Annotated in this window: 42 protein-coding genes and 2 pseudogenes (1 of these 44 running past the window's edge); 37 read left to right on the top strand and 7 right to left on the bottom strand. The window is 72.0% G+C overall.

Translation table 11 applies throughout. The features are described 5' to 3' along the window. The 21 genes from ACWDR3_RS16310 to ACWDR3_RS16210 form a co-directional block, all read left to right on the top strand. Positions 1–4,569, top strand: partial view of an SDR family NAD(P)-dependent oxidoreductase gene (locus ACWDR3_RS16310; protein WP_450353139.1) — the 3' portion only. The gene continues 2,052 nt to the left of window position 1, outside the view; 4,569 of the gene's 6,621 nt are visible here — the last part of the coding sequence; its start codon lies off the left edge, out of view; its stop codon occupies positions 4,567–4,569. A gap of 23 nt (positions 4,570–4,592) precedes the next feature. After that, positions 4,593–12,221, top strand: coding sequence for a beta-ketoacyl synthase N-terminal-like domain-containing protein (locus tag ACWDR3_RS16305; RefSeq protein WP_450353138.1), 7,629 nt, complete (start codon positions 4,593–4,595; stop codon positions 12,219–12,221). 23 nt (positions 12,222–12,244) lie between these two features. Then, positions 12,245–13,855 carry a PfaD family polyunsaturated fatty acid/polyketide biosynthesis protein gene (locus tag ACWDR3_RS16300; protein WP_450353137.1) on the top strand — a complete coding sequence of 537 codons (1,611 nt, stop codon included), beginning with the start codon at positions 12,245–12,247 and terminating at the stop codon, positions 13,853–13,855. Continuing rightward, positions 13,852–15,639 (top strand): acyl-CoA dehydrogenase family protein, encoded by a 1,788-nt coding sequence (locus tag ACWDR3_RS16295; protein ID WP_450353136.1) that lies wholly within the window; start codon positions 13,852–13,854, stop codon positions 15,637–15,639. The genes ACWDR3_RS16300 and ACWDR3_RS16295 overlap by 4 nt, the downstream gene beginning before the upstream one ends. Continuing rightward, complete coding sequence (locus ACWDR3_RS16290; RefSeq protein WP_450353135.1) at positions 15,636–17,393, top strand: acyl-CoA dehydrogenase; 1,758 nt, start codon at positions 15,636–15,638, stop codon at positions 17,391–17,393. The genes ACWDR3_RS16295 and ACWDR3_RS16290 overlap by 4 nt, the downstream gene beginning before the upstream one ends. Positions 17,394–17,400: 7 nt before the next feature. Beyond that, the gene (locus ACWDR3_RS16285; RefSeq protein WP_450353134.1) at positions 17,401–18,204 is read left to right on the top strand and encodes a 4'-phosphopantetheinyl transferase family protein; all 804 of its coding nucleotides are present in this window, start codon (positions 17,401–17,403) and stop codon (positions 18,202–18,204) included. 131 nt (positions 18,205–18,335) lie between these two features. Then, positions 18,336–19,052 (top strand): RNA polymerase sigma factor, encoded by a 717-nt coding sequence (locus tag ACWDR3_RS16280; RefSeq protein ID WP_450353133.1) that lies wholly within the window; start codon positions 18,336–18,338, stop codon positions 19,050–19,052. Then, the gene (locus tag ACWDR3_RS16275) at positions 19,049–20,464 is read left to right on the top strand and encodes an aldehyde dehydrogenase family protein (RefSeq protein ID WP_450353132.1); all 1,416 of its coding nucleotides are present in this window, start codon (positions 19,049–19,051) and stop codon (positions 20,462–20,464) included. The genes ACWDR3_RS16280 and ACWDR3_RS16275 overlap by 4 nt, the downstream gene beginning before the upstream one ends. A gap of 9 nt (positions 20,465–20,473) precedes the next feature. Continuing rightward, positions 20,474–20,941, top strand: coding sequence for a DUF4188 domain-containing protein (locus ACWDR3_RS16270; protein WP_402361856.1), 468 nt, complete (start codon positions 20,474–20,476; stop codon positions 20,939–20,941). A 16-nt stretch (positions 20,942–20,957) separates the two neighbouring features. Then, positions 20,958–22,739, top strand: a complete 1,782-nt coding sequence (locus tag ACWDR3_RS16265) for an acetyl-CoA carboxylase carboxyltransferase subunit alpha (RefSeq protein ID WP_450353131.1) — start codon at positions 20,958–20,960, stop codon at positions 22,737–22,739. Then, positions 22,729–23,235, top strand: coding sequence for an acetyl-CoA carboxylase biotin carboxyl carrier protein (gene accB, locus ACWDR3_RS16260; protein WP_450353130.1), 507 nt, complete (start codon positions 22,729–22,731; stop codon positions 23,233–23,235). Before ACWDR3_RS16265 ends, accB begins: the two co-directional genes overlap by 11 nt. Positions 23,236–23,246: 11 nt before the next feature. After that, positions 23,247–24,608 carry an acetyl-CoA carboxylase biotin carboxylase subunit gene (gene accC / locus ACWDR3_RS16255; RefSeq protein ID WP_450353129.1) on the top strand — a complete coding sequence of 454 codons (1,362 nt, stop codon included), beginning with the start codon at positions 23,247–23,249 and terminating at the stop codon, positions 24,606–24,608. Between the two features lie 105 nt (positions 24,609–24,713). Then, on the top strand, positions 24,714–25,214 hold the full coding sequence (locus tag ACWDR3_RS16250; protein WP_450353128.1) for a cobalamin B12-binding domain-containing protein: 501 nt from the start codon (positions 24,714–24,716) through the stop codon (positions 25,212–25,214). After that, the gene (locus ACWDR3_RS16245; protein WP_450353127.1) at positions 25,214–26,491 is read left to right on the top strand and encodes a methylaspartate mutase; all 1,278 of its coding nucleotides are present in this window, start codon (positions 25,214–25,216) and stop codon (positions 26,489–26,491) included. Before ACWDR3_RS16250 ends, ACWDR3_RS16245 begins: the two co-directional genes overlap by 1 nt. Continuing rightward, entirely contained in the window at positions 26,488–27,474 is a 987-nt protein-coding gene (locus tag ACWDR3_RS16240) for an amino acid ABC transporter substrate-binding protein (protein ID WP_450353126.1), read from the top strand. The genes ACWDR3_RS16245 and ACWDR3_RS16240 overlap by 4 nt, the downstream gene beginning before the upstream one ends. A gap of 33 nt (positions 27,475–27,507) precedes the next feature. Continuing rightward, positions 27,508–28,464, top strand: a complete 957-nt coding sequence (locus ACWDR3_RS16235; protein ID WP_450353125.1) for a DMT family transporter — start codon at positions 27,508–27,510, stop codon at positions 28,462–28,464. Continuing rightward, a complete protein-coding gene (locus tag ACWDR3_RS16230; protein ID WP_450353124.1) occupies positions 28,461–29,507 on the top strand; it encodes an aspartate-semialdehyde dehydrogenase in 1,047 nt (348 codons plus the stop codon). The genes ACWDR3_RS16235 and ACWDR3_RS16230 overlap by 4 nt, the downstream gene beginning before the upstream one ends. Further along, complete coding sequence (locus ACWDR3_RS16225; protein WP_450353123.1) at positions 29,504–30,610, top strand: amino acid kinase family protein; 1,107 nt, start codon at positions 29,504–29,506, stop codon at positions 30,608–30,610. Before ACWDR3_RS16230 ends, ACWDR3_RS16225 begins: the two co-directional genes overlap by 4 nt. A 4-nt stretch (positions 30,611–30,614) precedes the next feature. Next, complete coding sequence (locus tag ACWDR3_RS16220; protein WP_450353122.1) at positions 30,615–31,604, top strand: TauD/TfdA family dioxygenase; 990 nt, start codon at positions 30,615–30,617, stop codon at positions 31,602–31,604. Positions 31,605–31,735: 131 nt separating this feature from the next. Then, positions 31,736–32,776, top strand: a complete 1,041-nt coding sequence (locus tag ACWDR3_RS16215; protein ID WP_450353121.1) for a LuxR C-terminal-related transcriptional regulator — start codon at positions 31,736–31,738, stop codon at positions 32,774–32,776. A 160-nt stretch (positions 32,777–32,936) separates the two neighbouring features. Beyond that, positions 32,937–33,833 (top strand): LysR family transcriptional regulator, encoded by an 897-nt coding sequence (locus tag ACWDR3_RS16210; protein ID WP_124002647.1) that lies wholly within the window; start codon positions 32,937–32,939, stop codon positions 33,831–33,833. Positions 33,834–33,880: 47 nt separating this feature from the next. Here the strand turns inward: ACWDR3_RS16210 and ACWDR3_RS16205 are convergent, their stop codons facing one another. Then, positions 33,881–34,756, bottom strand: a complete 876-nt coding sequence (locus tag ACWDR3_RS16205; RefSeq protein WP_450353120.1) for an LLM class F420-dependent oxidoreductase — start codon at positions 34,754–34,756, stop codon at positions 33,881–33,883. Between the two features lie 406 nt (positions 34,757–35,162). Between ACWDR3_RS16205 and ACWDR3_RS16200 the strand changes: the two genes are divergently transcribed. The 14 genes and pseudogenes from ACWDR3_RS16200 to ACWDR3_RS16135 all read left to right on the top strand — a co-directional run bounded on the left by ACWDR3_RS16200 (position 35,163) and on the right by ACWDR3_RS16135 (position 48,144). Continuing rightward, on the top strand, positions 35,163–35,663 hold the full coding sequence (locus ACWDR3_RS16200; RefSeq protein WP_450353119.1) for a nuclear transport factor 2 family protein: 501 nt from the start codon (positions 35,163–35,165) through the stop codon (positions 35,661–35,663). Further along, on the top strand, positions 35,660–36,106 hold the full coding sequence (locus ACWDR3_RS16195; protein WP_450353118.1) for a nuclear transport factor 2 family protein: 447 nt from the start codon (positions 35,660–35,662) through the stop codon (positions 36,104–36,106). The genes ACWDR3_RS16200 and ACWDR3_RS16195 overlap by 4 nt, the downstream gene beginning before the upstream one ends. Next, positions 36,103–37,137 carry an ankyrin repeat domain-containing protein gene (locus ACWDR3_RS16190; protein WP_450353117.1) on the top strand — a complete coding sequence of 345 codons (1,035 nt, stop codon included), beginning with the start codon at positions 36,103–36,105 and terminating at the stop codon, positions 37,135–37,137. Before ACWDR3_RS16195 ends, ACWDR3_RS16190 begins: the two co-directional genes overlap by 4 nt. Before the next feature lie 22 nt (positions 37,138–37,159). Continuing rightward, positions 37,160–37,468, top strand: coding sequence for a muconolactone Delta-isomerase family protein (locus ACWDR3_RS16185; RefSeq protein WP_124002651.1), 309 nt, complete (start codon positions 37,160–37,162; stop codon positions 37,466–37,468). Between the two features lie 25 nt (positions 37,469–37,493). Next, positions 37,494–38,186, top strand: a complete 693-nt coding sequence (locus ACWDR3_RS16180; RefSeq protein ID WP_450353116.1) for an EthD domain-containing protein — start codon at positions 37,494–37,496, stop codon at positions 38,184–38,186. 90 nt (positions 38,187–38,276) lie between these two features. After that, positions 38,277–39,227 carry an NADP-dependent oxidoreductase gene (locus ACWDR3_RS16175; RefSeq protein ID WP_450353115.1) on the top strand — a complete coding sequence of 317 codons (951 nt, stop codon included), beginning with the start codon at positions 38,277–38,279 and terminating at the stop codon, positions 39,225–39,227. Between the two features lie 100 nt (positions 39,228–39,327). Beyond that, positions 39,328–39,840 carry a cupin domain-containing protein gene (locus ACWDR3_RS16170; protein WP_450353114.1) on the top strand — a complete coding sequence of 171 codons (513 nt, stop codon included), beginning with the start codon at positions 39,328–39,330 and terminating at the stop codon, positions 39,838–39,840. Positions 39,841–39,862: 22 nt separating this feature from the next. Then, a complete protein-coding gene (locus ACWDR3_RS16165) occupies positions 39,863–40,159 on the top strand; it encodes a hypothetical protein (RefSeq protein WP_124002654.1) in 297 nt (98 codons plus the stop codon). A gap of 42 nt (positions 40,160–40,201) precedes the next feature. Then, positions 40,202–41,611, top strand: coding sequence for an FAD-binding oxidoreductase (locus ACWDR3_RS16160; protein WP_450353113.1), 1,410 nt, complete (start codon positions 40,202–40,204; stop codon positions 41,609–41,611). Then, positions 41,608–43,269 carry a benzoylformate decarboxylase gene (gene mdlC, locus ACWDR3_RS16155; RefSeq protein WP_450353112.1) on the top strand — a complete coding sequence of 554 codons (1,662 nt, stop codon included), beginning with the start codon at positions 41,608–41,610 and terminating at the stop codon, positions 43,267–43,269. Before ACWDR3_RS16160 ends, mdlC begins: the two co-directional genes overlap by 4 nt. Before the next feature lie 278 nt (positions 43,270–43,547). Next, a pseudogene (locus tag ACWDR3_RS16150) lies at positions 43,548–44,663 on the top strand (MFS transporter); the annotation flags it as partial. 288 nt (positions 44,664–44,951) lie between these two features. Next, positions 44,952–45,791, top strand: a complete 840-nt coding sequence (locus ACWDR3_RS16145) for a type 1 glutamine amidotransferase domain-containing protein (RefSeq protein ID WP_124003005.1) — start codon at positions 44,952–44,954, stop codon at positions 45,789–45,791. Positions 45,792–45,820: 29 nt separating this feature from the next. Further along, positions 45,821–47,500 carry a thiamine pyrophosphate-binding protein gene (locus tag ACWDR3_RS16140; protein ID WP_450353111.1) on the top strand — a complete coding sequence of 560 codons (1,680 nt, stop codon included), beginning with the start codon at positions 45,821–45,823 and terminating at the stop codon, positions 47,498–47,500. Positions 47,501–47,502: 2 nt separating this feature from the next. Further along, positions 47,503–48,144, top strand: coding sequence for a DJ-1/PfpI family protein (locus ACWDR3_RS16135; RefSeq protein WP_450353110.1), 642 nt, complete (start codon positions 47,503–47,505; stop codon positions 48,142–48,144). Between the two features lie 318 nt (positions 48,145–48,462). Here ACWDR3_RS16135 and ACWDR3_RS16130 read toward each other — a convergent pair whose 3' ends face one another. After that, positions 48,463–49,824: a helix-turn-helix domain-containing protein gene (locus ACWDR3_RS16130; protein WP_450353109.1), complete on the bottom strand. Its 1,362-nt coding sequence runs from the start codon at positions 49,822–49,824 to the stop codon at positions 48,463–48,465. Between the two features lie 261 nt (positions 49,825–50,085). Here ACWDR3_RS16130 and ACWDR3_RS16125 point away from each other — a divergent pair, with 261 nt between their 5' ends. After that, complete coding sequence (locus ACWDR3_RS16125; RefSeq protein ID WP_185146347.1) at positions 50,086–50,229, top strand: hypothetical protein; 144 nt, start codon at positions 50,086–50,088, stop codon at positions 50,227–50,229. Positions 50,230–50,283: 54 nt separating this feature from the next. On the opposite strand, the gene ACWDR3_RS16120 is transcribed toward ACWDR3_RS16125, so the two are convergent. The 3 genes from ACWDR3_RS16120 to ACWDR3_RS16110 are packed head-to-tail and all read right to left on the bottom strand — an operon-like array spanning position 50,284 to position 54,349. Then, positions 50,284–52,464 (bottom strand): dipeptide ABC transporter ATP-binding protein, encoded by a 2,181-nt coding sequence (locus ACWDR3_RS16120; RefSeq protein WP_450353108.1) that lies wholly within the window; start codon positions 52,462–52,464, stop codon positions 50,284–50,286. After that, complete coding sequence (locus ACWDR3_RS16115) at positions 52,461–53,378, bottom strand: ABC transporter permease (RefSeq protein ID WP_450353107.1); 918 nt, start codon at positions 53,376–53,378, stop codon at positions 52,461–52,463. The genes ACWDR3_RS16120 and ACWDR3_RS16115 overlap by 4 nt, the downstream gene beginning before the upstream one ends. Beyond that, positions 53,375–54,349, bottom strand: coding sequence for an ABC transporter permease (locus ACWDR3_RS16110; protein ID WP_450353166.1), 975 nt, complete (start codon positions 54,347–54,349; stop codon positions 53,375–53,377). Before ACWDR3_RS16110 ends, ACWDR3_RS16115 begins: the two co-directional genes overlap by 4 nt. Positions 54,350–54,482: 133 nt before the next feature. On the opposite strand from ACWDR3_RS16110, the gene ACWDR3_RS16105 reads away from it, so the two are divergent. After that, positions 54,483–56,150, top strand: coding sequence for an ABC transporter family substrate-binding protein (locus tag ACWDR3_RS16105; RefSeq protein WP_450353106.1), 1,668 nt, complete (start codon positions 54,483–54,485; stop codon positions 56,148–56,150). Positions 56,151–56,199: 49 nt separating this feature from the next. Here the strand turns inward: ACWDR3_RS16105 and ACWDR3_RS16100 are convergent, their stop codons facing one another. Then, entirely contained in the window at positions 56,200–56,982 is a 783-nt protein-coding gene (locus ACWDR3_RS16100) for an SDR family oxidoreductase (protein WP_401727655.1), read from the bottom strand. A gap of 152 nt (positions 56,983–57,134) precedes the next feature. Beyond that, positions 57,135–57,605, bottom strand: a pseudogene (locus ACWDR3_RS16095) (IS701 family transposase); the annotation flags it as partial. Positions 57,606–57,671 lie beyond the last annotated feature (66 nt).

Genomic DNA, 57,671 nt, shown 5'->3' with positions numbered 1-57,671 from the left:
CGCGCCCGCGGTACGTCAATGGCCCCGCCCGAGCACGCCCCCGCCGACTTCGACCCGGGCGCGATGGCCGCGATCCGCGCCTCGCTCTCCGACGTCCAGGCCCTCGTCGCCACCTACCGCAACGTGGCCATCTGCAACATCAACGCCCCCGGCCAGATCGTCGTCGGCGGCCCCACCGACGAGATCGACCGCCTGGTCGCCGACGTCTCGGGCCGCCGCATCCCGGCCAAGCGCCTGCCGGTCTCCGCGGCCTTCCACACCGGGTTCGTCGCCCATGCCGCGGACGCGTTCCGCCAGGCCGTGGAGTCGACCGGGCTGGAAGCCCCGCAGATCCCCGTCTACGCCAACACCCCCGGCTCGTCCTACGGCACGGACCCCGCGGCCAACCGCCGCACCCTCGTGGACCAGTTGCTCCAGCCCGTCGACTTCGTCTCCGGCATCGAGAAGATGTACGCCGACGGATTCCGCGTCTTCGTCGAGTTCGGCCCCAAGCGCGTGCTGACCGACCTCGTCGACCGCATCCTCGAAGGCCGCACGGACGTCGTGACCCTAGCGGTGGACGGTGGCCCCTCGAAGGACAGCGAGGTCTCCCTCAAGCGCGCGGCCATCGAACTGGCCGTCCTCGGCCTGCCGCTCGTCGGCTTCGACGACCGCGTGGAGCCCCGACGTGAGCTGGCGCCCCGCAAGGGCATGACGATTCCGCTGCGCGGCATCAACTACGTGACACAGGAACGGCGTTCGGCATACCGGGACGCGCTGTCGGAGCCGTTGGCCTTGACGGCGGCCACCGCTGCTCCCACGGACGGCATCGAGTCCGCGGTGCGTGAAGGCCTCGGCCTCCAGGCGGAGATCCTCACCGCCCACGTCGACACGGTGCACGCGTCGGTGCGTTCGCTGGAGGAGTCGGTACGGGCGGGTGGGCACCCCGACACGGAGGCGGCACTGGCTCTCATACGGGAGCAGGGGGCCACGATCGGGGCGGCTCATGAGCGGTCCACGCGGCTGTTGTTGGAGGCGTTGCGGGGGGCGGCGGTCGAGGAAAGGGCCGTCGTGGTGGAGGCGGTTGTCGAGGAAGAGGTGGTTGTCGAGGCGGAGGTTGTCGAAGCCGAGGTGGTTGAGCCGGAGCCTGTGTACATACCCGAGCCCGAACCTGAGCCGGTTCCTGTCGTCAACTCGGCTGTCGCCGCCGGCGTGATGGATGCGCTGTTGGGTGCGGTGGCGGAGAAGACGGGTTACCCGGTGGAGATGTTGGAGCCGGGCATGGATGTCGAGGCGGACCTCGGTATCGACTCGATCAAGCGCGTCCAGATCCTCGGTGCGTTGCAGGAGTCGTACCCGGTCTCTGAAGACGTCGACCCCGAAGTGCTCGCGGAACTGCGGACGTTGGACGACATCGCCGGCTTCCTGTCCTCGACCGTCTCGATCGACGCCGAACCCGCACCTGCGCCCACCCCAGATCCCACTCCCGAGCCCGAGCCGGTTCCTGTCGTCAACTCGGCTGTTTCCGCCGGTGTGATGGATGCGCTGTTGGGTGCGGTGGCGGAGAAGACGGGTTACCCGGTGGAGATGTTGGAGCCGGGCATGGATGTCGAGGCGGACCTCGGTATCGACTCGATCAAGCGGGTGCAGATTCTCGGGGCGTTGCAGGAGTCGTATCCGGTGTCGGAGGACGTCGACCCTGAGGTGCTGGCGGAGCTGCGGACCCTGGATGACATCGCCGGGTTCCTCGCATCCACCATTCCCGCCGAGTCGAGTCCCGAGCCGACTCCTGCGCCCGTCGCCCCGATACCTGAGCCCGACCCTGTCTCCAACTCCGCCGTAGCCGCAGGCGTGATGGACGCCCTGCTCGGCGCTGTCGCGGAGAAGACCGGCTACCCGGTGGAGATGCTGGAGCCGGGCATGGACGTAGAAGCCGACCTCGGTATCGACTCGATCAAGCGGGTCCAGATCCTCGGCGCCTTGCAGGAGTCGTATCCGGTCTCCGAGGACGTCGACCCCGAAGTGCTCGCGGAACTGCGGACCTTGGACGACATCGCCGGATTCCTCGCCTCCACGGTCTCCGCCGAGCCCACTCCCCAGCCCAGCACTCCCACCGCACCCACCACCCCCCTCACCATCACCTACCCCCCCACCCCCGGAATCGGCCGCACCTACGCCGACGTCACGGAGATCGCCCCGCCGCACACCCTCGTCGGCGCCTACGCGGAGACGCGTACCGCGGTGGTCGTGGACGACGGGTCCCTGTTGACCCGGCCGCTCGCCGGGGCACTCCGGGGCGACGGGTGGCGGGTCGAGGTCGTGTCGTTGCCCGGGGTGGACAACGTCGTGGCGGAGGCGGATGCCCAGCGGCGGCTGGTGAGTTGGGACGAGGGGGAGCTCGCCGCGCAGCTGACCGGCGGGCGGGTCGACCTCGTCGTACAGATGGCGGCCGCGGCCGGGCCGGACTGGGCCGAGGGTACGCGGCGCCTTGAGCACTGCCTGTTGGTCGCCAAGAACAGTCTGGCCGCGTTGAAGGCGGTGGCCGCGCAGGGGACCCGGGCCGGGTTCGTCGCGGTCACGCGGCTCGACGGGGCGAGCGGGTATCGCGGTGCCGGAGACGCCTCGCCGCTGCTCGGCGGGGTCGCCGGGCTGGTGAAGACCCTCGCCATCGAGGTGCCCGAACTCTTCGTCCGTACCGTCGACTTCGCGCCGGAGCTGGCGCTGACCACGGTCGGCGCCCGGTTCCTCGGTGAGATCGACGACCTGTCCCGCGCGTACGCCGATGTGGCGCACGACGGCGCCGGACGCCGTACCGTCGCCCTCGCCGCCGAACCGCATCAGGCCCGCGCGGCGGCCGTCCCGGAGATCACCTCGGACGACCTGTTGGTGGTCACCGGCGGAGCTCGCGGTATCACCGCCGACTGCCTGCATGCGCTGGTATCGGCGCGGCCTGCCGGGCTGTTGCTGCTGGGCCGTAGTCGTCCGGCGCCCGAGCCCGAGTGGGCCGTCGGCACCGAGGGACCGGCGCTGCGCGGGCTGATCGCTCGGCGCGCGGCGCAGGGTGGGCAGAAGCCCAACCCCCGAGCCGTGGAAGCCGAGTTCAGGGAGATCACCGCGTCCCGCGAGATCGCCGCGAACCTCGCCCGGCTCACTGCCACCGGCGCCCGGGTCGAGTACCTCACCGTCGACATCACCGACGCCGCCGAGACACGCCGTGTGCTGACGCCGTACGCCGGTCGTGTGACCGGTGTCGTGCACGGGGCCGGCGTACTGGCCGACCGGCTCGTCGCGCAGAAGTCCGCCGACGAGATCCGCCGGGTGCTGGCGACGAAGCTGCTCGGTCTCGGCAATGTGCTCGATGTCCTGCGCGGTATCGCCGAGTTGCGGCACCTGGTGCTGTTCTCCTCCGTCGCCGGGTTCTTCGGCAACCGAGGTCAGTCCGACTACGCCATGGCCAACGAGGCGTTGAACCGGATCGCCGTACGGCTGAAGCGGGAACTGCCCACCGCGCGCGTCACCGCGATGAACTGGGGTGCCTGGGACGGCGGGATGGTCTCCGACGACCTGCGGGCGATGTTCGCGCAGCGCGGGATCGCGCTGGTGCCGCTGACGACCGGCGCGGGCATGTTCGCCGAGCAGTTCACGGCCGCGCACGCGCACGACACGGTGATCGTCACCGGCCCGCTCACCCCGCTGTCCGCGCCGCCCGAGGCGCAGGGCGCCGGGCTCGCCCCGTTGGTGGTCGACCGGACCCTGTCCGACCTGGTCGACGAACCGCTGCTGACCGACCACACCATCGGCGACCGACGGGTGCTGCCCGCCACGGCGGCCCTCGGTGTGCTGGCCAACGCGATCGAGACGGCGACGGGTGAGGCCGTCACCGGGGCGAGCGGATTCAAGGTGTTCAAGGGTGTCTCCTGGGACGAGCCCGACGGGCAGCAGCCCCAGCGGCTGCGGCTGGCCGTCGAACCCGCCGCGGGCGGGGTCGGAGTCGACGTGCTCGCCTCCTCCGTGGACAGCGGCGGACGCAGCCGGCCCGCGTACAGCGTCCGGCTGAGCACCGGTGCCGCCGGACCGAGGCCTGCGGACCGCACCGATCTGGCGTCCCTGGCCGGGAGTTCGGCCGGCCGGGACGCGGCCCCGCTGTACCGCGACGGCACGCTGTTCCACGGACCCTCGCTGCGCGGACTGCGCTCGGTGCTGTCGGTCGACGAGCAACGGCTGCTGGTGCGGGCCCGGTTGGCCGACTCCCGTCCCGCGCAGGGTGGTTACCACGGGCGGCTGCACAGCCCGGTCCTCGCCGACCTGTTGCTCCAGGCCGTGCTGGTCTGGGTGCGCGAGCGGCGCGGGCGGGCCTGCCTGCCCATGGAGATCGGCCGCCTGAGCCTGTTCGAACCGCTGCCCTCCGACGGGGACTTCCTGATCGCCGTCGAGGACGTCAGGCCCGGCCGGACCGGTGTGACCTGCACGGTGACCGCGCTCGATCCGCGCGGCCGCGTGTTCGCGGTCCTGCGGGACGTGGTCGCGGTCGAGGACGCGGAGTTGGAGAGCCGCTTCCGGCAGCCGGGCCGGGCTGCGGTTTCGGTCTGACGACGCTCGGAGGCTGATCGGTCATGGGCAAGTACGCGATCGTCGGACTGTCGTGCCTCTTTCCGGGGGCGGCCACGCCGGACACCTACTGGAACAACCTGATGGGCGCGGTGGATTCGCGCACCGAGGGCGGCGAGCGGATCTTCGGGCACGATCCGCTGGCCGAGGACGAGAGCGCGGACCGGCACCGCATCTACTGCACGCGCGGCGGGTTCGTGGAAGCCGGGGAGGTCGTCGACCCGGCCGCGTACGCACTGCCCGCCGACTATCTGGCCGGCCTGGACCGTTCGTTCCACTGGGCGCTCCGGGTGGCCGACTACGCCCTGGCCGACGCGGGTGTATCCCCCGCTGCCGCGGCCGGCCGGGGAGTCGGGCGGAGGACCGGCGTGGTGTTCGGGAACTACCCGTTCCCCACGCCGTCCTCCGGCCGCGCAGCGGGGAAGCTCTGGGACGCCGCGGTCTTCGAGGGCCTCGCGGCGGCCGGCTTCCCCGCGGCCGGGCTGCCGTCCGGTGCGGAGGACGGCAGCCCGGCCAGGGGCGGGGGCGAGGGGGACGCCGTTGCTTACGGTGTGAACGGATCCAACAGCCCGGCAGGCGGCCGCAGTTCGGACGACCCCCGCGACCCGGCCAGTCCCCGTACCCCCGCCGACGCGCACAACCTCTGGCCCGGCGGCCTGCCCGCCCACGTCGTGGCCGCCGCCCTCGGTCTCGGCGGCCCGCGCCACACGCTCGACGCGGCCTGCTCGTCGGCGCTCTACGCGATCCAGCTCGCCTGCGCTCAACTGGCCACCGGGGGAGCGGACTTGATGCTGGCCGGCGGGGTCTGCGCACCCGACCCCACCGTCATCCACCTCTCCTTCTCCGACCTGCACGCCTATCCGCCGGACGGCTTCAGCCAGCCCTTCGACGCCCGCTCGAAGGGCATCATCACCGGGCAGGGCGCGGCCATGGTCGCCCTGAAGCGGCTCGCCGACGCCCGACGGGACGGCGACCGGGTGTACGCCGTGATCGACTCGGTCTCGCTCGGCAACGACGGCCCGGGCAAGCACCTCCTCGCCCCGAACGTCACCGGCCAGCTCGCCGCCTACGAACTCGCCTACCGCGACGCGGGCATCGAGCCGCACGACGTCCAGTACGTCGAGTGCCACGCCACCGGCACCCCGCTCGGCGACCGCACCGAACTCGACGGCGTGGAGCGGTACTTCGGGCGCGGCCCGCTGCTCGGCTCGGTCAAGGGCAACATCGGCCACCTGCTGACCGCGGCCGGCATGAGCAGCCTGGTCAAGGTCGTCCTCGCGCTCGGCCGAGGCGTCATCCCGCCGACCACCGGCGTGGCCGTACCGCTGCCCGGCACGGTGGCGGACCGGGTCGTCCGCGAACCCACGCCCTGGCCGGCCACGGACGGCGTACGCCGGGCCGCGGTCTCGGCGTTCGGCTTCGGCGGAACCAACGCGCACGTCGTCCTGTCAGAGCCGGTGCCGGAACCTGGGTCGGAGCCGTCCGCGCAGCCTGCCGACACCGCAAACGGCAGCACCGCCGACGACGACCCCGAGCGCACGAAGCCGCCGACGCTGGCGATCATCGGCATGGGCGCCCACTTCGGCTCCTTCAGCACGCTCGACGCGTTCGAGCGGGCCGGGTACGAAGGCCTCAGCGGCGTACGGGAGTTGCCTCCGAACCGGTGGCGCGGGTTCGAGTCGGCCCCGGGCGGGCCGCTGGAACGGGCCGGGCTGGCCCACGACTTGGTGCCGAAGGCCGCGTACCTCGACGGGTTCGAGGCCGATGCCACCTCCTATCGCATCCCGCCCAACGACCTCGACCACTTCAACCAGCAGCACCTGCTGATGATGCGGGTCGCCGAGGAGGCGTTGAAGGACGCCGGGTACGAGCGTCCCGGGCCCGGGGCCAAGGGGCGGCGGGTCGCCGTCGTCCTCGGTATGGAGATGGAGCCCAGCGCGGAGGGGCACGGCGCCCGGTACGCTCTCGGGCGCAAGCTCGCCGCCTGGTGCGCGGCGGCCGGACTCGACCCCACGGACGAGCAGTTGGCCGCCCTGACCAAGGCCGCCCGGAACGGCATCCACGACTCCATCGAGGCCAACGAGGTCCTCAGCTACATCGGCAACATCATGGCCGCGCGGATCTCCTCCCTGTGGAACCTCACCGGCCCGTCGTTCACCGTCTCCTCCGACAGCGCGGTCGGTGTCGACGCCCTCGACACCGCCCGGCTGCTGCTGCTCGACCCGAGCGTCGAGGCCGTGCTGGTCGGCGCCGTCGACCTGGCGGCGGGGCCCGAGTCGCAGCTGGCCCGCTCGATCCTGGAGCCCGGCACGGTGCTGGGTGACGGCGCGGGTGCCGTGGTCGTGACGCGCCCCGGCTCGATCCCGCCCGAACGCACGGTGTACGCGACCGTCGACGGCCTCGCCGTCCACCACGCGCCGACCCTCGACCCGCGGCCCGCCCCCGACCTCGTCGCCGCCGCAGCCGAGGACGCGTTGGCGGCAGCCGGGGTGACACCGGCCGACGTCGAGCTGGTCGAGGCGGGCACCCTGCGTGAAGAGGTGGTCGAAGGACTCGCCCGCGTCTGGACGGGCGTCCGGGTCGGCGGGCTCCTGCGGACCGCACTCGGCGGGGTCAACTCCCAGGTGGGCGACACCGGTTGCGCCTCCGCGCTGGCCTCCGTCATCCGGGCCGCACTGTGCCTGCACTACGCCTATCAGCCGATCGCCCCCGACGGGGTCGACGGCGCCCGGCTCGCCGGATCCGCCTTCTTCCGCGCCACCGACTCGCGGCCCTGGCTGCGCGAACGGCGCGAGGGCCGGCGTACCGCCTCCGTCAGTGTCACCGGGACCGCGGGCAGCCACGCCCACATCGTGCTCGGCGGGGCGCAGACGCGGGGCGAGGTGGCGGCGACGGACTGGGTGCGCTCGGGCGGCAGCCTGGTCGTGCCCGTCGGCGCGGACGACATCGACACGCTGGTACGGCGGTTGGGGGAGGTCCGTGCGGCCGTCGAGGCGGGCGGCGACTGGGCCGCGCTCGCGGAGGACCGGCCGGCCGCGCTCAAGGCCGTACTGGTGGCCGACGACACGGCAGGCCTGGTACGGCAGTTGGAGCAGGCGGCCAAGGATCTGCCGGGCGTGTACCGGGCCGGGGGCGAGTGGACCTCGCCGTCGGGGAGCTGCTTCGCGGCGCGGCCCGCGGGCGGTCCCGGCACGAAGACGGCGCTGGTGTACCCCGGAGCCTTCAACTCCTACCTCGGCCTGGGCCGTGCCCTGTTCCGGGCCTTCCCCGGACTGTTGCCCCGCTTCGAGGCGCAGGCCGAACTGCCCGCCGAGATGCTCCGCTCGGCCGCGCTGTACCCGCGCGCCCTCGGGCCGCTCGACCGGCGTGAACTGATGCGCCGTGAGGCCGAGTTGATCGAGGACATTCCGCTGATGCTGGCCGTCGGCACGAGTTACGCGCTGCTGTCGACGGACCTGGTGCGTGAGGTGCTCGGGGTGCCGGTGCACGGGGCGTTCGGGTACAGCCTCGGTGAGAGCAGCATGCTGTTCGCGACCGGCGGCTGGGTCAAGGAGGCCCGGGGGACCGCGAAGATCGACGCGTCGCCGCTCTTCGTGGACCGGCTGCGGGGGCCGAAGAAGACGGTCCGCGCGCTGTGGCATCTCGGCGACGACGTGCCCGACGCGGCGGTGTGGGCCACGCATGTGCTGCTCGCCCCGGCGGACGACGTCCGCGAGGCGGTCGCCCGCTACGACCGGGTCTTCATCACCCACGTCAACACCCCCGACGAGGTCGTGGTCGCGGGCGACCCGGCCCAATGCCGGGACCTGATCGACGCGTTGGGCTGCCGCAGCGCACGTTCACCCGCGAATCACGTCATGCACTGCCCGGTGGTGGACGGCGACCTGAACGAACTCGCGGACCTCAACCGCTACCCCACAGGCGACGTCGGCGACCTCGTCCTCTACAGCAGCCGGCACTACGCCCCCGTCGGCGACCTCGACCAGGACACCGTCGCCCACAACATCGCCATCACCCTCCGCGAGACGGTCGACTTCCCGCGCCTGATCCGCCGCGCCTACGACGACGGCTTCCGCGCGTTCATCGAGGTCGGCCCCTCCAGCACCTGCACGCGCTGGATCCACGAGACCCTCGCCGACGCCCCCCATCTCTCGGTCCCCGTCGACCGCCGGGGCGCCCGCGGCGCGACGGACATCGCCCGCCTGGTCGCCCGACTGGCCGCCCACGGAGTCCCGGTCGACCTGACCCCGTTCCGCCCCCGAACGACCACCGCCCGACGCCCACTGGGCCTGCGCACGTTCCCGGTGGGCGGCGAGCCGGTCGCTCCGCTGGTGGCGCGGGAGGCGGAGCGGATCGTCGGGGCCATACGGAGGGTTCCGGCGGGGGAGCGGGTGGAGGTACGGGTGCCGACGCCGGTCCCGACCACGCCGGTCCCGACCACGCCGGTCCCTACCACGCCGGTCCCGACCACACCGGCCTCCGAACCGATACCTGCGCCCGTAATGCCGGTCGCCGATCCGGTGCCCGCCCTGGCGCAGGTGCCCGCGACCGCGGCGGTGCTGTCCGAGCCGCGTCCCGTGTTCGACGTACCGCTCCTCGACCCCGCGCCCGAACCCGCGCTGCCGTTCGGGGAGTTGGCACCCGAACCGACCCCGCCCCCCGCCCCGGACTTGCCTGCCCAGGAGCTCTCCGACCCGGAACTCCACCCCACGGAATGGGACTCCGCGATGCCGATCCGCCCCGACGGTCCGCCCGTACCCGCGCTGACGCTGGAGCGGGAACCGATCACGATGGTGCCCGCCGACGCGGTCCCGGCACGGCCCCTGGACGCCGTACCGCCACCGGCTCCGCGCCCCGACGTGCCCCAGCGCCCGGCGATCTTCGGCGCGCCCCTGCCCGTGCCGCCGGCGGTGCAGCCGCAGCCGAGGCCGGAGCCCGAGCCGTCGGCGCGGGCCGCCAGTGACCACGCCTCCACCCTCGCCCTCGTGCGCAGCCTGCGGGCCGAGATCCTGGAGGCGCATCAGGAAGTCCTGGAAGCGCAGCGGGAGTTGCGGGAGGAGCTGGTCGCCGTGCTGTCGGCGGCGGCGACGGCCGCGCCGGCCGCCGCACCCTTCACCGAGCCGGTCGACGCGGTCGTCGTCGAGCCGGTCGCCGATCCCGCCGCCGAACCGGTCGTCCCGCCCGTGGCGCCTCCCAGCCCCGAGCAGCCCCCGGCGGCCCCCGTCACCCGCCCCAAACCCGAAGGCGTCGTCTGGGACGAGGAGGACCTCCTCGAATTCGCGACCGGCAAGGTCGGCAACGTCTTCGGGCCCCGGTTCGCCCGGATCGACGGATATCAGCGGCGCGTACGACTCCCCGCCCCGCCTTATCTCTTCGCCACCCGGGTCACCCAACTCGACGCGGAGCCGGGGGAGTTCAAGCCCTCCTTCATCCGGACCGAGTACGACGTGCCGGAGGACGCCTGGTACGCCGTCGACGGGCAGGTGCCGCCCGCCGTCACGATCGAGGCCGGGCAGTGCGACCTGCTGCTGATCAGCTATCTCGGCGCCGACTTCACCAACCGGGGCAACCGCGTCTACCGCCTCCTCGACAGCAGCCTCAGCTTCGTCGGCGACCTGCCACGCACCGGCCAGACCCTGCGCTACGACATCTGGATCGACCAGTTCGTGCGGCAGGGCGACACCCTCCTCTTCTTCTTCCACTACGACTGCTACTGCGACGGCGAGTTGATCCTCAAGCTCAACAACGCCTGCGCCGGGTTCTTCACGGACGAGGAGCTGGAGAGTTCGCCCGGGCTGGTGCAGGGGCGGGTGGCACCCGGCCTCAAGGTCAAGGCGGATCCCGGGCGTTCGGCGTTCAAGCCGCTCGCCCCCACCCACCGCACCGCCCTCTCCGCCGCCGACCTCGACGCCCTCTCCGAGGGGCGCATCGCCGACGTCTTCGGACCCGGCCACCGCCAACCCCCCGGCTGCAACACCTCCCTGCGCCTGCCCGACCGCCCGCTGCTGATGGCGGACGAGGTCACCGTGCTCGACAGGAAAGGTGGCCCGCACGGGCTGGGGAGGATCGAGGCCGTCAAGGAACTCCAGCCCGACGCCTGGTACTTCACCAGTCACTTCCCCGACGACCCCGTACTCGCCGGTTCGCTCGTCGCCGAAGGCGCCGTCCAGCTCCTGGAGTTGTACGCCCTCTCGCTCGGCCTGCACCTCACGCTCCCCGACGCCCGCTTCCAGCCGGTGCCGGATCTGCGCACCGAGGTGAAGGTGCGCGGGCAGATCACCCCGCGCAACAGCCGGATCGAATACCGCATCGACATCACCGAGTTGACCCTGCTCCCGCGTCCGTCACTCGTCGCCGACGTGGTCGTCCTGCGCGACGGCACGCCCTCCATCGGCGTCACCGGCCTCGGCATCCGACTGCGGGAGAAGCCCGGCACGCCGTACCGCCCGGAGACCGCCGGTACGGTCCCGCACTTCCTCGGCCGGCTCTCCCCGGCCACCGGAGAGCCCGCGCTGCTCAACGAGTTCCACATGGCGCACGCGGCCAAGGGCGACCTGGCGATCGCGATGGGACCGGAGTTCGAGGTCTACGCCGACAGCAGGGCCCCGTACATCCCCAACGGCGACTTCCTGTTCGTCGACCGGGTGATGAAGCTGGAGGGCACGCGCGGGACGCTCAAGCGCGGGGCGGTGATGGTGACGGAGTACGACGCGCCCGAGGACGCCTGGTACTACACCGACAACGGCCACCCGTACATGCCGAACTGCATCTACATGGAGTCCAGCCTCCAGGCGGCCATCCTCCTCGGCTACTACCTCGGCGCCACCCTGCCCTACCCGGAGGAGCAGTTCAGCATCCGCAACCTGGACGGCCACGCCACCCTCGTCAAGGACGTCGACCTGCGCGGAAAGACCATCCAGCATCGCTCGACCCTGCTGTCCAGCGACCGCATGCCGGGCTCGATCCTCCAAAACTTCTCCTACGAACTCTCCTGCGACGGCGAGGTGTTCTACACCGGCGAGTCCCTCTTCGGGTACTTCAACGAGAAGGCGCTCGCCCACCAGGTCGGCCTCGACAAGGGACAGCACGTGCTGCCCTGGCTGGACACGCAGGCATCAAGGCCGCCCGGAACAAGGCGAGTCGACCTGCGCGCTTACCGGTCCGCCGAGCCTGCCCGGCACGGACCGCGCCTGGCCGGCGGCCACTTGGACCTCATCGAGTGGCTGGACATCCTGCCCGGCGGTGGCGAGCACGGACAGGGGTATCTGCGCGGGCACCGCTCCATCCGGCCCGACGAGTGGTATTTCTCCTGCCACTTCCACCGCGACCCGGTCATGCCCGGCTCGCTCGGCGTCGAGGCGCTGCTGCAAGGACTCCAGGTGTACGCCGTCGAGAGCGGCCTGACCGACGGACTGCGCAACCCGCGCTTCGCGCTCAGCGCCGGCACCGAGATGAAGTGGAGCTACCGGGGCCAGATCCTGCGCACCGACCCCGACATGGAGTTCGACGTCCAGATCAAGGAGATCCGCCGCGAACCCGGCCGGATCGTCCTCCTCGGCACCGCCCACGTCTGGAAGTCGACGCTGCGGATCTACCGCCTCGACGACGTCGGCATCGAGATCCACCACGACTAGCGGCCCCCATAGGAGACATGTCGATGAGCAGCGAACAGCCGCGGCCGCGGTGGAGCGGGACCGGGGCACCGGCGGTCGGCGAGAGCGGGATCCGGGACGCGCTCGCGCGTCTCGACGAGCCCGTCTACATCCTGCGCGGGCGCTACGGGCTCGGCGCGGCCGTCGGCGGGCGCGTGCACGCGGGCGGGGAGCACGAGGTCATCGCCGCCGTACCCCCGTCCGGGCCCGAACGCCTGGGCAGCGGCGCCTTCCTGGACGCGTACGGCGTGCGCGAGGCGTACATGAGCGGTGCGATGGCGAACGGCATCGCCTCGGCCGACCTGGTGATCGCCATGGCACGGGCCGGGTACCTCGCCTCGTACGGGGCGGCCGGGCTGCTGCCCGAGGCGGTGGAGCAGGCGCTGGGCCGTTTCGCGGCCGAGATCCCCGGGCTGCCGTACGCCTGCAATCTGATCCACAGCCCGAGCGAGGAGCGCCTCGAACGCACCGCCGTGGACCTGTACCTGCGCCACAAGGTGCCGTGCGTCGAGGCGTCCGCGTTCCTCGGGCTCACCCCGCACATCGTGCGCTACCGGCTCGCCGGGCTGCGCGCGGGCGGGCCGCACGGGGTCGTGGCCGAGAACAAGGTGATCGCCAAGATCTCCCGGACCGAGATCGCGGAGCAGTTCATCCGGCCCGCGCCCGAGGCGATGGTGCGGGCGCTGGTGGAGGAGGGCGCGATCACCGCCGAGCAGGCGCGGCTGGCCGAACGGGTGCCGCTCGCCGACGACATCACCGTCGAGGCGGACTCCGGCGGCCACACCGACCGGCGCCCGTTGCCCGCGCAGCTGCCCGTGCTGATGCGTCAACGGGACGCCCTGATGAAGGAGTTGGGGTACCCGACACGCATCCGGGTCGGCGCGGCCGGCGGCATCGGCACCCCCGAGGCGGCCTGGGCAGCCTTCGCGATGGGCGCGGACTATGTGGTGACCGGGTCGGTCAACCAGTCCTGCGTCGAGGCCGGCACCTCCACCCAGGTCAAGGAGATGCTCGCGCAGGCCGACCTCGCAGACTGCGAAATGGCGCCGGCCGCCGACATGTTCGAGATGGGCGTCGAGCTCCAGGTCCTCAAGCGCGGCACCCTCTTCCCGATGCGGGCCCGGCTCCTCTACGAGCTCTACCGCGACCACGACGGCATCGACGACCTCCCGGCGGCGGCCCGCAGGCGGATCGAGACACAGATCTTCCGGCGCCCCCTGGAGGACGTCTGGGCGGAGACCGTCGGCTACTTCGAGCGCCGCGACCCCGACCAGCTCGCCCGCGCCGCCGCCAGCCCCAAGCGGCGGGCCGCGCTGATCTTCCGCTGGTACCTGGGGATGGCCTCGCGCTGGGCGAAGACGGGGGAGGCGGACCGCGCCGTCGACTACCAGATCTGGTGCGGCCCGGCCATGGGCAGCTTCAACTCCTGGGTCCGCGGCACCTACTTGGCCGCCCCGCGCAACCGCCACGTCGCCGACGTCGCCCGCCACATCATGACCGGCGCCGCCTTCCACCAGCGCCTCTCGCTGCTGCGCGCGGCCGGCCTCGCCCTCTCCCCGGCGATCGCCGACTACCCGGTACCACAGCCCGACCAGGCCCTGGAGGTACGGCCATGAGCGGATCTGAAGGTACGTCCGTGAACGCCGGGTTCGCCGCTGTGGCGCGGCTCGACGAGCTGCTCGGCGACCCCTGGCGGGTGGAGAACGTCTACGGGTTCGCGGCGGGAGTTGAGCGGGACGAACACGGCTACTTCCCGCACGCTTTCGCCGCCCGTCTCGACTCCGTCGACTTCCCGCTCGCCTATCTGCCGCCGTCCCTGGGCGGCACGCTGCGCGGGCTCGACGAGACGCTGCTCCTGGTCCGGGTGGCGGCCCGGCGCGACGCCGCGCTCATGCCGGCCACCCTGCTGTCCTGCTCCGCCGTGCTGACCGTGCTCGCGGCCGGCTCGGCCGAACAGGCCAAGACGGTCGCCGACTGGGTGCAGGAGGGCCGCACGATCGCCTTCGCCCTCTCCGAGGAACAGGCCGGCAGCGACGTCCTCGCGGGCGAGGTCCGCCTCGACCCGACGGGCGACGGCTACCGGCTCTGGGGCCGCAAATGGCTCGTCGGACGGGGCGCCACCGCCGACGCGGTGGTCGTGGTGGCGCGCACGGCGGAACGCGGACCGGCCGCCTTCACGGCCGTGCTGCTCGGGCCGGACGAACTGGCCCACCGGGTACGGCGGCAACCCGCGCAGAACGTCACCGGGATGCGCGGGATCGACTTCGCCGACCTGGTCTTCGAAGGGACTCCGGTGCCGCGGGCGGCGGTGATCGGAGCCGTGGGCGGTGGCCTCGCGGGAGCGATGCGGGCCCAACAGGTGGTGCGTCTGCTCAGCACCGGGGCCTGCCTGGCCACCGCCGACACGGCTCTGCGTACGGCCCTGCGGTTCACCCGTGACCGACGGGTCGGCGGCGTCCGCGTCGCCGACACGGGGTACGGCTCACGCGAACTGGCCGTCGCCGCGGCGGAGTTGTTCGCGGCGGACCTGCTCTCCCTGACGGCGGCCCGCTACGTCCACCTCTCCCCGGGCACGTTCGGCCTGTGCTCCTCGGTGGTGAAGCGAGTGGCCACCCGCCTGACCTCGTCGTCCATCGCCCGCTCCCGCACCCTCCTCGGCGCCCGAGCCGTCCTGGCCCACGGCCCCGGAGCCGTCCTCGACAAGGCCCGCCGGGACAACGAGATCGTCGAGACCATCGACACGAGCCCCTTCGGGGTGCTGCGGGCGATCGCGGTCCAACTCCCCGGCTACGCAACGGCGTTGGCCCCTGGGGGCACGCCGGACCCAGACCCCGCTTCCACCTCCCTCTTCGCCTTCGGCGACCAGCTCCCCGATCTCGACCCCGCCGCACTCGATCTCTCCGCCCGCCCCAAGGACCTCGTGCTGCTCGGGTTCGCCGAGCAGGCCGAGGACGCGGCCCGGCGGATCGCGGCCGGTGGGGACGAGCGGGGCGCCGAGCTCGTACGGGAGCTGCGGGCCGCGCTCGACGACACCTTCGCCACCGCCGCCGAGGCCCAGAAGGACCGGGCCCGGGGGCTCGGGGCGTCGGCCGAGCTGCTCGATCTCGCCGAGCGGTGCTGTCTGTTGTACGCGGGTGCGGCGGCCGTTCTCGCCTGGCGGGCCCATCCCGACCGGGGGCTCTACGGCGACGAGCCCGGCGGCAGCGGATGGCTCACCGCCGTACTGGCCGTGCTGCTCGCCCTCGCCGACGGGCGTGACCCGCGGCAGGCCGCGTCCGAACTGCCGCCTGCCGCACGCGCCCTCACCCGGCTCGACGCGGCGGGGCTCCTGTTCACCGCGCTCCCGGTCCAACTGTCCGACGGGCGGCCGGAGTCCGAGGAGGGGGACGGGACGACATGACCGATCTCAGCGCGCTCATGGGGGACTTGGAGGCGTATCTCGGGGATCCCTGGGATCCCGCCGGCCCCATGCCCTACCCGCGCATCCTCGACCTCGACGAACGCCAGGAGTACCCGCACGAGTTCGTGGACGTGCTGGCGGGCTGGGGGCTGTACGACTGGATCGTGCCGGCCGCCAACGGTGGCAAGGCCGTGCATGTCGAGGACGGGTTCAATCTCTACCGGCTCGTCGGGCGCCGCGACCCCACCTCCGCGACCGCGATGGTGTTGACGAGCCTCAGCTACATGCCGGTGTGGATCGCCGGCAGTTCCGATCAGCGTCAGCACTTCGCCGACGCCATCCGGGCCGGGCGGAAGCTGGCCTGGGGGCTGTCGGAGCGCGCGCACGGCAGCGACATCCTCGCCAACGAGACGACCGCGCGCCGCACCGAAGGCGGCTGGCTGCTGAACGGTGAGAAGTGGACCATCGGCAACGCGACCGTCGCCGCCGCCGTCATGGTCTTCGCCCGGACCTCGGAGAAGGGCGGGCCCGGGGGTTACTCCATCTTCGCCGTGGAGAAGGACGGGATCCCCGAGCAGCAACTGGCTCACCTGCGCGACGAGCCCCTGCATGGGCTGCGCGGACTCGACATGAGCGGCGTACGCCTCACCGACTGCTTCGTGCCCGACTCCGCGCTCCTCGGGCGGGTCGGGCAAGGGCTCGAAGTCGCGCTGAAGAGCAGTCAGTTGGCGCGGGTCGCCATCTCCAGCATCGCCATGAGCTGTGTCGACACCGCCCTGCGCTCCACCCTCGACTTCGCCTCCGGACGCGTCATCTTCGGTGGGACCGTGCTCGAAGTGCCGTACTCGAAGAGGCAGTTGGCGGAGAGTTTCGCCGAGCTGCTGATCGCCGACGCGCTGACCACGGGTGCCGTGCGGTCGCTCCAGCTCGCGCCCGCGCAGGCCAGCATCTGGTCCTCGGTCGTGAAGTACTTCGTGCCGACCCTCCTTGAGGAGACCCTGGCCCGGCTGACCACCGTCCTAGGCGCCCGTTACTACCTGCGCGCCCACCCCCGCCACGGCATCTTCCAGAAGGTCCTTCGCGACTTCGCCATCTCCAACTTCGCCGACGGCAACACGGTGGTGAACCTCAAGAACATCGCCCTCCAACTGCCCGCCCTGCTCGGCGGCGCGGTCGCCCAGGAGCCGGGTCCGGTGGCCGAAGCGGTCGCCGCCACCGGGCGTCTCTTCGATCCCGCCTATCCCATGGACCCGTACGAGCCCGCCGCGCAGCAGCTGTTCAGCCGGGGCGGTGACGACTCGGTGCTCGCCCTGCGGTCGGCCGTCGCCGAACTGCGCCGGGAAGCGGACGCGGCCGAGGGGCGCGAGGCCGCGTGGCTGGCCGGCTGCGCCGAGAGCGCGGGCCTGCTCGCCGACGAGGTGCACCGGCTCGCCGACGAACACGCCAAGCTCGTAGCCGAACAAGGCCGTAAAGCCGGGCAGTCGGCCGAACTGTACGACCTCGCCAAGCAGTACGCGGCGGTGTCCGCGGCCGCCGCCTGCGTCCATCTCTATCTGCGCGGACGTGACAGCTTCGCGCCCGCGCTGCGCTCGCCCGCCGTGCTGCTGCTCTGTCTGGAGCGGCTGCTGCGGCGCTTCCACCCCACGCGGTGGACGACCGGACCCGCGGACATCGAGGCCGTCGCCGAGGTCATGGCGGACGCCCACCGCGCAGGCCGGCTGTTCTCCTTCCGTCCGTACCAGGTGAGTTGGTGACCCGCAGATGCCCGTGATCGCCGAGGCCCCCGACACCGCGCGTGAGCCGGCCGACGACCCGTTGGCGGGCGGAGCCGACGTGTGGCTGCTCGCCGAGGAGGACGTGGAGGAGTTCGCCGCCGCCACCGGCGGCCTCGACCTGCTCACCGAGGAGGAACGCGCCCGGCACGACCGGCTGTTGTTCCCCGCCGCCCGCACCCGCTTCCTGGGCGCCAGGCTGCTCTCCCGTGAGGTGCTGTCGCAGTACGCGGATGTGGCGCCGGAGGAATGGCGGTTCGACAAGGGCCGGTTCGGCCGGCCCAGCGTCCACGGGGCCGACTGGGGGCTCGACTTCAACCTCACCCACACCAACGGGCTGATCGCCGCGATCGTCGTGCGCGGACGTACCGCCGGGGTCGACGCCGAGAACACGCCGGCCCGGCCCGAGGCCGTACGGTTCGCGCCGAAGGTCTTCACTCCGCTGGAGCAGGAGGTGCTGCGCCGTGACCGCGAGGACCAGCGCGGGCACGCCTTCGCGGACTCCTGGGTGGCCAAGGAGGCGTACACCAAGGCCACCGGCATGGGCATGGCGCGCGGCTTCGACGCCTTCTCGGTGCACCGGCTGCGCGGCGGCGGGTTGGCCGTCGTGGACGAGGAAATCCCTGAGCCCGAGCGGCCGTTGTGGCAGATCCAGGTGCTCCAGGTGTGGGACCGCTTCGCCCTCGGCATCGCCATCCGGGCCAGCGAGGACGACTCCGGGCCGATCCCCGTACGACTGCGGTCCGCCATGGCCGAGCTGCTGCCGGCCGTCTCCCGGAGCGGGCCGCGATGAACCGTTGTGCTGTCCACTCCTGGCATGACCGCTACCTGCCGCCGTCATCCGTATCCGGCCACCGTGTCCGGTGTGTTGCATGGAAGCCGGATCCCGCCGCAGCGCGGGCGGTCGCAGACGGAGGACGAGCGATGCCGGCGAAGGGGAACGCGGAGCTGCTCGCGGGCTGTGCCCGGGGCGAGGCGGAGGCGTGGGACGAGACGGTCGACCGGTTCGGCCGGCTGGTCTGGTCGGTGGCGCGAAGCCATCGGGTCAGCCGGGTCGACGCCGAGGACGTGCGGCAGGTCACCTGGTTCCGGCTGATGCAGAACGCCGACCGCATCCGCGACCCGGACCGGCTGGGGGACTGGCTGGCCACCGTGGCCCGCCGCGAGGCCATCAAGACGGCCACCCGCGACCGGCGCCTCGTGATGGTCGGCGACAGCGCCACGCTCGAACACTTCCTCGACCACCACGAGAGCCCCGAGCAGATCACCCTGCGCGCCGACCGCGGCCAGGAGGTGCTGCGCGCCATCGACAGCCTCTCCGACCAGTGCCGCGAACTGCTGTTACGGGCTTTGCAGGACCCGCCGGCCTCCTACCAGGAGATCGCCGCCGCCCTGTCCATGCCGCTCGGCTCGGTCGGCCCCATCCGCACCCGCTGCCTGCGCAGACTCCGCCGCGCCCTGGACCGGGACGGCGCCGTACCTGTGCCCGCGGCGGACGACTGCACGCGCTGTCCGGCCCGCGCGTCCGCGACAGCGCCCACAGAGGCTTCCGCCGCTGACCCCTCGCCCGTTCGGGCCCCCGAGACCCCCCGCCCCACACCCTCCGTACGCACCCCCGACGGAACCGAGGTACCCAGGTGACCACCCTCGCCGAAACCGAGACCCAGCTGGTCAGCCGGGAGATCATCACCGGTGAGCCGCTCGGGACCGTCGAGCTGTGCACGCCCGACCACGTGGCGTCGGCCGGCCGGCGGGCCGGGGCCGCCGCGCCCGCGTGGGCGGCCACGCCCGCCGAGGAGCGGGCCGCGATCGTCGAGCGGGCCGCCGAGCTGCTGGTCGAACGGGCGCCCCAGGTACAGGAGTTGCTGGTCCGGGAGGGCGGCGCGATCCCCGGCAAGGCGTTCTTCGAGGTCTACCAGTCCGCGCAGGAGCTGCGCCACGGCGCCTCCCTCGCCCGCCACCCCGGCTTCCCGCATCCACCCGCCGACGACCCGGCCCGGGTCTCAGAGGTGACCCGCGTCCCGCTGGGCGTGGTCGGGGTGATCGTGCCCTGGAACTTCCCGCTGCTGCTCGCCGCCCGCTCGATCGGCCCGGCGCTCGCCCTCGGCAACGCCGTCCTGCTCAAGCCCGACCCGCACACCCCGCTCAGCGGCGGCCGGATCCTCGCCGAGGTGTTCGCCGACGCGGGCCTGCCGCCGGACGTCCTGGAGGTCGTTCACGGCGACGCGGAGACCGGCGCCGCGCTCGTCCAGGCGCCCGACGTCGTGATGGTGTCCTTCACCGGCTCCACCGAGGTGGGCCGCGAGGTCGGCGCCGCCTGCGGCCGGCTGCTCAAGCGGGTCGTGCTCGAACTCGGCGGCCAGAACGCCTTCGTGGTCCTCGACGACGTGGACGTGGAGGCGGCCGCGGCGGCCGGCGCCTGGGGTTCCTTCCTCCACCAGGGCCAGATCTGCATGTCCGCCCGGCGCCACCTCGTCCACCACTCGATCGCCGACGCCTACACCGGGGCGCTCGCCCGGCACGCCGACGCCCTGCGCATCGGCGACCCGCACCGCTCCGACGCCCAGATCGGCCCGATGATCGACCGGCGTCAACTCACCACCGTGGCCAACGCCGTTGAACAGGCCGTCGCTCAAGGCGCCCGGCTCGTCACCGGCGGGCGGCCGTTGCCCCCGTACTACCCGCCGACCGTACTGGCCGACGTCACCGAGCAGTTGGACGTCTTCCACACCGAGGTCTTCGGACCGGTCGCCACCGTGACCCCCTTCGCCGACGACAACGACGCCGTCCGCCTCGCCAACACCTCCGACTACGGACTGACGGCGGCCGTCTACACCGCCGACACCGCGCGCGGCGAGGCGATCGCCGACCGGCTGCACACCGGTGTCGTGCACGTCGGCGACCAGACCGTCGTCCAGGACGCCGCCCTGCCCTTCGCCGGCGTCGGCGCCTCCGGCAACGGCTCCGGCTTCGGCGGCCGGGCCGCCCTGGAGGCGTTCACCCGCTGGCGGACCCGCACGACCAGCACGCCGCCCCGCACGTACCCCTTCTGAGGAGTCCCCGTGGCAGTCGAGGTCCAGCGTGTGCCCCAGGTGGCCGATCCACCGGAGGGCACCGTCGTCTTCCTGATCGGCATGCGCGTCAACAGCCTCTGGAAGGTGCACCGTTGGGTGCCCTCCTTCCTCGCGATGATCCGCATGCTGACCGAGCTGCACCGGCAGCGGGAGTACGGCTTCCTCGCCGCCAGGACCTGGCTCGCGCGCACGGTCGTCGTCGTCCAGTACTGGCGCTCGATGGACGAGCTGATGGCGTACGCGCACAACCTCGACGCCGAACACCGGCCCGCCTGGGCCCGCTTCAACCGGGCCGTCGGCGACAACGGAGCGGTCGGCATCTACCACGAGGCGTACGTCGTGGACCCGGCGCGTACGCACACCGTCTATCGCAACATGCCGCCGTTCGGCCTCGGCGCGGCCACCGCGCACCGACCGCAGCGGTCAGCTCCGGTGCCGTCCGGCGACGGCAGTTGAGAGGAAGGGAGCCCCCGTGTCGACCCCACAGATGCCGCAGATTCCGCAGACTCCACAGGGCACGCAGATGCCACCGGTGCCGCAGAGTCCACAGGTCCCCTCGCCCGTCCGGGCCGCGCAGCAGGACGTGCAGTGGCGCAGGTGCGCCTCCTGCGGTTCGTTCATCTACGGCAAGCGCCTGGACCGCAACCTCAAGGTCTGCCCCGAGTGCGGCTTCCACTTCCGCATTCCGCCGGACGTCCGCATCGGCCAACTCGCCGACCCGGGCAGCTTCGAGGCGTTCCCCGACACCTACGCGCCACGCGACCTGCTCGGCTTCCGCGACAGCAAGCCCTACCCGGACCGGCTGCGCGACGCCCAGGCCCGCACCGGCCGGCAGGACGCGATCCTCACCGGCCGGATGACCGTGCGCGGCCGCCCGGTGGTCGTGGCCGTCCTCGACTTCACGTTCATGGGCGGCAGCATGGGCGCGGTGGTCGGTGAGGCCGTCGCCGCGGCGGCCCGGCACGCGCTGGACCGGCGGCTGCCGCTGATGCTGATCGCCGCCTCCGGCGGGGCCCGCATGCAGGAGGGCGCGCTGTCACTCATGCAGATGGCCAAGACCGCCCAGTGGGTCGCCGCGCTGCGCGAGGCCCGGCTGCCCGTCATCAACCTCAACACCGACCCGACCTTCGGCGGTGTCAGCGCCTCCTTCGCGATGCTCGGCGACGTGATCCTCGCCGAACCCGGCGCGCTCATCGGCTTCGCCGGACCCCAGGTCATCCGCAACACCATCCGCCAGGAGCTGCCGGCCGGTTTCCAGAGCGCGGAGTTCCTGCTGGACCACGGGATGATCGACGCGGTCGTCCCGCGCGAGAACCAGCGCGAGCAACTGGCCCGACTGCTGGCCCTGTTGGGCCCGTCGCTGCCCGAACTCCCGGACGCCACGGGCCCCGAGGCGATCCGCACCACACCGGTGCCGTCCACGCGCACCACCCGCGAGACCGTGGCGCTGGCCCGTGACATCGGGCGACCCACCACCCTGGAGTACTTCGGATACGTCTTCGACGACTTCGTCTCGCTGCACGGCGACCGTGCCTTCGGTGACGACCACGCGCTGGTCGGCGGGATCGCCCGGTTCGGCGGGCAGAGCCTGGTCGTCCTCGGGCACCAAAAGGGCCACGACACGGCCGAGTTGGTGCGCAGCAACTTCGGCATGCCCAATCCCGAGGGCTACCGCAAGGCGCTGCGGCTGATGCGGTTCGCCGACCGGTTCGGGCTGCCGGTGATCAACTTCATCGACACCCCGGGCGCGTTCCCCGGCATCGAGGCCGAGGAGCGCGGCCAGAGCGTCGCCATCGCCGACTGCATCCTCGAACTGTCCCGGCTGCGCGTGCCGGTGGTCTCCGTGGTCACCGGCGAGGGCGGCAGCGGCGGCGCCCTCGCCCTCGGCGTAGCCGACACCGTGCTGATCCTGGAGAACGCCTACTACTCGGTGATCAGCCCCGAAGGCTGCTCCACGATCCTCTTCGGCACCGCCGAACACGCGGACCGCGCCGCCGACGCGCTGCGCCTGACCGCCTCCGAACTGCTCCGCCTCGGCGTGGTCGACGGCGTCGTGCCCGAACCGCCCGACGGCGCCCACACCGCCCCGCACACCACCGCCCTGACGGTGAAGAACGCCCTGGCGCACGCCCTCGCCCCGCTGCTCGACCTCGACGGCGAACAACTCGTCGCAGCCCGACGGAGGCGGTACGACCGCTTCGGGGATCCGCAACTGCAGCCCGTAGTGGACTGGGAGACGCACGATGAGCACTGAGCTGAACAGCACGGCCGAGGACACCGCCGACCTGACGGTGGAGCAGCTGCGGGCCCAGACCCGCCTGCTCGCCGGTGAACTCCCCGGCACCCTGCGGCGGATCACGCTGCGGGCCGGATCCCTGAGCGTGGACGTGGAGTGGGACAACGCCCCGGCGGCGCCCGTCGCCGCGGTCGCCCCCGCCGCACCGGCCGCGTCGGCGGCCCCGCCAGCGCAGGCCCCCGCCGCGGAGACGCAGCAGCCTCCCGCCGGAGTGGTCCAGGTCGTCGCCCCTCTCGTCGGCACCTACTACCAGGCCCCCTCCCCGGGCGCCGACCCCTTCGTCCAGGTCGGCGACACCGTCGAGGCCGGACAGCAACTCGCCGTCATCGAGGCCATGAAGCTGCTCAACTCCATCACCGCCGAGGTCCGGGGTGTCGTGCACGCCATCCACGTGCGGGACGGCGAGGTCGTCGAGTACGACCAGCCCCTGATCGACCTCGTCCCGGCCGGCTGAGGCGGACCGTCATGTTCGAGAAGGTGCTCATCGCCAACCGCGGCGAGATCGCGCTGCGGATCATCCGGACCTGCCGCGACATCGGCGTCCGTACGGTCGCCGTGTACTCCACCCCGGACGCCGACGCGCGGTTCGTGAAGGCCGCCGACGAGTCCGTGCACATCGGGCCCGGCGCGCCCAGCCGCAGCTACCTCAACATCCCCAACATCATCGGCGCCGCACTCAGGACCGGCGCCGACGCCGTCCACCCCGGCTACGGATTCCTCTCCGAGGACCCCTACTTCGCCGAGATCTGCGCCGACGCCGGCGTCACCTTCATCGGCCCGCCGCCGGACGTCATGGAGAACGTCGGCGACAAGGCCACGGCCCGCCGGCTGATGACCGAGGCCGGGCTGCCACTGCTGCCCGGCACCACCGAACCCGTCGACTCCGCCGACAGCGCCGAGCAGATCGCCCGCGAGATCGGCTACCCGGTGATCATCAAGGCGGCGGCGGGCGGTGGCGGACGCGGCATCACCGTCGTCCACCGTCCGGACGACCTGCGGGACGCCTACGCCCGCACCAGGGCCGGCGCCCAGGCCGTGTTCAAGAACAGCGCCGTCTACATCGAGCGCTACCTCACCCGCACCCGGCACATCGAGATCCAGGTGCTGTGCGACGACTTCGGCGGCGCGATCCACCTGGGCGAACGCGACTGCTCGGTGCAGCGCCGGCACCAGAAGCTGGTGGAGGAGTCGCCGGGCCCGGACATCTCGCCCGAGCTGCGCGAGCGGCTCGGCGCCGCCGCGGTCGCCGGGGCCAGGGCCGTCGGCTACCGGGGCGCCGGCACCGTGGAGTTCCTGCTGGAGACCGACCCGGCCGCCGCCGACACCTTCTGGTTCATGGAGATGAACGCCCGGATCCAGGTGGAACATCCGGTCACCGAACTCGTCACCGGCGTCGACATCGTGAGCGAGCAGTTACGGGTGGCCTCCGGCGCCCCGCTCTCCGTCAAGCAGGAGGACGTGGTGGTGCGCGGCCACGCCATCGAGTGCCGCATCAACGCCGAGGACCCGGACCGCGACTTCGCACCCACCCCCGGCCTGCTGGAGAACTACCGCGTGCCCGGCGGCCCCTGGGTCCGCGTCGACACCGACTACGTGCCCGGCTCCCGGGTGAGCCCCTACTACGACTCGATGATCGGCAAGCTCATCGTCTGGGGCCCCGACCGGGCCACCGCCCTGGACCGCGCCCAGCGCGCACTCGCCGAGTTCGATGTGAAGGGTCCCGGAGTGCACACGACCATTCCGCTGCACCAACAGATACTGAGTCATCCGGAATTCAACCGAACAGGTGTGACCACGGATTTCCTGGAGCGGAATTTCTCCCTTTAAAAGGGCCCCCGCGGCGACCCGCATAGAAAATGGTGATCGCCCCCTTCTGGAATTCCGTTCGGAATGGGCTGTACGTATCCCCTGGTGATTCGAAGAGTGAAGGGTATGTCTGAATACCCGATTACGACCCCGATGCCGGAACGCTCCCTGCGCGTCGTGGTCTCCAGCGTCTCGTCCGACGCGCACATGTGGAACCTGGTCTACCTCCAGCTGCTCCTCGAAGAGGCGGGGCACGAGGTCACCAATCTCGGTGTGTGCCCTCCGGACGCGACCGTGATGGACGCCTGCCGCGGTGCCGACCGGCCCGACCTCGTCGTCCTCAGCACCGTGAACGGGCACGGCCACCTCGACGGACTCCGGCTCATCCGGGCCATCCGGCGAGACCCCGAACTCGCCCTGCTGCCCGTCGTGATCGGCGGCAAGCTCGGGGTGCGCGGGGGCGACGACGGCTTCGGCGAGCGCCTGCTGGACGCCGGATTCAACGCGGTGTTCAACGAGTCCGAGGCCCCGGTCGCCCGGATGCTCGCCGACTTCGGCGCCTTCCTGCGGACGCTGGCCGGGCACCTCGCGCCCAGGGAGCCCGCGGCCCTGGCCGAGGCACGCTGATGCCACGGTTCGCCGACTTCGTGCGCACCGCGGCGGGGGCGGGCGTGCTCGTCGTCCAGCCCCGGATGGGCTTCGGCCCGCTCGACCGCATGCGGGCCGGACTCACCGCCGTACGCGACTGCCGGGCCTCCACCGTCGGCACCGTGACCCTCGACAGCTACACCCGGGTCGGGGACTTCGACTCCGCGCGCCGCGCCCTGCGCGACGGCGCCGAGCTCAACGGCTTCCCGCTCGCGGCCCACGGGGCGGGCGCCGTACGGGAGTTGCTGGACGAGGTGAGCTCCCGCAACTTCCCGGTCCAGGTCCGCCACGGCTCACCGCTGCCGCTGAGCCTCTTCCGCATCATGGTCGACGCCGGCGTCGACGCCACCGAGGGCGGCCCGGTCTCCTACTGCCTGCCCTACGGCCGGGTCCCGCTGCCGGAGGCCACCGACAACTGGGCCCGCTGCTGCGAACTCGCCGCCGCCGCGCCCGACCCCATGCACCTGGAGACCTTCGGCGGCTGCATGCTCGGCCAACTCTGCCCGCCCTCCCTGCTGGTGGCGCTCAGCGTCCTGGAGGGGATGTTCTTCCGCGAGCACGGACTGCCCTCGGTCTCCCTCAGCTACGCCCAACAGGTCCACCTCGGCCAGGACTTGGAGGCCCTCGCGGCCCTGCGCTCGCTGGCCGCCGAGTACCTCGGCGACATCGACTGGCACGTCACGCTCTACACGTACATGGGCGTCTTCCCGCGCACCCCCGTCGGCTCCTTCCGGCTCCTGGAGGACAGCGTGCGGCTCGCCGTGCACAGCCGTACCGAGCGGCTCATCGTCAAGACGCCCGCCGAGGCGCGGCGCATCCCCGCGGTCGAGGAGAACGTCGAGGCACTGGAGTTCGCCGCGGCCGTCGCCGCCAAGGAGGCCGCCGACTGTGTGCGGGCCCACTGCCCGCCGGCCGCCGAGACGGGCCTCCTGGAGGAGACCCGGACGCTGCTCGCGGCCACCCTCGAACTGGGCGGTACCGTCGGCGAAGCCCTGGTCGCCGCCTTCGCGCGGGGCGTCCTGGACGTGCCCTACTGTCTGCACCGCGACAACGCGGGCGAGTCCAGGGCCGTCATCGACGAGCGCGGCATGCTGGCCTGGTCCCGCGCCGGCGGCATGCCGGTCCGGGTGCCGCGCACCGACGCCATGGCCGCGGCCCCTCTCACGGCGGCCCGCCTGACCCGGATGCTGTCCCACAACGAACGCCGTTACGACCGCGAGGACATCGCGGGCTCCCTGCTGCGGAGCGCGGCGTGAACGGCCCGACGACGCCGATGACACCGGCGGGCGGGATCGTGCCGCCCGGCATCGCGTTCGTCGACACCCTCGCCGAGGTCCGCGCCCGCGGCGCCGTGCGCGCGCTGGTCTCGCGCGGCCAGCCGGGGCTGTCCCTGTGCACCGCCGAGGGGCGCTGGACCGGCCTGGACGCCGACGTGGCCAGGGCGGTCGCCGCCGCCGTGCTCGACGACGCCGAGGCCGTCGACTGGTGCCCCGCCGACTCCGGCGCGCGGCTGACCCGGCTCGCCGCCGGAGAGGCCGACGTGACGGTGTGCAACGTCAGTTGGACCATGGGCCGCGAGGCCGCGCACGGGCTGCTGTTCGCCGGGGTCACCTGCTACGACGGCGAGGGCTTCCTCGTACCCGTCCACTCCGGCGTCGAGGACCCCGCCGATCTCGCCGGACAGCGGCTTGCCGTGCACGCCGGCTCCACCACACCCGACAACCTCGCCGACTGGTACCGGCCGCGCGGCCTCACGGTCACCCCGGTCGTCTTCGGCGACCCGCAGGAGGCCCTGCACGCGTACGCGGCCGGCGACTGCGCCGCGTACGTCCTCGACAAGGTCGCCCTGGCCGGCGCCCGCCGCACCCTGCCCGACCCCGAGGCGCACCGCATCCTGCCCGCGGAGATCTCCCGCGAACCCATGGCCGCCGTCGTGCGCGACGACGACCCCCGCTGGTTCCGCGTCTGCCGCTGGGTCCTGCAACTCCTGTTCGCCGCCGAGTACGAGACCCACCGCGACGGCTTCCCCGGCCGCGCCGCCGTCGCCCGCCAGGCCGGCCGGCACGGCCCCGCCGCCGGACTCGACGAGGACTGGGCGGCCCGGGTCCTGGACGCCGTCGGCAGCTACGCCGAGCTGTACGAGCGCAACCTCGGCCACTCCTCGGGGCTGGACGTGCCCCGCGGTCCCAACGAGCTGTGGACCAGAGGCGGTCTGCACTACGCCGTGCCCCTGCACTGACCCCCACACGCGACCGGAGACGAGGTACCGACCGTGACCACTCCCACCAACCGACAGCAGACCAGAGGGGCGTTGGAGTTAACCGCCGCGATGGTCCTGTCGGGCACCTTGGGCGTCTTCGTCCTGGAGTCGGGCCAGCCGAGCTTCAACGTGGTCTTCTTCCGCTGCGTCTTCGGCGCCCTCGCCCTCGGCGCGTACTGTCTGGCCCGCGGTCTGTTCAAGACGCACAACTTCACCCGCCGCACCTTCGCGCTCGCGGTGCTCGGCGGTGTGTGCATCGTCTTCAACTGGGTGCTGCTGTTCAGCTCCTACAGCAAGACGTCCATCTCGGTGGCCACCGTCGTCTACCACACCCAGCCGTTCTACGTCGTGCTGCTCGGCCTGATCCTGTTCAAGGAGCGCCTCGACCGCCACCAGGCCGGCTGGATCCTGCTCGCCTTCGCCGGTGTGGTGCTGGTCGCCGACCTCGGCTCGGCCACCGGCGCCAACGGAGGAACGTATCTCCTGGGTGTCGGCCAGGCGCTGCTCGCCGCGCTGCTGTACGCCTTCGCGACCGTCATCGCCAAGCACCTGACGTCGATCCGCCCCGAGATCACCGCCTTCACCCAGGCGTCCGTCGGCATCCCGCTGCTGCTGCCCTTCACCGCGCTCAGCCGGACCGCCGGACTCGGCGCCGACTGGGCCTGGCTGGTCGGGCTCGGCGTGATCCACACCTGTCTGCTCTACATCCTGCTGTACGCCTCGTACCAGAAGCTGCCCACCGCGAGGATCGCGGTGCTGTCCTTCGTCTACCCGGCCGTGGCGATCCTCGTCGACTTCACGGTCTACGGGCACCACATCTCGCTGCTCCAGGCCCTGGGCATCCCGCTGATCGTCCTGGCGGGCCTCGGCGTGAACCTCGGCTGGCACCTGCTGCCGGCCTTCGGGCGCCGCCCCTCCCGGGACGACTCCTCGCCTGCCGCGCTCACCCGGATCGGAGAACCCCGATGACTTACGTCAGCGACCCCGCGGCCCCGCGGATCGCGATCGCCGGCGCCACCGGCGCCGTAGGCAACACCCTGATCGAGCTGATCGGTTCGCGCGGACTGCGCCACCGCGGCGTCCGGCTCGCCGCCTCCGCCCGCTCGGCAGGACGCACCGTCGAGGTCGACGGCCGCTCCCAAGTGGTCGAGGACCTCGACGGGTTCGACTTCTCGGACGTGGACCTGGCGTTCTTCTCCGCGGGCACCTCCGTCAGTGAGAAGTGGGCCCGGCCCGCCGCCGCGCAGGGCGCCCTGGTCATCGACAACACCAACGCCTTCCGCATGGACCCGGACACCCCGCTGGTGGTGCCCCAGGTCAACGCCGACGTCCTGCTCGCGGGCCGCCCGGCGAGCGGGATCATCGCCAACCCGAACTGCTCGACCATCCCGCTGGTGCGGCTGCTCCAGACCGTCGAACAGCGCTGGGGCATCCGCCAGGTCGTCGTCAGTACGTATCAGGCGGCCTCCGGACAGGGCCAGCACGGCATCGCGGAACTGCGCGAGGGCAGCGCCCTCGCGCTCAGCGACCCCGACGCCGAACTCCCCGCCGACCGCTTCAAGCCGGCGCTCGCCTTCAACGTCGTGCCGTTCATCGACAAGCTGCTGGACACCGGGTTCACCATGGAGGAGCAGAAGATGCTCCAGGAGTCCCGCAAGATCCTCGGCCTGCCGCACCTCGACGTCACCACCACCTGCGTCCGCGTGCCCGTGGTCAACTCCCACTCCGAGGCGGTCTGGGTCGAGGCCACCGAGCCCCTCGACCGCGCCGAACTCGTCGCGCGCCTCGCCGAGTTGCCCGAGGTCACCGTCCACGACAAGGACGCCCTGGGCGGCTTCCCGACTCCGCGCAGCGCGGGCGAGCCCGACCACGTGCACGTCGGCCGCATCCGCGTCGCCCCGCACAATCCGCGCGGCTTCTGGCTCTGGCTGGTCGCCGACAACGTGCGGATCGGGGCCGCCCTCAACGCCGTCCAGATCGCCGAGTACGTCCTCGACCGGGGGTTGCTGTGAGCGACACCGCCATTCTCAAGTTCGGCGGCTCCACCTTCCGTTCGCACTCCTCCTACGACGACCTCGCGGCCGGCCTGGAACGCCGGCTGGACACCGAGGGACGCCGGCTGGCCGTCGTGGTCAGCGCCATGTCGGGGGAGACCGAGCAACTGCGCGGCCGGCTGCACGACGTCAACCTCCATCCCGAGGACGCCACTTCGGCCGGCATGCTCGCCACCGCCGACCTGATCAGCGCCCATCTGCTGGCCACCGCCCTGCACCGCAGGGGCCGCAGCGCCACCGTGCTGGCCGGCCACCAGGTCGGGCTGACCACCAACTCCGCGTTCCTGTGGGCCCGGGTGATCGAGACCGACCCCGGACCGCTGAGCCGCTCCCTCCAGGAGTACGAGGTCGTGGTCGTGCCCGGCGGACAGGCCGTGGACGCGCAACGGCGGCCCACCTGGCTGGGCAAGAACAGCTCCGACCTGTCCGCGATCGCCGTCGCGCGCGCAGCAGGCGGCGGCTCCTGCGAGATCCACTCCGACGTCGACGGCATCTACACCTCCGACCCGCACCTGGTGCGCGGGGCCCGGATGCTGCCGCACGTCTCCTTCAACATGGCGGCGCTGATGTCCCTGTACGGCGCCAAGGTGCTGCACCGGCGCGCGGTCCAACTCGCCCTGCGGCACAACATCGAGATCGTCTGCCGCTACAACCGCGCCCCCTTCACCCAGGGCACGACGATCAGCCGGGAGGGCAACCAGCTCACCGCCATCGTCTTCAACCAGCGCTCGGTGGTGCTCGGTTACGACTCCGACGACGCCGCCGACATCGCGCACGGCCTCTTCCACGCGGCCGGCATCGACACCGTGCGGCTCACCGAGAAACCGTGGGTCGCGGTGGTCGGCGGGTTCGTCGACCTGGAGGAGGTGCAACGCCGCCAGAACCTCAAACCCGGTACGTACGTGGGGGTTCCGGTGGCCGAGATCCGCGGCTCCAAGGTCGTCACGCACATCGCCGGGGACGGCGAGGACGCCCTGCACCTGGCCCAGCGACTGCACGACACCATCGACCTGCCGAGCGCGGGCCCCGCGGCCCCGCAGCCGCAACTCGCCGGAGTGTGACGCCTTGACCTTCGCCGACCTCGCGCTGACCGATCCCGTCCGCGACGCCCTCGGCGCCCGGCTGCGCCCGCTGCCCGACCCGGCGGCGGACGTCGACCGCGCACTGACCCGCTACCACCAGGCCTTCGCGGACCTGCCCACGCCCCTGCTGCAACAGATCATCGACTTCGGCCGGCACAACGACGCGCCCGGTCTGATGCTGGTCCGCAATCTGCCCAGAGACGCGGAGCTGCCGCCGACCCCGGTCGACGGCGGACCCGCGCAGGACCGCACCAGCTTCGTCGCCGAGGGGGTGCTGCTCGGCCTCACCGGACTGCTCGGCGAACCGATCGGCGTCCTGACCGAGAAGGACGGCCGGATCGTCCACGACGTCGTCCCCGTCCCGCAGGGAGCGCACGCACAGACCAACCAGGGCTCCGCGGTCTTCCTCAACTTCCACAGCGACATCACCTACGACGCCATCGGCCGCTACGACCTCGCCAACCCCGACTTCCTGGTGCTCAACTGCCTGCGCGGCGCACCCGACGGCGACGCCGTCACGTACTACGCGGACGCCCGGGCGATCTGCGCGGCGCTGCCCGACACCGTCGTCGACACCCTGCGCAGCCCGCTGTTCCGGCTGAACGCGCCCGGCAGTTACACCCGGGACGTCGCCGAGGGCGACGAGGTGCTCTCCGAACCGGTGCCGATCCTCAGCGGCGCGGCCCGCTTCCCGGAGATCGCCGTCTCCGCCAACGGCACGCGCCCGCTGACCCGCGGCGCGACGGCGGCCCTGGAGGCGCTGCGGCAGGCCTGCCGGGTGGCCGCCGACGAGGTCCGGCTCAGCCCGGGCCAGGCCCTGCTCATCAACAACCGCAAGGGCGTGCACGCCCGTTCCGTGTTCCAGGCGCGTTACGACGGCCGGGACCGCTGGCTGCAACGGACCTACATCCGGCGCAACCTGTGGAGCGTGCGCTACCGCGCGACCCCGGAGGACCGGCGCGTGCACTACTGAGCCCCCGAGATGACGTTGTCGAATGCGCGGACGGCTGCCAGGACTTCGGGGCGGTCCAGGTGTCCTAGGGTGGAAAAGGCACACCCACGCGCCCGCCGCGATCGGGCGAAGTGACGGGGAAGGGTGACGAGTTGTCCGACGGCATTCCTCTTCTGGGCGACCTCGCGGTCCGGGCGTACGAAATCGCCCTGGACCACGGGCGGTTCGTGGACGAGGAGATCGCCGCCGAACTCGGCGCGGAGCCCGGCGCGGTCACCCGGATCCGCAAGGCGCTGCAGGAACTGCGGCTGCTGAGCCCGGAGTTGCCCGGCCGCCCCGTCGTCCCGCTGGACCCCGAGGTCGCGGAGGCCGAACTCGTCACCCCGCTGGAGGTCGCGGTCGCCCGGCGCCGCCGGGAGATCGCCCGGATCCAGCAGGAGCTGCGCTCACTGGCCGCGACCTACCGCACCCGCCGCGACGGCAGTGCCGACGAGGTGCCCATCATCGTCCTCGACGACTTCGAGGAGGTGCGCCGGGAGATCGACCGCGCCCGGTACGGCTGCGCCGAGGAGCGCATGAGCCTGCAGTCCGGCGGCGGTCGGCCCCCCGAACTCCTGGAGGCCGACCGGGAGCACACCCTCGAACTGCTGCGCCGCGGTGTGCGGGTACGCATCCTGTACCAGCACACCGCCCGCACCAGCCTCGCCACCCGCACCTACGTGCAGGAGATCACCCGCCGCGGCGCCGAGGTCCGCACCGTCGAGGACCTCTCCGAGCGGCTCATCGTCTACGACCGCAAGGTCGCCTTCATCCCCAAGGAGCGGCCCGACAGCCGCCCCCCGGGCGCCGCCGTCGTCACCGAACCCACCCTGGTCGGCTATCTCTGCCGGTCCTTCGAGGCCGTGTGGCAGATCGGCCGCCCCTGGGAGGCCGACGGCCGGCCCGACGAGTACCACCAACTCGCGGAGGAGGTACGGATGTCCATCATCCGCCTCATGGCACTGGGCCTGAAGGACGAGGTGATCGCCCGCCGGCTCGGCATGGCGACCCGCACCTGCCGCCGCCACATCTCCGCGATCATGGAGGAAATGGGCGCCGTGAGCCGTTTCCAGGCGGGGCTCATGATTGGCCGTCAAGGCCTCGTCTCCGACGCCGAATTCGACGCCGACCTCACCGGACTGGCCGCTAAATGACGCCGTTGGCCGCTAGGTGACAACCCGGGGACATGGCGTTCCCGGGCGGCCCGGTGTTCTCCTGGAAAGAGAAACGGCACCGGAGGACCGGCACCGTAGAACTGGGACCGGAACCGGCACGAGAAATCCATCCGGAGTCGACCCATAAAGGGAGTGGACCATGGATATCAGGCAGCTGGCGGCGTTCCACAAAGTGGCCACGCTGCTGAGCTTCTCGAAGGCGGCCACCGAGCTGAAGTACGCACAATCCAGCGTCACCAGCCAGATCAAAGGGCTGGAGATGTCGCTCGGAGTGGACCTCTTCGACCGCCTCGGCGGCCGCATACAACTGACCGAGGCGGGCCAGCGGCTCCTGCCCTACGCCGAGCAGATGCTCGCCCTGGCGGGCGAGGCGCGCGGCGCCACCGTCGGCACCGGCGACCCCGCCGGCGTCCTCACCGTCGGCTCGATGGAGTCCATCACCTCCTATCGCATGCCGCCCCTGCTGGAGTTCTTCCACCACCGCTATCCGGCCCTGCACATCGTGCTGCGGCCCAGCCTGTGCGCCGAGACCTGTCACGCGCTGCGCCAGGGCATGTTCGACATGGGCTTCCTGATGGAGGCCGAGACGAGCCATCCCGGCGTGCAGACCGAGGTCCTCGGCTCCGAACCCCTCAGCGTCGTCGCCGCCCCCGACCACCCGCTCACCCGGCTGCCCAAGGTCACCACGGAGGAGCTGCGCCGCACCCAGGTCATCTCCGCCGAGGCCGGCTGCGCCTACCGCGAGCTGTTCGAGGCCGAGTTGAACGACGGCACCGGAGAGGCGCTGCCCTTCCTGGAGTTCGGCACCAGCGAGTCCATCAAGCGCGGGGTGGCCGCGGGGCTCGGCATCAGCCTGCTGCCCACCGCCACCGTCCAGGACGCCCTGGACGCGGGCCTGCTCGTGAAACTCGACTGGGAGATCCCCTTCGAGGTGTTCACCCAGCTCGCCTGGCGCCGCGGCAAGAACCTCACCCGCGAGATGCGGGTCTTCGTCGACCAGACGATCCGGTTCCTCGCCGAGGAGTACGGGCGATAGGGGCACGGTCGGTGGGGAAGCGGCCGGCAGTGGCAACGCCGTACGGCTCATCTCCCCGCCACGGGGCCCAGATCGCGCAGGGTGCTGTGCAGCATCCGGATGTGGTCGTCGGCGGTGGCCAGGCCCAGGCCCATCGTGTTCAGGCACAGGTGGGTCGCCCCCAGGTCGCGCCAACCCGCCACGAAGTCCGGCCACTTGGGCTCCGGCACCTCCGAGAGGACCAGCCGGGCCTCGACGCCGAGCTCGGTCGGATCGCGCCCGGCGCCCAGCGCGTAGGACCGTACCCGGCCCACCATCGCGCGGGCCGTCTCGTCCGGCGGGCGCTCCGGCAGCCAGCCGTCGCCCAGTTCGCCGGCCCGGCGCAGCACCGGCTCCGCGCTGCCGCCGAACCACACCGGGATCGTGCCGCGCACCGGCCTGGGCCGGATGCCCGCGTCGTCCACCCGGTGCCAGCGGCCGTCGAAGCTGACCGTGGGCCGCGCCCACAACGCCCGCAGCAGCTCGACCTGTTCGGCGCAGCGGGCGCCCCGGTCGGCGAACGACATGCCCAGGGCGTCGTACTCCACCCGGTTCCAGCCGATGCCGACGCCCAGGCGCAGCCGGCCGTCGCTGAGCACGTCCACCTCGGCGGCCTGCTTGGCCACCAGGGCGGTCTGCCGCTGCGGCAGCACCAGGACGCCGGTGGCGAGTTCGAGGGTGCGGGTGGCCGCGGCGAGGAAGCCGAACAGCACGAAGACCTCGTGGAAGAGGTCCTCGCTGCTGAAGCCGTACCAGCCGGGCCGGGTGCCGGTGCCGGCGCCCAGCACGTGGTCGAAGGCGACCACATGCCGGAAGCCGAGGTCCTCCACGGCCTGGGCCCAGTCCCGGACGGCTCCCGGATCCGGGCCGATCTCCAGGTGCGGGAAGACCACACCGACACGCATGCATTTGCGGTTGTCCATCACCGGGGCGTCACCCGTTTCCGGCCAGACCCCAACCGTCGTCCTCTTTGGACGTCGTAGTCCCGCCCCGCCTGTCGGTCACGTTCACCATGGGAACCTCCTCGTCGGTCGTCGCGGTCGTCGTCGCCTCACCCTTCCCACCCGGAGCGGGCCCCGAGCGGCGCGGGCCGGGGTGATCGGGCATTCCGTCAGACGCGGGACGGCACTGCGTCAAGTAGTCGCCCGATCCCGCAACTGACGTAGTACCGGGGCAGAGCTTCCAGAGTCCGGCGGGCCCCGCCATCGGGCGGCGCCGCAGGTCACCGGCCTGGTTAGCGTCGATCGCGACGCGCCCGCCGGGCGTGGCCCACCGTCCGTACGACCATCCCGTGTCACCCCGGAGTCGCCCATGAGTTCCGCGGAAGACCGTCTCGACGTGATCGAGACCTGCACCAGGATGCTGTGGTCCGTCGACCTGCGGCAGTGGGAGGCGCTGCCCGCGCTGCTCGCCGAGAAGGTGGCGCTCGACTACACCAGCCTCTTCGGCGGCGAACCGGCCGTGCGCACCCGCGCGCAGATCATCGCCGACTGGACGGCGGGTCTCGGCCACCTGAGGGCCACCCAGCACATGATCGGCAACCAGGTCGCCGAGGTGAACGGGGACGCGGCGGTCGTGACCGCGCACTTCCAGGCGACCCATCTGCTGCCCAATCCGCAGGGCGGCGCGACCTGGACGCTCGGCGGCCGCTACCGCTTCGACCTGACCCGCACCCCGGCCGGCTGGCGCATCGCCGGTGTGGTGATGACGGCCCTGTGGGCGGACGGCAACCAGCAGATCATGACCCCGCCCGACGGGCCGCCCGACCCCGTTGACCAGCTCGACCAGCACGCCCAGAAGGAGACGCCATGAGCGAGCTCACCGAACAGACCCGGGACGTCGCCAAGCAGTGGTTCTCCGCTCTCACCGGCGGCGACTTCCCCACCGCGCTCGGCCTCCTCGCCGACGACGTGGAGTGGATCAACTACCGCGTGGTGCCCGGCTACAACGACGACATGAAGTGGATCGGCACCTTCCACACCCGCGACGACGTCGCCGCCAGCGTCGGTGTCTTCGCCGGCCAGTGCGACGTGACCTTCGAGGAGCTCCTCGACCTCGTGGTGGACGGCGACAAGGCCGCCGGGGTCATCCACGAGGTGTCGAAGGTCAAGGAGACCGGCCAGGACTTCGAGATCATCTTCACCCACTGGCTGACCGTCCGCGACGGCAAGATCGTCCGCTGGGAGTCGCACACCGACCCCTCGACGATCATCCGCGCCATCCGCGGCGACGCCCCCGAGAGCGGGGGCTCATGAGCGCCGAACTGATCGCCGCCGTACGCGATCGCCGTACCGACGACGTACGCCGGCTCATCGAGGCCGGCGCCGACCCCTCCACCCGCGACAGCGCTTCCGGACTCACCGTCCTGATGATCGCCGCGGGCCAGGCCGACCCCGCCACCACCGGCGTCCTGATCGACGCCGGCGCCGACGTGCACACCGCCGACACCCGGGCCGGGGCCACCGCCCTGCACAAGGCCTGCCAGGGCGGCGACCTCAAGGTGGCCCAACTCCTGGTCGAAGCAGGGGCGTTCGTGGACGCGGTCGCCCCGACGACCGGGCACACCGCGCTGATGGACGCCCTCTGGTACAAGTACCCCGACCTCGTCGAGTACCTGCTGGAGCAGGGCGCCGGGCTCAAGGTGCAGACGCACTACGGCTTCTCCCTGGAGCAGCACTTCGCGTACGAGCTGAACGTCAACACCTTCGGCAAGGACAAGCTGCTGCGCGCCGAGCAGCTGCTCAAGGAGCGCCAGGAGCACGACGCCTCGGCCGTCGAGGCACAGCCCCTGATGGCCGCCGTCGCCGCCGGCGACACCGAGGCGGTGCGTCAACTCCTCGCCGCCGGCGCCGAGGTGGACGCCCGCGCCCCGATGCTCAACGGCTTCAACGACGCCCACACCCCGCTGCTCGTCGCCTCCCGCGACGGCCACGACGAGATCGTCCGGCTGCTGCTGGCCGCGGGCGCCGACATCAACGCCGTCGAGCCCTGCTTCGGCGCCGTACCGCTGCACAAGGCCGTCTACAACGGCCACGCCGGCATCACCGCCGACCTGGTCGCCCACCCCGGCATCGACCTCGGCTTCCAGGGCGCCACCAACGGCTACAGCCCGCTGCACGACGCCCTGTGGCACGGCTACGCCGACTGCGTGAACGTGCTCCTGGACGCCGGCGCCCCCATCGACCTGGTCGGGCACGACGGCAAGACCCCCTTCGACCTGGCCGTCGAGGTCTTCGGCCGGGACGACGCCCTCACCGTGCGGATCGCGGCACTCGCCGCGGCCTGACCAACTCCCTTAAGGAACCGCCATGTTGTTCTACGTCCAGATGCGCTGGAAGCACGAGGGACGGATCACCCTGGACGAGCTGTGGGAGGTCGAGCGCGAAGAGGCCGAACACGCCCAGGAGACCCTCGACTCCGGGTTCGCCGTCGGCCTGTGGAAGGTCGCCGCCAAGAAGATGGTGATCGGGATCATCGACGCCCCGAACGCCGAGGAACTCGACCGGACCGCGCTCGGCCGGCTGCCGATGCGCGAGTACCTGGAGTTCGAGGAGGTCTGGCCGCTGCGCGACTACCTCGGCTTCGCCGAAGACGTCAAGAAGGCCTACAAGGTCTGACCCTCGCGCCCCTCAGGAGGCCGCCATGATCCACCAGTTGATCTTCGCGCACCCCAAACCCGGCATGACCGAGCAGGAGTTCCAGGACTACTGGGTCAACGTCCACGCCGTGCAGTACGCGAGCAAGATCCCGCAGATCAAGAGGTACCTCGTCGACACCCGCGTCCCCTTCGGCCCCGAGCCGGAGGACCCGCTGTGGAGCGGGATAGCGGAGATCTGGCTGGAGAACGACGAGGACCAGCTCGCCTCCCTCCAGACCCCCGAGTTCCTTGAGGGCGCCCGCCTCGACGAGCCCAAGTGGGCCGCGTTCTGGCGGACCGTCGTGCTGGACACCGACGCCCACGTGCTGCGCTCCGGCGAGCACCCGGCGCCGGAGGAGGGCGTCAAGCTCGTCCTCCTCGTCAAGCGCACCGAGGGCACCACGGTGGAGGAGTTCCGCACCGCCAGCCTCGGCGACCACGCCGAACTGGTGCTGCGGGTACCGGGGTTGCGCCGCTACCTCCAGTGCTTCGCCCGCGACGGCGCCTACGCGATCGGCGAGGCTCTCCTGGACGCCGCCTACCTGCTCTCCTTCGACAGCCCGGCCGCGCTGGAGGCGGCCGTCGCCTCGCCGGAGTGGGCCAAGGCGAGCGAGAACCTCACCACCTTCGTCCAGCCGCGCTATCTGCACCGGATGGCGGTCAAGGAGAACTGGATCATCGGCTCCGAATCCGACTGAACGACCCCGCTTCCCACGGTTCGACGGTCGGCGGCGGTTGAATCGCCGCCGACCGGCAGTGACACAGCACCACTTCGAAAGGCACGGACAGTGACCGATTCCCCCACCATGCACGCCGCCGTCATCGACGCCTACGGGCCGCCCGAGGTACTCCGCGTCGCGCGGGTGCCGCGGCCCGAGCCGGGCGACGGCGAGGTGCTCGTCCGGGTCCGTGCCGCGGGCGTCAACGCCATCGACTGGCTCAGCCGGGCCGGCCACGCCGTCCGCGTCCCGCGCTTCCCCGCCGTCCTCGGCTGGGACATCGCGGGCACCGTGGTCGAGGCCGGACCCGGGGTGCGCCGATTCGCCGTCGGCGACCGGGTGTTCGGCACGGCCGGCTTCCCACGCCTGGCCGGCGGCTACGCCGAGTACGTGGCCGCCGCGGCCGACGACCTGGCCCGAATCCCCGACGGCCTCGACGACCGCACCGCGGCCGGCGCGGCCATGCCCGCCCTGACCGCCTGGGAATCGGTCCACCTGCACGCCGACATCGCCACCGGACAACGCGTCCTGGTGCACGGCGGCGCCGGCGGGGTCGGCCACGTCGCCGTCCAACTGGCGGCGCTGGCGGGCGCCGAGGTCAGCGCCACCGCCTCCGCGCACAACCACGACTTCGTCACCTCACTCGGCGCCCGCCAGGTCGTCGACTACACCAAGGAGCGGGTCGAGGACCTGGTCAAGGACGTCGACGTGGTCGTCGACACACGCGGCGGCCCCGACTTCGAACAGCTCCTCACCACGCTGCGGCCCGGCGGCCTCATCGTCACCCTCAAGGGCGAACGCCCCGACCACGCCCCGCTCCTGCGCAAACACGGCGTCCGCGCCGCCTACACCTATGTCGCCCCCGACGGCACCGCCCTGGACCGGGTCGCCCCGCTGCTCGCCGAGGGGCGGCTGCGGATCGGCATCCAGCAGACGCTGCCCCTCGACGGCGCGGCCGAGGCGCACCGCATCGGCGAGACGGGCCACGTACGCGGCCGGATCGTCCTCGACGTCGGCTGACTCCCGCACCCGGGGCGCCCCGCGCGCCCCGGGCCCCGCGGGCGGTGCCGGCAGTTCCCCCAACCCCGAAGCGAGACCCGAAGCGAGATCGGAGATCGTGATGAGCACCGACACCGAGAGCGCGACCGCGCCCTCGACGCAGTACCCGCAGGGCAACGTCATCCACCACCCGGCGGGCTCCGGCCCGACCATCTGGTTCGGCGACGCCATCTACACCTTCAAGGCGACCGCCGAGAACACCAACGGCGTGCTGACCCTCGCCGAGGCCTCCGTGCCCCCCGGCAGCGGCCCGCCCCCGCACATCCACCCGCACGCCGACGAGGGCTTCATCATCCTCGGCGGCGAGATCGAGTTCCTCAACGGCACCACCACGTTCGTCGCCGAGGAGGGCTCCTTCGTCTACGTCCCGCGCGGCACCCGGCACCGGTTCCGCAACGTCGGCCTGCACGTGGCCCGGCTGATCTTCTTCTTCACCACCTCGGGCATGGAGGGCTTCTTCAACGAGCTCGGCGTCCCCGCGCGCAAGGGCGAGGCCCCGACCCCGTTCAGCGACGCGGACCGCAAGCGGATCGTCGAGGTCGCGCCCAAGTACAACCTCAAGCTCGCACCGTGACCGCGCTGGGAGGCGTGACGACATGAGCACCGTGGAGACCATCCGGTTCCATCTGCGCGAGGGCGTCAGCGACGCCGACTTCCAGGTCCTCAACCGCACGGTCGAGGACGAGTACATGGCCAAGCGCCCGGGCTTCGTGTCCCGGACGACCGCGCGCTCCGCGGACGGCGAGTACCTCGTCACCGTGCACTGGGAGACCGTCGAGGCCGCCGAGGCCACCATCGGCCAGTTCTTCGGCGCCGCCGAGACCCAGGGCTTCCTCGGCGCCGTCGACGTCTCGACGGTCCAGTCGGGCCGTTACGAGCTCGTCCCCCACTGACCCACACGCCCTGCGGCGGACGCGAGGAGGTGCGGTGGGCCCATGGCATCACCGACGACATCGGACACACCCACGGCCGCCGTGCGCGCGCTTCGGGCCACACTGCGGGGCCGCGTCCTGGCCCCCGGCGACCGCGGCTTCGAGGAGGCGTACACGGTCTGGAACGGCGCCGTCCAGGCGCGCCCGGCCGTCGTGGCGCGGTGCGCCGACGAGCAGGACGTGGTGCGCGCGGTCGAGGTCGCGCGCCGGCACGGACTGCGCCCGTCGGTGCGGGCCGGCGGACACGACTGGGCCGGCCGGGCCGTGCGCGACGGCGGCCTGCTCATCGATCTGAGCGCGATGCGCTCGGTCGAGGTCGACCTCGCCGCCCGCACCGCGTGGATCGGGGGCGGCACCAAGGCCGGCGACCTCGTCGAGCGGACCCGCGCCTTCGGGCTCGCCCCGGTCACCGGCACCGTCAAGGCGGTCGGCATGGCGGGGCTCACCCTGGGCGGCGGCTACGGCCTGCTCGCCGGGGAGCACGGGCTCGCCCTCGACAGCCTCGTCGAGGCACGGGTCGTGCTCGCCGACGGCCGCGCCGTCACAGCGAGCGGCGAGGAACTGAGCGATCTCTTCTGGGCGTTGCGCGGTGGCGGCGGCAACTTCGGTGTCGTCACCGCGCTGCGCCACCGACTCCACCCCGTCAGCACGGTCTTCGCGGGCCTGCTGCTGTATCCGCTGGACCAGGCGTCCGCCGTACTGGCCCGCTACCGCGAGCTGGTCGCCGACGCCCCGGACGCGCTGACCGTGATGGCCGGGTTCTTCTGCGGTCCCGAAGGCCGGCCGCTGCTGTTCCTGCTGCCGGTGTGCTGCGGCTCGCCGGAGCTGGGCCGCAGCGTCATGGACCTGTTCGACTCCATCGGGAAACCGGTCGTCGGCCAGGTGCTGCCCACCGAGTACGCGAGCGTGCTGTCCACCTTCGACCAGGTCGTCGTCGACGGCCGGCACAACGAGGTGGGCACCCGCTGGCTCGAAGGCCCGAGCGAGGAGACGAGCGAGCTGCTGATCGACGCCGCCGCCCGCATCACCTCGCCGTACTCCGGGATCTTCGTGCACCAGTTCCACGGCGCCGCGAGCAAGGTCCCGGTGGCGGACACCGCCTTCGCCCTGCGCCGGGACCACCTGCTCGTGGAGGTCGCGGCGACCTGGGAGCCCTCGGACCGGCCGGGGGAGTCGGGGGAGAAGCACCGGCGCTGGGCGCGCGAGCTGGAGCAGCAGCTCGACCCGTACGCGCTGCCCGGCGGCTACCCCAACCTGCTCGGCCCGCACGAACACCGGCGCACCCTGGACGGCTTCGGCCCGCACGTCGGCCGACTGCTCGACATCAAGGAGCGCTACGACCCGGACCACGTCTTCAGCGCGGTCGCCGCGCTGGAACCGCCCGCCCTCAACCCAGGAGAAGGATCACCGTGACCGAAGAGTCGAGCGTCCCCGAGGGGACGCGGACGGTACGGGACGCGACGCTGGACGTACTGCGCGAGCTGGGCCTGACCACCGTGTTCAGCAACCCGAGCCACACCGAGATGAAGCTGTTCGAGTTCTGGCCCGAAGACGAGTTCCGCTTCGTCATGGGCCTGCAGGAAGCCTCCGTGGTCGGCATGGCCGACGGCTACGCGCAGGGCACCGGCGAACCCGCGCTGGTGCTCATCAACGGCGGCCCCGGCGTCGGCAACGCCATGGGCAGCATCTACACGGCCGCCTCGGCGAACACGCCGATGGTCATACTCGGCGGGCAGCAGGCCCGCAAGATGCTCCTCGGGGACCCCTTCCTGGTCGCCAAGGACGCCACCCAGCTGCCCAAGCCGTACATCAAGTGGGCGGGCGAGCCCGGCCGTCCGCAGGACGTGCCCGCGCTGATCGCGCAGGCCTACCAGATCGCCAAACAGGCCCCGCAGGGACCGGTGTTCGTGGCCGTGCCCGAGGACGACTGGGTACGCCCGGCCGACCCGGAGCCGGTGCGCATCGCGCAGGTCAACACCGCGGTCGTACCCGACCCGGCGGCCCTCGCGGAGATCGCCGCGGCGCTCAACGGCGCCGAGCGGCCCGGCATCGTGGCCGGCGGTCCGGTGGACGCGCAGGGCGCGCGCCGCGAACTGATCGCGCTGGCCGAGAAGTTGAACGCCCGTGTGTGGGGCGCCCCGGTGTGGAACCGCGGCGCGTTCCCGGAGGACCACCCGCTGTTCGCGGGTGTGCTGCCGCCCATCCCGGAGCTGATCAACGAGCGGCTGTCCGCCCAGCACGACGTGGTCGTGGTCCTGGGTGGCCCGGCGTTCACCCTGTTCACAGCCTGGGACCTGTTCTCGACCGCCCCCGCGGAACTGGACAAGACCCCGCGTCCGACGCTCACTTCGGACGTCCGCTTCCTGCACGTCACCGACAACCCGCAGGCGGCCGCCGCGACCCTGGCCAACACCAGTTACGTCGCCCCGCCCGGGGCCGTCGTCAAGGCCCTGGTGCCGCTGGCCGAGCAGCGCGAGCGCGTCGAACTGGCGCCGGTGCGCGAGCCGGTGCCGGTGCCGGAGCCCTCGACACCGCTCAGCCAGGCGTACCTGTTCCACGTCCTGTCCCAGGAACTGCCCTCCGACGCGGCGCTGTTCGAGGAACTGCCCATCGCCCGCGCCGACTTCCACGAGCAGATCCCGCTGGGCGCCGACAACGGCTACTTCGCCACCGCCAGCGGCGCGCTCGGCTTCCCGTTCGCGGGTGCGGTCGGGTTCGCGCTGGCCCAGCCCGACCGGCGGACCGTCGTCGTGGTCGGCGAGGGCTCCGCGCAGTACACCCTGCACGCCCTGTGGACCGCGGCGCAGCACCAGCTGCCGGTCACCTTCGTGATCCCCGACAACGCCGGGTACCTGTCCCTGAAGTACTACCTCCAGGACCAGAAGTCCTGGCAGAAGGGCTATGACCTCAGCGGCGTCGACATGGCCCAGCTGGCCCGTGGCTTCGGCGTCCGCGGCGAGCGGGTCGAGACCCCGGACGGCCTGCGCGAGGCCCTCCACGACGCGCTCACGGCCGAAGGACCGGTCCTGCTGGACGTCGTGGTCGCCGACCCGGGCCTGTTCCGCCTCTGAGCGGGACCCGCACATCCGGTACGTGGACGCCTTCCGCCTGAGCGGGAGGCGTCCTGCCGTAGGAGCCGCCCCTCCCACGCCCCGGGCCGTGTCCGCGAAGTCCCTCCCCAGGAGGTGCCCCAGCCGCGCGAAAGCCTGAGTACGCCCAGTACGGCTGCTACCGCCGGGCAGGCCGAGAGCACGAACCGGTCGCCGCCCGGCCCGCCCTCCCGGCGGACGACGGGACTTCGCGGACACGACCCAGCCCATCCCGCCCCGCCGTGGAGGGACACCTCGTCATGCCCGCAACCCCGCCGCCGGACGCCGCGCCGCGTCCGCGCCGGCCCGCGTCCGGCACCGTCGCCGACTCCACCGACCGATGTCCCGGCAGTCTGCGCTGGGCCGCGGCGGTGGCCAACGCGGACTGGCACATCACCGCGCCCCTGCTGGTGGCGCTCACCGCCGCACTGGGCACCGGGATCGACACGGTGACCACGGCCGTCGGCGCGTACTCCCTGGGCCACGGGATCGCGCTGCCGTTCTGGGGACGGGCCGCCGACCGGTACGGCCCCGCCCGCACCCTGCGCACCGGCCTCGCCCTGGCCGCGCTCGCGTCGGCGGGCGGCGCGCTGTGCCGCACGGGCACGGAATGGCTGGTGCTGCGCACCGCCGCGGGCGCCGCCTTCGCCGCGGTGACCCCGGCCGTCGCCCTGTACTGCCACGAGGCCGGCGGCCCCGCCGAGTCCAGACAACGCCGCTTCGCCGACGTGATGGCCCTCTCCGCCGGCACCGCCGTCGCGGCCCCCCTCTACGCGGACGCGACCGAGGCCCTGGCCTCCTGGCGCCTGGTCTTCCTGACGATCGCGGTCCTGTGCGCCGCGGTGGCGGTGTCCACCAGAAAGCTGCCCCAACTTCCGCCGCAGGCTGTGCAGTTGCACCCCCGTGACGGACTGCGCGCCCGGGCGGACCCCAGACCCGGTTCTCCGGAAGGTCGCCGCTTCCGCAAGACCCTCTTCCTGATCCTGCTCGTCGGCGCAGCCGAAGGCGCTGTCCTGCTCACCCTGCCCTCGCTGCTGGCGCCCGCGCTCGCGGTGCGCGGGTCCGGGGCGGGGAGCGGTACCGCGGTCGCCGTGGCCTACGGGGCCAGCGTGCTCGGGGGCAGCGTGCTGCTGCGCCGGGCCGCAGGCCGTCGTAGGCCCGCCGTGCTCGTCACCACCGGCGGAGCCCTCGGTGTCGCCGCCGCCCTCGCCGCCGCCACCCGGACCACCCCCGTCGTGCTCACCGGCAGCGCGGTGCTCCTCGGGCTGTCCTGGACGCTGCTGCACACCACCCTGCAGACCTGGCTGCCCCGGCTGCTGCCGTCCGGCCGACGGGCCACCGCCGCCTCGCTGTTCGCCACCTCAGGGGTGCTCGCGGGCGGTCTGGGCGTGGCCCTGGCGGCGCCCCGGCTGCGCGAGGGGCGCGCGCCCGACGTCTTCCTCCTCGCGGCCGCCCTGTGCGCCCTGATGACGTGCGCGCTCGCGGTGTGCGCCCGGCGCTGGACAACCAGCCGCGTGGTACGGCGAGTTGCCGTAGTGCGGTCTGCCACTTCGACCTGTGTGGCACCCGCACCCCTCCCGCCTGGTAGGGGCCAAACCCGTAAAACTAGACATGAGTTCGGCAGTTCGCTTGTCCGAATTGAACGCCGAACGAGAGGAACCCCCGTGAGCAGGCGCATCCTTGTCGTCCTGTCGGAGTACGGCTACTGGGGCGAGGAACTCATCGGCCCCCTGGAGACCTTCGACAAGGCCGGCTATCACCTGACCTTCGCCACCCCGACCGGCAAGCGCCCGGTGGCCCTGCCGCCGAGCTACGACCCCGACTTCGTCGACCCGCCGCTCGGCCGCTCCGTCACCACCCCGGAGATGGCGGCCAAGGTCAAGGCCGTCGAGGCCTCCGACCGCCTCGACAACCCGCTCGACCTGTCGTCGTGGCTCCCGGAGCGCCCCTACCGCTCCAAGCCGTACTTCCTGCGCGAGTACGAGTCGTACAACACCCGCCTGGAGAAGGTCCAGGAGCAGGTCGCGGACCGCTACGACGCACTGCTCGTCGTCGGCGGCAGCGGCCCGATCGTCGACCTCGCCAACAACTGGCGGGTGCACGACCTGATCCTCGCCTTCTACTACCTGGACCGCCCCATCGCCGCCGAGTGCTACGGCGTCACCTGCCTCGCCTTCGCCCGTGACCAGCGCGACCGCGAGAGCATCATCCGCGGCAAGCACGTCACCGGCCACTGCATCGAGTACGACTGGCAGGACGGCACCGGTTTCGTCGGCACCGACTTCAACATGGGCCCGCCTCCGTACCCGCTGGAGTACATCCTGCGCGACGCCACCGCACCCGGCGGCGCCTACCACGGCAACTTCGGCCGGACCACCTCCGTCATCGTCGACTACCCCTTCATCACCGGGCGTTCGACCCCCGACTCCTACCTCACCGGCCAGAAGACCGTCGAGGTCCTCGACCAAGGCCTGCGCCAGTGGGGCTTCAAGGCCACCGCGTAACCGCCCACCCCCTGACGGACGGAGAGACGATGGACAGCAGGCCGGCCCGGGCGGCGTTCCTGGAGCAACTGGTCGCCGACGGGGTGCCGTACATGTTCGGCAACCCCGGCACGGTCGAGCAGGGCTTCCTGGACGAACTGCGCCACTTCCCGGGCCTCGAGTACGTGCTGACCCTGCAGGAGTCCGTGGCCGTGGGCATGGCCGACGGATACGCCCGGGCCACCCGCCGGCCGACCCTCGTCCAGCTCCACTCCGGAGTGGGCCTCGGCAACGGCATCGGCATGCTGTACCAGGCCATGCGCGGCCACGCCCCGCTGGTCGTCGTGGTCGGCGAGGCGGGCCTGCGCTACGAGGCCATGGAGGCGCAGATGGCCGCGGACCTGGTCGGCATGGCCAGGCCCGTGACCAAGTGGGCGACCCGCGTGGTCGACCCCGACTCCACGCTGCGGGTGCTGCGCCGGGCCTTCAAGGTCGCCGGCACCCCGCCGTACGGCCCGGTCCTGGTGGTGCTGCCCGCCGACGTGATGGACCGGCACACGAGCGAGGAAGCGGTGCCGGTGGTGTATCCCGACACCGCTTCCGCACCACGTCCCGAACAGATCGCCCACGCCGCCGTGCTGCTGTCCGGCGCCCGGCGCCCGATCGTCATCGCCGGGGACGGGGTCCACTTCGCCGGGGCCCAGCAGGAGCTGGCCCGGCTGGCCGAGGTGTGGGGCGCGGAGGTGTGGGGCGCGGACTGGGCAGAGGTGAACCTGTCCGTGGAACACCCCGCGTATGCCGGCCAGCTGGGTCATATGTTCGGCGAGAGCAGCCGCCGGGTCACGGGCGCGGCGGACGCGGTCCTGCTGTGCGGGACGTACGCCCTGCCCGAGGTCTTCCCGGCCCTGGAAGGCGTGTTCGGCAAGGGAGTTCCGGTCGTCCACGTCGACCTGGACACCGACGCCATCGGCAAGAACCACCCCGTCGACCTGGGCCTCGCGGCCGACCCCAAGCGCACGCTGGCACTGCTCGCGGGCGCGCTGGACGAGCGGATGAGCGACGCGGAGCGCGAGGCCGCGGCCGAGCGGCTGCGCGCGGGCGCCGCCGAACGCGCCCGGGTCCGGGCGGAGTCGGCGGCGCACCTGCGTGACACGGCTGCCGCGCAGGACCTCCCGCACATCGCCTTCGCGGAGGAGCTGGCGGCCCAACTGCCCGAGGACGCCGTGCTGTTCGACGAGTCGCTGACCGCCGGACCCGCGCTCTTCGGTCCGCTGCCGGCGGCCGTGCCCGGTCACTGGCACCAGACCCGCGGCGGCTCTCTCGGCGTCGGCATCCCCGGCGCCCTGGGCGCCCAGCTCGCCCATCCCGACCGCACGGTGGTCGGTTTCACCGGCGACGGCGGCAGCATGTACACCTTCCAGGCACTGTGGACGGCGGCCCGGCACAACATCGGCGCGAAGCTCGTGATCTGCAACAACAGCAGCTACAAGCTGCTTGAGGACAACATCGAGCAGTACTGGCGGGAGCAGGACATCCCCGCCCACGCGCAGCCGGAGATCTTCGACCTCTCCCACCCCGCCATCGACTTCGGCGCGCTGTCGAGGTCGCTCGGCGTGCCTGCGGTGCGGGTGGAGAAGCCGAGCCAGGTCGCGGGGGCGGTGGCCGACGCGCTCGCGCACCCCGGCCCGTTCCTGATCGATCTGGTCACCGGCCGCGGGAAGGGGCAGTAGCCGTGCGTCTGTCGGGACACAAGATCGCCGTACTGATGGAGAGCGACTTCTACGAGCCCGAGATCCTCTATTACCAGCGCAGGTTCCCGGAGGAGGGCGCGGAGGTCCACTTCCTGACCCGCCTGTGGGGCGCGGAGCGGATCACCTTCCACGGGCACGAGCACCGGATGCCGTTCACGGTGACCGAATCGTTCGAGGACATCGACGAGTTCGCGCTCAAGGAGTTCAGCGCCGTCATCGTGCCCTCGGGCATCGTGGCCGACCGGCTGCGCTACACCGAGGACCCGAAGCAACTGCCGCCCGCCGCGCACTTCCTGCGCCGCGCGTTCGCCGACCCGGTCATCGTCAAGGGGATCATCTGCCACGGCATGTGGCTGGCGGCCCCGGTGCCGGGCCTGGTGCGCGGCCGGCGCGCGGTGGTGCACAACAACCTGCTCGGCGACCTGCGCAACATGGACGGGATCTACGTCGACCAGGACGTGGTCGTCGACGACGACCTGGTCACCGGGCGCACCGGCGAGCACTGCCACCTGTTCGCCCGCACCATCATCGAACTGCTCGCCTCCCACCCGCGGGGTCTGCCGGCCCCGTCCTGGACGACCCCGAGGCTGACCGGGCAGCCCCCCGCGGCGGCGCTCCCGTGACCGCGCCGCCGCACCGGGCCGCCCGCGAACCGGCGGCCGGGCACCGCAGTCCGGCGGTTCCTCCCCCCGCCCCGGTGCCCGGCCCGCGGTCCCCCTCCTCGCGGGCGGCCCGTCCCCGGTCCCGCCGGAGACACCCGTGACCACGTCACCGGCGGGGGAGCACCTCTCACCACACGTCCGTGCGCAACACACGTCCGCCGCACCCGGGTTCACGGGTGCGGCGGCGACGCCTGGCAGAGCGACGGGGGGAGTACGTCGATGAGGTCCGGTGGGGAAGTGCGCGGGGCCGTCGCGGGGACGCCCCCGCCGCGGACCGTGTCAGCCGTGCCGTTCCTGAGCCTGGGCCAGGGACTGGGCGGGGTCGTAGGTCATCGGCATGCCCGAGGCCTGCAGCGCGTGGTCGTAGGCCTCAAGGGCCTCCTTCGAGCGGCCCTGGCGCTTCCACACGTCACCGATGTGCCGCCACTCCTGGGCCGTCTCGTACGACGCGGTGAAGTGCCGCAGCTGACGTGTCGCCGCGTGCAGGGCCTGCAGCCCCTGGTCGGCGTCCCCGCGCAGCAGATGGATCTCCGCCAGCCGGACCCGTGCCCCGACCGCCTCCACCCGCGGACCCGAACTCATCAGGCCCAGCGCGCGCCGGGCGTGATCGGCGGCCTCGTCCCAGCGCCCGAGCTGCATGTTGGCGTCCACCAGGCAGATCTCGCACCGGCCCTGCTCGACCGCGGTGCCGAACTGCGCGAGGGTCTCGCCGGCGTCGTCCAGCAGCTGCTTGGCGCGGGCCGGGTCGGGGCTGCCGGACTGGAGCTCCAGCCAGGCGACGTTGACCTTGAGCATCGCCACGTGCCGCAGATTGTCGTCGTCGGCCATCATCGCCAGCGCCCGCTCGGTCAGCGCGAGCGCCTCGGGCAGCTGCCGGCGGGAGACGGCGACCAGACCCGCGTTCCAGTACACCGCGCCCCGGCCGGTGCGCCCGCCGTGCTCCTCCGCCACCGGGATCAGCTTCTGGGCGAGCAGATGGGCCCGGGTGATGTCACCGCGCATCAGGTACGACGCGATGAGCGTGGAGCCGACCTGGATGTGGTCGACCGTGACGTCGAGCCCGAGGGAGTCCAGCGTCGCGAGCGCTCGCTCGCAGATCTCGATGCTGAGCGTGACGTCGCCCATGGTCCGGTAGCAGCGGCCGAGGGCGACCGACACCCGGCACCACTCGTCCGAACCGGCCGCGAGAGACGGGTCCTTGACGAGATCCTCCAGGACGGGAATCGCGGCCTCGACCCGGTCCAGCTTCTCCAGCGCGGTCGCCTGTCCGATGCGAGCGCGCAAGCGCATCGCGGAGTCGACGAGGCCGGGCTTCGACAGAAGTTCGCCGAACGCCTGGAGCGCCTCTCCGTTGTCGCCGTTGCGCAGTGCCATTTCGGCGAAAGAGAGCCTCAGTCGCGCGTCTTCGGTGGCGTGGTCGTCGCGGCCGGTCCTCAGATGCTCCGGCGAACACCCGAGTTTCCGGGCCAATGTGGTGAGCACGGCATCCGAGGGAGCCCTTTTGCCCGATTCGATGAGCGAGATGTAGCTCGCGGAGATATCCGTGGAGGCCAGATCCTGCTGCTTCAGGCCGAGCTCGACCCGAAGGTCTCGGATGCGCCTGCCCACCTGGACCGGAGATACGTCTTCGACATGATCCATTTGGCTTCCCAGGGTGAGCACATGACTTGAGATGTCATAGATCACAATACCAGCATGACTGAGGCACGCCAATGGGTGTGGCGGACCTCATCCCGCCGATGGCCCAAAGTGCGGTGTTCCAGCGGATGGCCTTTCGGCGGCGGGCAGGAAATGGAAATTCCGGTTCTGCCTGTCGTTTCTTTGTAAAACCGCTCTTGACTTGATCTGTAATTCACGCTTGACTGTCGTTGTAAAGAAAAGAAAGCGGGAGAGGAGAGAAAAGTGATTCCGAAACACGTCATATTGCTTGTGGCAATGCTGCTGGTTGCCGGCCTCGCCGCCTCCGGTCTCTATGTCGCGGCAGGTGAGCCGTCGAAGGAACCGGTCAAGCAGTCCATGCAGAACGGTCCGAACGGCTGCTGCTGAGGCCGACGGCCCGCACCGGGCCGAGCGTTCGGGACATTTCCGTCCCGCGCCGAGTCAGCCCCCCGTGAGGGGGAAATGGCAGACGACCGACCGGCCGCCGTCGATCGGCGTCCGAGCCACCGCGGGGAATTCCCGTTCACAGCGCGACCGTTGACTCGGCTCCAGTGATTCGTACACCGGGCAGCGTGGCCTGAACCGACATCCCGTACCGCTGTCGCCGGCAGCGGGCGGATCGCCGCGCAGCACCGTCGCCGAACGAACTCGCGCCACCGCGGGATCCGGCACCGGAACCGCGTCCAGCAAGGCTTTGGTGTACGGATGACAGGGTTGTCCGAACACCTCGTCCACCGTGCCGGTCTCGACGACGCGACCGGCATACATCACCGCGACCCGGTCGGCGATCTGCCGGACCATGGCGAGGTCGTGGGAGACGAACAGGCACGAGGGGCCAGGGTCCTCCTTCAGCCGGCGCAGCAGATCGAGGATCCCGGCCCGCACGGACACGTCGAGCGCGGACACCGGCTCGTCGAGCAACAGCAACCGCGGTTCCACGGCCAACGCCCGGGCGATGGCGATGCGTTGACGCTGCCCACCGGAATACCGGTGCGGGAGGGCGGCGGCGTCGTCCGGGCGCAGGCCGACCAGCCGCAGCACCTCCGGCACCCGTGCGGCGATCCGCTCGGCCGACGCCCGCTGCACCAGCAGCGGCTCGGCGACGATGTCGCCCACCGTCATCCGCGGATCCAGGCTCGCCATCGGATCCTGGAACACGATCTGCAGCGCGCCCCGCAACCGCCGCTCGGCCTCCCGGGAGAGCGTCCCGGTGTCCTGCCCGAGGACCTCGATGGTGCCCTGACGTGGCGCCTTGAGCGAGATCACCTCCAACAGCGTGGTGGACTTCCCGCACCCGGACTCGCCCACCAGCCCCAGCGTCTCACCCCGGCACACCTCCAGATCCACCCCTTCCAGGGCCCGCACCTCACGCCTGCCACGCCGCCACCGACCGCCCCCGGCCACCGGGAACGACTTGACCAGTCCCCTGATCCGCAGCACCGGCTCCACCACGCCCCGCGCCGGCGCCGCCCGCACGGGCACCGACGGCGGAAACAGCGCCGCGGCCCCGAGCCGGACGGCTTCCTCGCTGCGCCGACAGGCGGCCAAGTGCCGTGCGTCGAGGGGCAGTCGCGGCTCCTGGTCGGCAAGGTGTGATGCGGCACCCGTCAATGACGCCTCGGCGTCGGCCGGTTGATGCACCTCACCTGCCACTTCACCTTCACGACAGGTCAGTTCCGGCTCGTCCGTCCGGCACTCCGGCTCGGCCAGCGGGCAGCGCGGGGCGAAGGCGCAGCCGGGATCCCGGCCCCCCGGAGCCGGCGGAGCACCCGGCATCGGAGTCGGGAGGACATCCCGGTCGAGCCTGGGCACGGAACCGATCAGCCCCGCGGTGTACGGCATCCTGGGCCGCGCGAACAGCTCCCGCGTGCGTCCGTACTCCACCACCCGCCCGCCGTACATCACCGCCACCCGGTCCGCGGTGCCGGCCAGCACCCCCAGGTCGTGACTGATCAGCAGCAGCGCCGCGCCCGTCTCGCGGCGCGCGGTGACCAGCGCCTGGAGCACCTGCGCCTGGACGGTGACGTCGAGCGCGCTGGTGGGCTCGTCGGCCACGATGACGTCGGGGCGGTTCGCCATCGCCATCGCGATCATCGCCCGCTGCCGGGTGCCGCCGGACAGCTGGTGCGGATAGGCGTCGGCGACCCGGCCCGCCTCCGGCACCCCGACCGCGTCCAGCAGCTCCGCCGCCGCCCGGCGGGCCGACTCCCGCCCCGGACGCGGGCGTTGGTGGATGCGCAGGGCCTCGCCTATCTGGTCGCCGATCCGGTGCACCGGGGTGAAGGCGGCCAGCGCGTCCTGGAAGACCATGGCGATGTGCCGGCCGCGCAGCCGGGCCAGCTCGCGCACCGGCAGCCCGACCAGCTCCTGCCCCGACAGCCGTACGGAGCCCGTCGCTTCGAGTCCCGGCGGGCACAACCCCAGCAGGGCCAGGGCGGTGAGACTCTTGCCCGCCCCCGACTCGCCCGCCAGACCCAGCACTTCGCCCCGGCGCAGCAGCAGGTCGACGCCCCGCACCAGAGGTAGGGCGGGGGAGCGCCGCGAGGCCGGCCGGCCGACCCGCAGCCCGCGCGCCTCCAGCAGCACCTCTGTCGAGGCCGTCGTGGAACCCGGCGCCGTCATGCCCGGCCCACCGCCGGACCGCTCTCCACGGAGGCCGGACCGACCGCGCCCGCCGAGCCGGCCGCTCCGGCCGCGCCCACCGGGTCGAACGCGTCCCGCAGCCCCTCGCCGACCAGATGACAGGCCAGGACCAGCAGCACAAGGAGGCCGACCGGGAAGAAGAACATCCACGGATACGTCGTCGGCACGTCGGAGGAGTCGGCGATCAGCGTGCCCAGTGAGACGTCCGGCGGCTGCACGCCGAAACCGACGTACGAAAGGCCCGTCTCGCTGATCACCGCGCCCGCCACCGCGACCGTGGCGTTGGTGGTGAGGAAGGAGACCAGGTGCGGCAGGATGTGCCGGCGCACCACCGCGACCGGCCCGAGGCCCATGTACCGCGCCGCCAGCACGAATTGACGTTCCTTCAGGGAGCGGGTCATGGCGCGTACCGCGCGGGCGGTGACCATCCAGCCGAACGCCGCGAGCAGTCCGCCGTAGCCGAGCCAGCCCAGGGCCCGCAGCCGGGGCGCGGCGACCACCAGGACCAGGAACGCGGGCACCACCAGCATCAGGTCGACGAGGAACATCAGCACCCGGTCCGGCCAGCCGCCCAGATACCCGGCGCACACGCCGACGACCGTGCCGCCCGCCGTCGAGACGACGGCCACCAGGAACCCGATGAGCAGCGACTTCTGCAGTCCGCGCACGCACTGCGCGAAGACGTCCTGGCCTATGCGGTTGGTGCCGAACCAGTGCCCGGAGCCGGGCGGCACGCGCAGAGCCGTGTAGTCGACGGCGGCGTACGGCCAGCGCGTCAGCGCGGGTCCGGCGAAGGCGAGCAGCAGCAGTGCGCACAGCAGCGCCGTCCCCGCGACCGCCGACGGGGAGCGGGTCAGCCGCCGCAGCATCCGTCCGCTACGCGGGTAGCTCATGCGAATCGGACCCGGGGATCGAGCGCGGCGTGCAGCAGGTCCGCGCAGAGTCCGGCCAGCAGCACGAGCACCGCGCCGAACACCTCGATCGCCACCACGGCGTTCACGTCGCCCTTCTGCACGGAGTCGAGGAACCAACTGCCCATGCCGTGCCAGCCGTAGATCTTCTCCGTGAACACCGCGCCGGTGAACATCGTCACGAACCCGAACGCGAACACGGTGGTCAGCGGGATCAGCGAGGTGCGCAACCCGTGCCGCAACAGGGCCCGTCCGGGGGTGAGCCCCTTGGCCTGGGCGGTGCGCAGATGCTCCGCGCCGAGCACGTCGAGGGTCGCCCCGCGCTGGTAGCGGCTGTAGAGGGCGACCGCGCCCAGGGAGACGGAGAGGGTGGGCAGCACCAAGTGCGCCGCCATGTCCCGCAGTTGGACCAGCGGCCCGCCGTCCAGGCCAGGAGTGCGCTCGCCGGTGTAGCGGATCACGCTGCGGCCCGTCGCGTCGTTGACCGCGATCGCGCCGGTCTGCAGCAACAGCCCGAGCACGAAGGGCGGCACCGACAGCACCGTGAACGACAGCAGCGTCAGCCCCCGGTCCGGCAGCCGGCCGCGCCGCACCGCCGCCCATACGCCGGCGAGCACTCCCAGCGCCGTGCCGGTCACCGTGCCCACCAGCAGCAGCCGGGCGGTCACCCCCACCCGGCGGCCGAACTCGGCGGTCACGGACGTCCCGTCGAGCGTGCGCCCCAGATCGCCGTGCAGGGCCCGCCACGACCAGTGCCCGAACCGCTCGACCACCGGCGTCCGCCGGTCCAGGCCGAGTTCGGCCAACCGCTGGTCGACCACCCGCTGCGGCGGAGGCGGTGTGCGCTCCTCGAAGTAGGCGCGTGGGTCAAGAGCCGCCGAGGAAAGCAAATAGCAAAGGAAAGTTGACGTGACGAGCAATAAACAGTAGTTCGCCAGACGTTTTGACAGCATCGCCCACAATGCGACTCCCCCTGCGGCGCTTCACGGCCTTGACATGAGCCAATGTTAAACTTCCGAGCCGCTCGGGAGGGGCATCGAAATGACGAGATTCCCGGAACGACGCAGATTCTTATGGAGCGTTCAGGTGTGGATCGCGCTCGTCGCGGTGTTGGCCGGATGTACGTCGTCCGGCGGGCCGAACGAACCTGACGACCGGGATTCTCGCGCGGCGGTTCCGGCGTACGACCGCGCCGATGTCAACGCCCGCCCCCGCAGCGCACTTCGGGACGGCGGCACCCTCACTCTCTCCATGGTCCAGTGGCTCACCCAGTTCAACTACTTCCAGCTGGACGGCGCCCTGGACGACGCGCTCACCGTCGTCGGCCTCTTCGAGCCACGCCTGTTCCTGCGGGACGCGAAAGGCGTACCGCACCCGGTCCCCGACTACCTGAGCTCCGCCAAGGTGACCTCCACCGCTCCCCAGACGGTCGTCTACCGGCTCAACCCCAAGGCCCGCTGGTCCGACGGAACGGCCCTGGGCTGGCAGGACTTCGCCGCCCAGTGGCGCGCCCTGGGCCGCGCCGACCACCGCTACCAGATCGCCGACCCGAGCGGATACGAGGACATCGCGTCGGTCTCCGAGGGCGCCGACGCGCATGAGGTCAAGGTCACCTTCAAGACGCCCTTCGCCGACTGGCAGCGCCTGTTCACCCCGCTGTATCCCGCCGCCGCGTTCAGCACCCCGGAGGAGTTCAACGACGGCTGGCGGACCGGACTGCCCGTCACCGCGGGCCCGTTCAAGGTCGGCTCGCTGGACACCACCGGCAAGACCCTGACCGCCGTACGCGATCCGAAGTGGTGGGGCACCCGGCCCCTCCTGGACCAGGTCGTCTTCCGCACCCTCGACCCCACGACCGCCGTCCAGGCCTACCTCAACGGCGAGATCAGCGCCGTCAACGCGGCCTCCGGGGACGTCTACGACCGGCTCAAGGGCGCGGCGGACACCGACATCCGCACCGGCTCCGCCTGGGACGAGGTGCTGGTCTCCTTCAACGGCGCGAGCGGCCCGCTGGCCGACCCCCAGGTACGCAGAGCCGTACTGCGGGCGGTCGACCGGAACGCACTGGCGAAGGTCGCCGGTGAAGGGCTGCCGATCGGCGTGCCGTTGCTCGGCAATCACTTCTTCATGACCAACCAGCCGGGCTACACCGACAATTCGGGGACCCTCGGCCGCTACGACCTGAAGGAGGCCGAGCGAATTCTGGACGAGCGCGGATGGCGGCGGAAGAACGGGAGCGGAACACGCGCCAAGGACGGGCAGGAGTTGAAGCTGCGATTCGTGCTCAGCCAGTCCACCAACCGCCTCGGGCTCGACCTCTCCCAGCTGATCCAGCAAATGCTCTCCCGGGTCGGCATCGCGGTGGAGATCCAGAAGGCCCCGGCCGACGACTACTTGTCGAAGTACCTCAACCAAGGGAATTTCGACATGGCGATCTTCCGATTCATCGGCCAGACCTATCCCAGCTCGTTGTACTCGATCTACCGGGAGCCGAGCGGCACTCAGGCCTATGAGAACTACGGCCGGATATCCAGCCCCGAGATCGACGCCCTGCTGCGGGAGGCCGTGCACACCCTGGATCCGGCGCGCCGCGCCCGCCTGTACAGACAGGCCGACGCGGAGATCTGGGAGGCGGCCCACGACCTCCTGCTCTATCAGCGCCCGCAGATCCTCGCCGTCCGCGAGGGTCTCGCCAACTACGGCGTACCGGGCCTGGGTGACATCGACTTCACCCAGGTCGGCTGGGAACGCTGACGGCCGCGAGCCGCCCCAACTCCCTTTGCGCTGTGCTCAGTAGCCGCGCTCAGTAGACGAGTCCGCCGTCGGCGCGGATGTTCTGCCCGGTCACCCAGGCCGCGTCCGGCCCGGCGAGGAACGCCACCACGGCGGCCACGTCCGCGGGCCGTCCGAGCCGGCCCAGCGGGGTGTCGGCGATCACGTGCTCGCGGATCTCCGCGGTGGTCGCACCGCGCAGCATGTCGGTGTCGCTCGGCCCGGGCGAGACGGTGTTGACCGTGATCCCGCGCGGACCCAACTCCCGTGCCGCCACCCGCACGAACGCCTCGCCCGCCGACTTGCTGGCGATGTACACCGACTCCGGCACCCGCGGCCAGCGCGTGGTCACGGTCGACAGGCCGATGATCCGCCCGCCGTCCCCCATCCGCTGCGAGGCGAACTGCACGGCGAAATAAGGGGCCTTGGCGTTGACGGCCATCACCCGGTCGTACTCCGCCTCGGCGGTCTCGCCGATCGGCGTGAACGAGGCCACGCCGGCGCTGTTGACAAGGATGTCGAGGCCTTCGGCGCCGATGGAGCGGAAGTGCTCGTCGGCCGTCGTGAACAGCCGCTCGATCTGGGCCACTTCCGCGAGTTCGGTCTGCACCGCCCAGGCGGTGCCGCCGGCCGCCGCGATCTCTTCCTCGATCTCGGTGGCGGCGTCCTTGTTGGTCGCGTAACTGAACACGACGGCCGCGCCGTCGTCGGCCAGTCGTCGCACGATCGCCCGGCCGAGGCCGCGCGAGCCCCCGGTCACGACCGCCGTACGGCCCGCGAGCACCTTGCCCGTGGCCGTCTGCGCCTGGTTCATACGAGCCTCCTGTGTCTCGCTGCACGAGCGAGGGCGTGAACGGGGAACGAGGAAATGCGGAAACGCGGCATGGAGTTCCGGAAGGGACAGGACATCGCCACGGCACCCCCGCGCCGCCCTGACGTATCCGCCCGCATCCGTCCGCGTCCCGCCTAGCCGGCCGAGCCCGACGGGGCCGGCCGGGGCCGGCGCAGCGTGTCGTAGCCCAGCGCGACCGAGGCCAGCGTGACGTGGTGGTGCCAGCCACGGAACGAACGGCCCTCGAAGTCGCCGAGGCCGAAGTCCTGTTGGAGCCGCTCCAGGCTGTTGCCGCACAGCGCCCGCAGCTGCGCGAGCGGCAGTACGTCGGCGATCCTGCGCGCGGGCAGGTTGGTCAGCCAGTAGGTGCGCGGGGCGGGCCTGCCGTAGGGCCAGTCGGCGACCAGGTGCCGGGGGCGCTGCGGGGGGCGTTCGGGCAGCGGGCGCCCGGCCGCCGTGCCCAGGCGCGCCTCCGCGAGCAGCAGCGCCGGCATGGACAGCACCTGGGACTGCCGCATGCGTGAGGTCACCCGGTCCTGCCAGGCGATCGGCATCCGCTTGCGGTGCTGGACGGCGTGCCGGGCCAGCTCCGACAGAGTGCCGCGGCCGGACCACGCACGGTCACGGATATGACGCTCCTCACGTGACGTCACCCCAGTCCGCCTTATTCC

The sequence above is a fragment of the Streptomyces sp. NPDC001002 genome (assembly GCF_053599215.1).
This window is presented reverse-complemented; position numbering and strand designations above follow the sequence as displayed.

Bases quoted from the DNA above. Each gene is read 5' to 3' on its own strand.
- ACWDR3_RS16305 (WP_450353138.1), top strand. From the start codon at position 4,593: ATGGGCAAGTACGCGATCGTCGGACTGTCGTGCCTCTTTCCGGGGGCG.
- ACWDR3_RS16300 (WP_450353137.1), top strand. From the start codon at position 12,245: ATGAGCAGCGAACAGCCGCGGCCGCGGTGGAGCGGGACCGGGGCACCG.
- ACWDR3_RS16295 (WP_450353136.1), top strand. From the start codon at position 13,852: ATGAGCGGATCTGAAGGTACGTCCGTGAACGCCGGGTTCGCCGCTGTG.
- ACWDR3_RS16290 (WP_450353135.1), top strand. From the start codon at position 15,636: ATGACCGATCTCAGCGCGCTCATGGGGGACTTGGAGGCGTATCTCGGG.
- ACWDR3_RS16285 (WP_450353134.1), top strand. From the start codon at position 17,401: ATGCCCGTGATCGCCGAGGCCCCCGACACCGCGCGTGAGCCGGCCGAC.
- ACWDR3_RS16280 (WP_450353133.1), top strand. From the start codon at position 18,336: ATGCCGGCGAAGGGGAACGCGGAGCTGCTCGCGGGCTGTGCCCGGGGC.
- accB (WP_450353130.1), top strand. From the start codon at position 22,729: ATGAGCACTGAGCTGAACAGCACGGCCGAGGACACCGCCGACCTGACG.
- accC (WP_450353129.1), top strand. From the start codon at position 23,247: ATGTTCGAGAAGGTGCTCATCGCCAACCGCGGCGAGATCGCGCTGCGG.
- ACWDR3_RS16250 (WP_450353128.1), top strand. From the start codon at position 24,714: ATGTCTGAATACCCGATTACGACCCCGATGCCGGAACGCTCCCTGCGC.
- ACWDR3_RS16245 (WP_450353127.1), top strand. From the start codon at position 25,214: ATGCCACGGTTCGCCGACTTCGTGCGCACCGCGGCGGGGGCGGGCGTG.
- ACWDR3_RS16230 (WP_450353124.1), top strand. From the start codon at position 28,461: ATGACTTACGTCAGCGACCCCGCGGCCCCGCGGATCGCGATCGCCGGC.
- ACWDR3_RS16210 (WP_124002647.1), top strand. From the start codon at position 32,937: ATGGATATCAGGCAGCTGGCGGCGTTCCACAAAGTGGCCACGCTGCTG.
- ACWDR3_RS16205 (WP_450353120.1), bottom strand. From the start codon at position 34,756: ATGCGTGTCGGTGTGGTCTTCCCGCACCTGGAGATCGGCCCGGATCCG.
- ACWDR3_RS16200 (WP_450353119.1), top strand. From the start codon at position 35,163: ATGAGTTCCGCGGAAGACCGTCTCGACGTGATCGAGACCTGCACCAGG.
- ACWDR3_RS16195 (WP_450353118.1), top strand. From the start codon at position 35,660: ATGAGCGAGCTCACCGAACAGACCCGGGACGTCGCCAAGCAGTGGTTC.
- ACWDR3_RS16190 (WP_450353117.1), top strand. From the start codon at position 36,103: ATGAGCGCCGAACTGATCGCCGCCGTACGCGATCGCCGTACCGACGAC.
- ACWDR3_RS16185 (WP_124002651.1), top strand. From the start codon at position 37,160: ATGTTGTTCTACGTCCAGATGCGCTGGAAGCACGAGGGACGGATCACC.
- ACWDR3_RS16180 (WP_450353116.1), top strand. From the start codon at position 37,494: ATGATCCACCAGTTGATCTTCGCGCACCCCAAACCCGGCATGACCGAG.
- ACWDR3_RS16170 (WP_450353114.1), top strand. From the start codon at position 39,328: ATGAGCACCGACACCGAGAGCGCGACCGCGCCCTCGACGCAGTACCCG.
- ACWDR3_RS16165 (WP_124002654.1), top strand. From the start codon at position 39,863: ATGAGCACCGTGGAGACCATCCGGTTCCATCTGCGCGAGGGCGTCAGC.
- ACWDR3_RS16160 (WP_450353113.1), top strand. From the start codon at position 40,202: ATGGCATCACCGACGACATCGGACACACCCACGGCCGCCGTGCGCGCG.
- ACWDR3_RS16140 (WP_450353111.1), top strand. From the start codon at position 45,821: ATGGACAGCAGGCCGGCCCGGGCGGCGTTCCTGGAGCAACTGGTCGCC.
- ACWDR3_RS16130 (WP_450353109.1), bottom strand. From the start codon at position 49,824: ATGGATCATGTCGAAGACGTATCTCCGGTCCAGGTGGGCAGGCGCATC.
- ACWDR3_RS16120 (WP_450353108.1), bottom strand. From the start codon at position 52,464: ATGACGGCGCCGGGTTCCACGACGGCCTCGACAGAGGTGCTGCTGGAG.
- ACWDR3_RS16115 (WP_450353107.1), bottom strand. From the start codon at position 53,378: ATGAGCTACCCGCGTAGCGGACGGATGCTGCGGCGGCTGACCCGCTCC.
- ACWDR3_RS16110 (WP_450353166.1), bottom strand. From the start codon at position 54,349: ATGCTGTCAAAACGTCTGGCGAACTACTGTTTATTGCTCGTCACGTCA.
- ACWDR3_RS16100 (WP_401727655.1), bottom strand. From the start codon at position 56,982: ATGAACCAGGCGCAGACGGCCACGGGCAAGGTGCTCGCGGGCCGTACG.